Source organism: Haloarcula amylovorans, assembly GCF_004681185.1.
Lineage (GTDB): Archaea > Halobacteriota > Halobacteria > Halobacteriales > Haloarculaceae > Haloarcula > Haloarcula amylovorans.
In genome coordinates this window covers 594,692-649,899 of sequence record NZ_SRIF01000002.1, presented here as the reverse complement: position 1 = coordinate 649,899, position 55,208 = coordinate 594,692, and the positions used below count along the sequence as shown (strand labels likewise).

The window sequence follows — 55,208 nt, the reverse complement described above, 5'->3', positions numbered from 1 at the left end:
AGGAACGTGAAGAACATCCCCGCCCATCCGGCGAAGACGACTGGGTGAACAGCCTCTCGGGGACCGTACTCGACGCCGATACCGAGCGCTACGACGAGTTCCTGCAGACCCTGTAGCAGTAGCGGGTCGTGGAAGTTGATACCGTACTTGGCACCGCCGTTGAGGACGCTCTGGGGGACTGAGATGGGGTCGAGCGTGAGGCCGATTATCGTGACGACGATCGTAGCGACCAGTCCCGCCAGCGGCCCGGCGACGCCGATGTCGAACAGCGCACGCCGGCTCGGAATGCGACCACGGATGTTGATGACGGCACCCATCGTCCCGAGCAACGAGGGAAACGGGATGAAATAGGGGAGCGTCACGTCCACGCCGTGATACCGAGCGGCGGCGTAGTGGCCGAGTTCGTGGATACCTAACACGCCCAACATCGCCACGACGAACGGCCACGCCTCGAAGATGCGGAGCGGCTCCTCCGCGACGGGAATGTAGTACCACCCGCTCGCGCCGACGTACAGCGTCGAGGCGACCGTCGCGAGTAAGAGCGCGACGTTGAGCCAGGGGACGCCACCGTGAGTCGCTTCGGTCGGTTCCGCGACCAGCGCGTACTGCTGGCCGCGCGTGTCGAGCGGCGTACCGCCGTCAGTCGGTTTCGCGGACGCCTGTCGCTCTAACTCGATGTCGTAGCCATACTCGGCGAACACGGGGGCGAGTTCGTCGGCGACGCTACGGGGAGGAACGAGTGGGTCACCGAAGTATCGAAGTGTCTCACCGTCCCGGTGGACGGTTGCGACGTGGAAGACGGCCGCCAGTTCGGCGGGCGACGGGGACTCGTCGGCAGGACGACTCATCACTCACTCGTACAGCGTGCGGACACTAATATACTCTGCCCGACAGGAGAAGCGGGGGGGGACCGAAAGCGGGAGCGGTGACGGACTTACGCGGGTTCGATGCGCCACGTCGTCGCGCTCGTGTACGACCACTTTTCGACGTGGATCTCCGTGGCGCTGTCTTTGAGCTTGACCATCAGCGCACCGATTTCCTTCGGCGAGAGGCCGACCTCGTCGGCGATGAATTTGCTCTTGAAGTACATTTCGCCGTCCGCGGCCTTCTCTGCGAGGAAGGACTTCAGGCGCTGTTCTTTGGAGGGCTCTTCCTCGTTGGCGGGGGATGCAGTTGCGCTCATCTGTGTCACCTCGTCTATGCCTTCTGCCGGAGAGAGTATATAAAGAAAGGAAGCTTCGCGTCACTTCGGCGGCTTTCAGGAAAAATTGCCGTGAAATGCATATTTTATAACCGTTTCAGAGGGCTTTAGACGTTTTATAGAGCGTTTTAAACTCTCACAAGGTGGTCGAGAGTCCACCATTTTTCATACCCGCGAATCCGGTATTATCACGTATTTCCAGCACACTTTACAGCAATTGTTGCTGGTTCTGCGTCTGACGTATGTCTGCCATCGTCTACGGGCGGGGTGTGCTGTGACGGCGGTATTCGACTGGGGTTGACAACCCTTAAGAGCGTTTCGCGGTTACGCCGGGCCAATGAAAGTCGTCGTCTCTATCGGTGGAAGCGTCCTCGCTCCGAATCTCGAACCGGACCGCGTGTCCGAGTACGCCGCCACACTCCAGACACTCGACGAAGCGGGACACACACTTGGTGCGGTCGTCGGCGGTGGCCCAACCGCTCGGGACTACATCGAGAGCGCCCGCGAACTGGGGGCCAACGAGATCGAACTCGACCAACTGGGAATCGCCGTCACGCGCCTGAACGGCCGCCTGCTCATCGCGGCGCTGGACGATCGGGCGGCGTCGACTCCCGCCGAGAGCTACGAAGCGGGACGCGAAGCCATCCGGCGCGGCGATATCCCCGTCCTCGGCGGGATCGTCGCCGCCCAGACCACCGACGCCGTGGCCGCTGCCTTCGCCGAGTACGTCGACGCCGATCTACTAGTGTACGCAACCTCCGTCGCGGGCGTCTACGACGACGACCCCAAGGAAGACCCCGAGGCGACGCGTTTCGACCATCTCACGGCGTCTGAACTCGTCGACATCATCGCTGGGATGGAGATGGCCGCCGGGAGCAACGCGCCGGTCGACTTACTCGCCGCGAAGGTCATCGAGCGAGCGGGCATTCCGACCGTCGTCGTAGACGGCACCGACCCTGAACGCGTCCGAGCGGCCATCGCCGACCGCGAGTTCGACGGCACCGAAATCGTCCCGGAGGCATAATGGCCGAAGACCCCTATGCAGTCGGTAGCGGCGGCGAGCGAGCGTTCTGGGCGGATTCAGTCGCGGACGTTATCGAGGCCCGCGACCCTGAGGACCCCATCGTCATCAAGGGTGGCGTCTCCCCGTCCGGTGTGCCCCACATCGGGCATTTCAACGAGATAATGCGGGGATACTTCGTAGCTGAGGCGCTCCGCGACCGAGGGCACGAAGTACGGCAAGTGTTCACCGCCGACGACAAGGACCGACTGCGGAAAGTCCCCCGGCAACTCGCCGACTTGGAGTGGAACATCGTGGGTTTGGGCGAGGTGAACGCGGGCGCGCTCGGTCGCAATCTCGGCAAGCCCTACACGGATATCCCCGACCCCTTCGGGTGCTGTGATTCGTATGGCGCACACTTCACGAACCTCCTGAAGAAGAGTGCCGAACTCGTCGGCGTGGACGTGGAGTTCGTCTCGAACACGGAGATGTACGAAAACGGCGAGTTCGAGGCCGTCACACGGCGCGTCCTCGAACGTGCCGACCGTGCCCGCGAGGTACTTTCCGAGTACCAGAACAAGGTCGACGACGACTACGTCCCCTTCGTGCCCCAGTGTGAGAACTGCGAGAAACTCACCGAGGGTGTCACCGAGGTTGACCTGGCGGCCGGTGAGATCCACTACGTTTGTACGGACGTCGAGGCCGGCGACCAGACCATCGAGGGCTGCGGGCATGAGGGGGTCGCTACCTTTCGGGACGGTAAACTCCCGTGGCGCTTCGAGTGGCCCGCCCAGTGGGAGATTCTGGGTGTCGACTTCGAACCGTTCGGGAAGGACCACGCCGAGGGCTCCTGGCCCTCTGGGGAAGATATCGCCGAGAACGTCCTCGACATCGACCCGCCCGTGCCGATGGTCTACGAGTGGTTCACGCTGGAGGGCGAACCGCTCTCTTCCTCCTCGGGCAACGTCGTCACCGTCGACGAGGTGCTCGAAATCCTCGAACCGGAGGTGTTCAAGTACTTCTTCACGAAGAACCCGCGAAAACAGCGGGACTTCTCCGTCGAGAGCGTGGATCAACTGGTCGACGGGTTCGACCGCTTCGAGGCGCTGTACTTCGACGAAATCGACGCCCGCGACGATGACGAGCAGGAAGTCGCCGAGCGAGCGTATCCGATGGTGGTGGACGATCCCCGCAAAGAGCGGGTCCGCATTCCCTACACCTTCGCCGCCGTTCTCGGGATGACCGAGGACCCTGCGCTGCGCGAGCAAATCGCCCGCAAGGAGGGTCACATCCCCGAGGATGCCCCCGAGTGGGCCGTCGCCAACGCGCTCGCCCGCGTCGAACGCGCCCGCAACTGGGCGCGCCGGACGAGCAACGAGTTCGACTACGAACTCAAACGGACCGAACTGCCCGAGACGGAGTTCGACCCGGCGACCGAGGCGGCCCTTGACGAGTTAGCCGCTTTCGTCGCCGAGGGCCACGACGGCGAGGAGATACAGGGCGAGATCTACGAGACTGCGAAGCGACATGACATCGACATCGGCGACTTCTTCTCGGCGGGCTATCGACTGCTGTTCGACGATACCGAAGGCCCGCAACTCGGGCCCTTCATCTCGAAGTTAGACCGGGAATTCGTCGTCGAGCGGTTGCGCCGAGAGGCGTAGGCGCGTTCGCCGCCGAGAACCGGAATCAGACCCAGCTAACATTTGTGAGCGTCTCGACGTGTTCATCGAGGTTGGTACTCCGCTGCTCGCTCTCTTCTAACCGATAGCTGGGCGCTCAATAGCAGACGTTTTCACTGAATCGGGCGGTCTGCCGTTGCGGTAGCATACGCCGAGCGAAGTGAGGCGTTTCACGGTCACGAACGAAGTGAGTGACCGCCTTTTTCATCGACGTTTTTACTCGGGGTTGAGCGCTCGCCAAGTGCGAGCGCGATGCCCCGAGAGAAAAAGGTCGAACCCGAACCCTCTTGCTTTGCTGGCTCTACGTACCGATAGATGGTAAGCACGCTGATGTGGGTTCTCGCTGGACTCGTCGCTTACACGCTGTTGGCGATGGCGCTCAAGGCCCGTGGAGTGGTTCCCGATTTCATTCGTTTCAGTGGGCCGATAACGACGATTCACACCCAGCGAGGAAAGATAATTCTCGATAAGTTGGCACGTCCTAAGCGGTTCTGGCGGGCGTGGGGGAACCTCGGCGTCGGGATCGCGCTCGTCGTAATGGTCGGGTCGTTCCTGTTAGTCATTTTCGGGGCCTATCAGGCAATCGTCAACCCGCAGCCGTCGGCACTCAACGAACCCCGGAACGCGCTGGCAATTCCGGGTGTCAACGACTTTCTCCCGCTCTCTGTCGCGCCCGAGATTCTACTGGGCCTGCTTCTCGGTCTCGTCGTCCACGAGGGTGGCCACGGACTGTTCTGTCGGGTCGAAAATATCGACATTGAGTCGATGGGGCTGGCGCTCATCGCGGTGATTCCCGTCGGTGCGTTCGTCGAACCTGACGAGGACGAGCTGCTCCGTTCGGACCGCGGGTCGCAGATTCGGATGTACGCCGCTGGCGTGACCAATAACTTCGCGCTGTCGCTCGTGGCCTTACTCCTCCTGTTCGGGCCGATTGCCGGCTCGCTGGCCGTCGTCGACGGGGTACCAGTGGGGGATTCACTGCCCGGGTCGGCCGCCGAACAGGCCGGGATCGACTCCGGCGACGTGATTACGGCTATCGACGGACAGTCGGTGAGTAACTCCCAAGAGCTCCAGACAGTACTCGCCGAGAACGACCGCCGGAGCGTCGATGTCTCGCTCAAAGACGGTTCGACGACGACCGTAGAACGAGCCCCGATGGTTGTCGGTGCAGTCCAGAGCGCACCGCTCGACGTCGGCACGACGATTACTGCCGTCAACGACACCGAAGTGTACACGCGGGGCGACTTGGACCGGGCGGCGCGCAACCACACGGTCGCCACGCTTCGGACTGAAGACGGGAAGACCGTGACGACGCCGCTCGGAGCCTACGGCCGCGTCACCGCGGGCAGTCCGCTGGAGGCGGCGGGCGCGCCCGCCAACGCGTCGATAGTCGTTACGTCGCTTGGCGGCCAGCGTACTCCGAGCGCGAGCGCGCTCGGCAAAGCGCTCTCACAAACCAGTCCCGGTGACGAGGTGACGGTCGTCGGCTACGTCGACGGGCAGCGACAGGAGTACACCGTGAGGCTGGCCGAACGCGATGGCGTCGACAGCGGCGTCCTCACGAGTTCGTTCCGCGCGGGCATCAGCGGCTTCGAGGTCAACGACTTCGGCATCGACCAGTACCCCGCCGCGACGTTCTTGGAGTTCATCGGCGGCGACCCCGAGAACCCGAACACCGAACGAGGCTTCTCGTTCGTCCAGCGCGTCTTCGCCATCCTCATCCTACCCTTCATCGGCGTCGCGGGTGGCTTCGGCTACAACTTCGCCGGCTTCACCGGCATCGCCACGAACTTCTACACCGTGCAGGGCCCGCTCGCAGCGCTCGGGACGACGCCGGTGTTCCTACTGGCAAACGCCCTGTTCTGGACCGGCTGGATCAACCTCGTCATCGGCCAGTTCAACTGCGTGCCGACGTTCCCGTTGGACGGCGGCCACATCCTCCGAGCGACGACGGAGTCGGTCGTCTCTCGACTCCCGGTCCCCGACCGCCGCCGGGCGACGACGGCGGTGACCGTCGCGGTGACGGTGTCGATGATCGCCGGGTTGCTGTTGATGGTGTTCGGCCCGCGCTTCTTCGCCTGACCGCCGCATCTAAGGGGTATCCGCCCCGGAACGTATCCCCGTCGTTCGAACCGCCTTTCGTTACCCATTTACTGCCCGCCGCGAGAGTTGGCCGTATGTTTGTAGCGCTCCGCGCGGAGGTCGAGGACGCCCTCGAAACCGCGCTCACGGAGTTAGACTTGCCGACCGACGACCTCGGTATCGAGGAGCCGCCGGAAGACGTCGACGCCGTCCTCGCGTCCAGCGCGGCGTTCCGACTGGCCGGTGCGGTCGGCGCGCCACCGCCGAAAGTCGCCGCGGACATCGCCGACGCCATCGACGCTAACTCGCTCACCTACGTCAGCGAAGTCACCACACAGGGTCCGTACGTCAACTTCCTCCCGAGCGAGGCGTACTTCGCCGAGACGCTGGAAGCGGCGGCCGACGAAGAGTACGGCCGCCTCCCGGACCGCGACACCAGCGTCGTCGTCGAGCACACCTCCGCGAACCCGACCGGTCCGGTCCACGTCGGCCGGGCGCGCAACCCGATCATCGGCGACGCTATCGCTCGCGTACTCGATTACGCCGGCTACGACGTCGAACGCCACTACTACGTCAACGACGCTGGCCGTCAGATCGCGGTGTTTACGTGGGCCTACGAGACCTTCGAGGAGTCGGACCTGCCCGAACCCGAACGGGACTCCCCTGAGTACGAGATGGTCCGCTACTACCGCAAGGGTAACGCCTTCCTCGAAGACGCCGACCCTGACAGAGTCGAAGAAGCCGAAGCCGAGATTCAGGCAATCTTGCAGGGGTTAGAAGCGGGCGACGAGGCGACGTTCGAACGCGTCGCCGAGGTCGTCGACACCGTCCTCGGCGGGATGCGCCGCACGCTTGCCCGTCTTCCCGCGGAGTTCGACGAGTTCGTCAAGGAGACGCGGTTCATGCGCGACGACTCGACGGACGAACTGGTCGACCGCCTGCAAGAGCTCGACTGTGCCATCTACGAGGACGACGCGTGGCAACTCGACCTCCCCGACTTCGAGAAGAATCTCGTCTTCCTCCGCTCTGACGACACCTCGCTGTACACGACCCGCGATCTGGCACACCACGAGTGGAAGTTTGACACCTACGACCGCGCCGTCACGGTGCTCGGCGAGGACCACAAACTGCAGGCCGATCAGCTCTCGGCCGCACTCGAACTGCTCGGCAACGACACCGAACAGCTCCGTCAAGTGTTCTACTCGTGGGTCAACCTCCCCGAAGGCGGCATGAGCACTCGTGAAGGAACCGGCATCGACCTGGACGACTTATTGGACGAGGCTATCGCTCGCGCCCGTGACGAGGTCCAGTCCCGTCTAGACGACCGCTCGCGCGGCGAGCTGGACGAGGACGACATCGAGCGAATCGCCCATCAGGTCGGCATCGGTGCGGTGCGCTACGACATCGTTTCGAAACAGCCGACGAAGGGCATTACCTTCGAGTGGGACCGCGCGCTCGATTTCGAGGCCCAGTCCGCCCCCTACGTCCAGTACGTCCACGCGCGGTGTTGTGGAATTCTCGACGATGTCGACGACGACGAACTCGCCCCTTCGCGGGGCTTCGAGCATCTCGACGAACCCGAAGAGCGGGACCTCCTCCGAGTTGTCGCCCGCTTTCCGGCGGTCATCGACGAAGCCGCCGAGGACCTGCAACCACACACCGTTGCCACGTACACGCGTGATCTCGCGGAGACGTTCAACGCATTCTACCGCGAGTGTCCAGTCTTAGATGCGGACCCCGAGACACGAGCGGCACGGCTCGCGCTCGTCGCGGCCACGCGTCACGCCGTCGCCAACTCGCTCGATGCGATCGGCGTCGAAGCACCGACCTCGATGTAAGTCTCAGCTTCGAGCGCGGCGTCGAAATAGGACGGCGACGAGACGATTTTCCGTTTTCGAGGGACATCTCGTGCCCTCCACCCAAAACATCTGCCTCTGGAAACGACCTGCTGACGCATCCGAACGCACTATGTTCTTGACGAACCGCTCCATATGCGTCTCAAACAGGAGCCGTGGTACCGCCACTCTCGGAAGTGTTATACCCGGAAGGGGACTACATTTGTTTGTAATGTCTAACGGAAAAGTTGATTTCTTCAACGACACTGGCGGCTACGGTTTCATTTCGACTGACGACGATGCTGTAGACGACGACGAAGACGTGTTCTTCCACATGGAGGACGTTGGCGGTCCGGACCTCGAAGAGGGTCAGAACGTCGAGTTCGACATCGAATCATCCCCGAAGGGACCCCGCGCGACGAACCTCGTCCGCAACTAACGACTCGTTCCGCCTGTCGTTTGTAGCGATGGACGGCAATTCGTTCTTTCAGATACTACCTGTCGTAGCTACCGCTCGCTATCTCACGACTTACGAAACCGCTGCTTCGCGGGAAGTTGGTGATCGAGACGCGCTCCATCCAGCGCGACTCTTGAACCGATCACCGATCGAGTGTTCCAACAGAACTGTCTCAGTTGAACAGGCCGAACACGCCGCCCGAATCCTCGTCTTCGGCGTCCCCGTCCTCTCCCTCTTCTTCGACGAACCAGCTATCGTCGACGATGGTCTCGATGTCCTCCGAGACCGTCTCACCGTGGAAGAAGAGCCGTTCGAGCGCGTCGGTCAGCCGGAGGTACGCATCCGCCGCGTGGCTCTCCGGCCGGTTGAGTACCAACGGTTCGTCGGTCGTCGCCTGCGGGTCGTCCGGCACGACGGCCAGCAGCGGGAACTGAAAGCGATCGGCGATATCGGCGACGTCGGTATGCCGAGTGACGCGGTTGATTATCGCGCCGATGACCTCGCCGTCGATACGGTCGGCGAGTTCTGCCGTCTTGACCGTATCGCCGATGGCGACGTCGTCCGGCGTCGTCACGAGGATGATGCCATCAGCCAGTCCCAGTGGGACGGCCACCTCGTGGCTCAGCCCGGCACCGGTGTCGATGAGCACCACGTCGTAGGCGTTCCGCAGCGTCTTGATGACTTTACGGAGCTTCGCCGGGTCCGCGTCGGCGAAGGCCTCCAGGGACTGCTCGCCCGGGATAACGGTCAATCCGCCGGGTGCGTCGGTGAGCGCCTCGCTGACAGCGGCGTCACCCGCAAGAATCTCGTGGAGGCTCTTTTCGGGTTCGACCGCCAGCATCGCGCCGAGGTTCGCCATCCCGAGGTCCGCGTCGACGACGGCGACGTCGTAGCCCATCTCTTGCAGTCCCGCGCCGACGTTGACCGCGGTCGTCGTCTTCCCGACGCCGCCCTTGCCGCCTGCTACCGTACACACGTACCCCGCCATAATCTGATTGTCTGTCCCCTAGACTGGCACTCATATAAAGCCGGGTGTCCCCGTCTCATGGTGTCACGCATCGGCTCTTTCACACTCGCGTCGTGCTCCGAACCACGCGCCCCTGCTCCACGGCTCGCTATCGCTCACGGTTGCACCGTTCGCATTCGAGGCCGCTGGCGCGGCCTCGCTATCGCTCGCCGTTTCGCTTCGAAGCCCGTTCCCGCTGTCGTCGGACAGCACCGCTGCCCGACTGCCTGAGGGGCCTTCGGTCCCCCTCTGGTCGCGCCCCTCGTTGCTCACGGGTCACTTCGTTCCCCGCTCGCTCACCGTGGTTCTCACTCGCGTTGCTCTCTGAACCACGTGCCTGTCAACAGGTTCTTACACCGCCTGAACCAACACGAAGTAATGAGTGAGCAGGAACAGGAGCAGTCGGACAAACAGAAGTACGAGTTCCGAAAGGTAATCGAGGAACTCAAGGGCTATCAGGGATCAGGAACACAGCTCGTCTCTATCTACGTTCCTGAGGATAAGCTCCTGAGCGACGTCGTTGCCCACGTCACACAGGAACACTCCGAAGCATCGAACATCAAGTCCAAGGATACCCGAACAGCCGTCCAGGACGCGTTGACGTCCATCAAGGACCGGCTTCGCTACTACGAGACGCGACCGCCCGAAAACGGCATAGTACTGTTCTCGGGGGCCATCGACACCGGCGGCGGTCGAACCGACATGGTGACGAAAGTCTTAGAGAGCCCGCCGGACCCAATCGAATCGTTCCGGTATCACTGTGACTCCGATTTCCTCACCGAGCCGCTCGAAGAGATGCTGGCCGATAAGGGCCTGTTCGGACTGGTCGTCTTAGACCGACGCGAGGCCAACGTCGGCTGGCTGAAAGGCAAACGGGTCGAACCCGTCAAATCTGCCTCCTCGCTCGTGCCGGGCAAGCAGCGAAAAGGTGGTCAGTCCGCCCAACGTTTCGCCCGGCTGCGTCTCGAAGCCATCGACAACTTCTATCAGGAAGTCGCGGGGATGGCCAACGACCTGTTCGTCCCTGAACGCCACGAGATGGACGGCGTCCTCGTCGGCGGTCCCTCACCGACCAAAGACGAGTTCCTAGACGGCGATTACCTCCATCACGAACTGCAGGACATGGTGCTCGGGAAGTTCGACGTGGCCTACACCGACGAGTCGGGGCTGTACGACCTCGTCGACGCCGCCGAGGACGTGCTGGCCGAACACGAAATGCTGCAGGACAAGCAGGTCATGGAGGAGTTCTTCAAGCAGCTCCACGACGGTGACCTCGCGACCTACGGGTTCGATCAAACCCGACAGAACCTCAACATGGGCGCGGTCGAACAGTTGCTCATCTCCGAGGACCTCCGGAAAGACGTGGTCGCGTACACCTGTGAGAACGGGCACGACGAGTACGAACTGATCAACAGCAACGCGACCACGCCGGACCACGACTGTACCCGGTGTGGGGCCGCCGTCGACGCCGAGGCCGGTGAACGAGAAGACGCCATCGACCACCTGATGGAACTGGGCGAACAGCGCGGGACCGAGACGGTGTTCATCTCGACGGACTTCGAGAAGGGCGAACAGCTCCTGACGGCGTTCGGTGGCATCGCCGGACTGCTACGCTATTCGACCGGCGTCTAATCGGTTCGAGACGCCACGTCCAGAAGGGGGGTACGGGGTAGTGGGGTCGGTGTGGGTTTTGGACAGGGTAGTCCACGAACGGACACACGTTCCGACTCCGCGTCTACGTAAACGTGAGGTTGGTACATACTATCTGTACCTAACTAGTTAGTGTCCCGAGTCGGCACCTATAGTAACTGTTCGAGTTGGTGGCGTCGCCGGGAGAGGTCGACGTGTGCATCCGTCCCGTAACTCGCTGCGAGTCGGTCCACGACGAGCAACGGGTCCGTCCCGGCCCGTTCGACCCGTTCGAGCAACGCCGTAATCTCTGCTCGGTGTAGCGCCAGCGAGTCCAGTAGCCCGAGTAGCAGGACCATCGGCACCGCCGCGTCCGGGTTCGACGGCATCGCGTCGTCGAGGACGGTCAGGTCGGGAATCGTCTCCGGCGGGTCGTCGGCTGGTCCCATCGCCAGACAGCTCCGACAGATGGTCGCACCGACAGCGTTGCCCGGCAGATACTCCCGCAGTTCGGGCGGGACCGGCACGGCGAGCGTCTCGCCGCCACACTCGGAACAGGACATGGAGAAAACAGGGACGACGGGGAGAAAGGGATATCGGCTGACCAGTCAGTCGTCGGCGGTGAGCGGATCGACGGACTCGGCTTCGGACTCCTCGGCGGCGATGGCATCTTCCTCTTCTTCTTTCTTGGCTTTGATCTTCTTCATGCGGAAGATCTCTTCGCGCTCTTGCTCTTCGAGTTTCTGCTCGATGTACTCCTTGTTGTCGTGGAGGTCCGGCAGCAATTTGAACTCCAGTGCGTTGACGCGGCGCTTAGTCGTCTCGATTTCTTCGAGCATCTTCTTCATCGCCGTCTCGACCTCGGCCGCGAGGATGATCTGTTCGAGCAGTTCCTCGTAGGCGTCGGCGGCCTCGTCGATGCGAGCAGAAGTCCCCATCACGCCGTAGCCACGCTCGTCCAGTGATTTGCTGACCTTACTGGATTCGATCTGTGGGACGACGACACCCATGATGTTTTTCGACTGGGTCGTCAGCTCGGGGTGTTCTTTCAACGCGGCCGCGGCCCCGCGAACGGCGACGTCGCCTTCCATCGCGCGGGCCATGTTGATGGCGCGCTGAGCGCGTTCGTAGGAGTCGTCGAGGTCGCTTCGGACGTCCTGTGCCTGATCGAGGATGTCCATGAACTCCATGATGAGGCCGTCACGCTTCTTCTCTAGCGTGTCGTGCCCGCGCTCGGAGAGCTCGATGCGGTCCTCTATCTGCATCAAGTTCTTCCGGGTGGGTTTGACGTCTTTAGCCATTGTGGGGGTCTATCGGGCCGAGCCAGTTAACCGTTTTCAGTCATCGTGGGGAAGTCGAACGATTTCGCGGTCCGGATGGAACGTGTCGGTACAGGTGCGACTACGGAATCGTAGCGAGTCGAAAAGAGAACGAAACGAACCGATTTATGCTTCGACGGCCTCTTCGTCGGCGCTCTCTGCGGTCTCGTCCTCGCGGTAGTGCTCTTCGATGAGGTCCTCGTCGATGCGGTTGAGTGCATCCTTCGGGAGCATCGAGAGCAGGTCCCAGCCGAGTTCGAGCGTGTCGTCGATGTCTCGGTTGGTGTCGAAGCCCTGGTCGACGAACTCGTCCTCGAAGCGGTCGGCGAAGTCCAGATACTTGTTGTCGAGTTCCGACAGCGCCTCGCGGCCGACGATGTTCACGAGGTCGCGCAGGTCCTCACCCTCCGCGTACGCGGCGAAGATCTGGTCTTTGACGTCGGCGTGGTCGGCGCGGGTAAGCCCCTCGCCGATGCCGTCGTCCATCAGCCGTGAGAGGCTCGGCAGGACGTTGATCGGCGGCTGGACGCCCTGGCTGTTGAGGTCGCGGTCGATATAGATCTGGCCCTCAGTGATGTATCCGGTTAGGTCCGGAATCGGGTGGGTGTCGTCGTCGCCGGGCATCGTGAGGATGGGAATCTGCGTGACAGAGCCCTCACGACCTTCGATACGACCGGCTCGCTCGTAGAGCTGAGCGAGGTCGGTGTACATGTATCCGGGGTAGCCACGCCGGCCGGGGACCTCTTCACGCGCGGCACCGATTTCGCGCAGTGCCTCACAGTAGTTGGTCATGTCTGTCAGGATGACCAGCACGTGGTAGTCTTTCTCGAAGGCGAGGTACTCGGCCGTGGTGAGCGCGAGTCGCGGCGTAATCGTCCGCTCGACGGCGGGGTCGTCCGCGAGGTTCATGAAGACGACCGAGCGTTCCAGCGCGCCGGTGCGCTCGAAGTCGTCCATGAACTCGTTTGCCTCTTCGGCCGTGATACCCATCGCACCGAAGATGACTGCGAACTCGGAGCCCTCTTCGTCGCCGCCTTCCTCCTCTTCGGGCACGGACGCCTGTCGTGCGATCTGCAGCGCGAGGTCGTTGTGAGGAAGTCCCGACGCCGAGAAGATGGGCAGTTTCTGACCCCGGACGAGCGTGTTCATGCCGTCGATGGCCGAGACGCCCGTCTGGATGAACTCCTCGGGGTACTCACGCGAGTAGGGGTTGATAGCCGCGCCGACGATGTCCTGTCGGTCGTCGGGGACGATCTCCGGGCCGCCGTCGATGGGCTGGCCGGTCCCGTCCATGACTCGCCCCAGCAAGTCCTCGGTGACGGGCATCTTCATCGTCTCGCCGAGGAAGCGAACGGAGGCGTCGCGGTCGATACCTTCCGTGCCCTCGAACACCTGGATGGCGACGTAGTCGCTCGCGGATTCGAGCACCTGGCCGCGGCGGGTCTGGCCGTCGCCGGTCTCGATCTCGACGATCTCGTCGTACCCGACCGGTTCGTCGGTCTCGACGAACACCAGCGGGCCGCTGATTTCCGTGATTGTCTGATATTCTTTCATCGTTAGTACTTCTCCCGGAGCTGGGACTTGATGTCCTCCTCCAGTTGGTCGACGTACTCGTTGTAGTCTTCCTGCACGCCGATGCGGTTGATTCGCGGTGCGGCGTCGATGTCGGTGATCTCCTCGACGGGGACACCGGCTTCGAGCGCGTCGAAGGCCGCGTCGTTGTACGACTGGATGACATCCATGATGCGGTAGGTCTTCTCCGGTTCGCAGTAGGTGTCCACGTCGTGGAACGCGTTCTGCTGGAGCCACGCCTCACGCAGGTACCGGGCGATTTCCAGCGTGAGCTGCTGGTCTTCCGGCAGGGCGTCCTTCCCGACGAGCTGGACAATCTCCTGTAGCTCGGCCTCCTCGTCGAGGACGTCGATGGCCCACTGTCGCGTCTCCGGCCAGTCGTTCCGGACGTTCTCGACGAACCACGGGTCAAGCTGGTCCCGATAAAGAGAGTACGACTCGTTCCAGTTGATAGACGGGAAGTGTCGCCGTTCGGCCAGGTCCGCGTCCAGCGCCCAGAACGTCTTGACGATACGCAGCGTGTTCTGTGTGACCGGTTCCGAGAAGTCCCCACCCGGCGGCGAGACGGCCCCGATGACCGAGACGGATCCCTCGGTGTCGTTGATGTTCTGGAAGTAGCCGGCGCGCTCGTAGAACTCGCTCAGGCGAGCCGAGAGGTACGCGGGGTACCCCTCCTCGCCGGGCATCTCCTCCAGTCGGGAGGAAATCTCGCGCATGGCCTCGGCCCACCGGGAGGTGGAGTCGGCCATCAGCGCCACGTCGTACCCCATGTCGCGGAAGTACTCCGCGATGGTGATTCCCGTGTAGACACAGGATTCACGCGCCGCGACGGGCATGTTCGACGTGTTGGCGATGAGGCAGGTCCGGTCCATCAGGGCGTTACCCGTGATGGGGTCTTCTAGTTCCGGGAAGTCCTCGATCACTTCGGTCATCTCGTTGCCACGCTCGCCACAACCGACGTAGACGACGATGTCCGCGTCGGCCCACTTGGCGAGTTGGTGCTGGGTAACCGTCTTCCCGGAGCCGAACGGCCCCGGAATCGCGGCCGTCCCACCCTTCGCGATGGGGAACAGGCCGTCCAGCACGCGCTGCCCTGAGATGAGGGGTTCGGTCGGTGTCTCCTTCTCGTTGGCCGGGCGCTGAGTGCGGACCGGCCACTCCTGGCGCATCTGGATCTCTTCGCCGTTGTCCAGGGAAACGACCGGCTCAGTGACCGTGAAGTTGCCCGACTCAGCGGACGTGACTTCGCCGCCCTCGTAGTCGGGCGGGACCATCACTTTGTGTTCGATGCTGGGGGTCTCGGGAACGGTCCCGACGATGTCGCCGGCTTCGACCGTGTCACCTGCTTCGACGGTCGGCTCGAACTCCCAGGTCTTCTCTAAGTCGATGCCCGGCGCGTCGACCCCGCGGTCGAGATACGCCGAATTCATCTTCTCTTCGAGCACGTCGAGCGGGCGCTGGACGCCGTCGTAGATGGCGTCGAGCATACCCGGCCCGAGGTCCACCGACAGCGGTGCGCCGGTCCCCTCGACGGGTTCACCGGGGGAGACACCGGAGGTCTCCTCGTACACCTGGATGGTGGTGATGTTGCCTTCGATCTCGATGACCTCGCCCATCAGCCCTTCCGAACCGACGTAAACGACGTCGTTCATCCGGGCGTCGAGGTCTCGAGCCGTTACGACCGGTCCCGAGACGCTTTCGATGATGCCGTCCTCGCGGACGTCGGATTCTGTTGCTTGACTCATTGTTTAGTCTTCGTCCATCAGGTCGATACCGATGGCTCGCTTGATCTGGTCACGTAGTCCACCGCTACCGGTGCCACCGCCGAGTGTCACCAGTACCGGCTCGACGCTCGTTTCGGCGTTCTGACGGACGCCTCGCGAGAGATGCTCTAGGTCGTCGTCGTGCATCACGACGATGCCGACGTCGTCGTCGCTGAGCATCTCTTCGACGGCGTCGTCGAGTCGCTCGTCTTTCTCGTCTGCGGGGACGTCCGCGAACTTGCGGACCCCCGCCAGTCGGAACCCCGTCGTGAACTCGGGGCTGCCGATGACGCCTATCTCCTGGCTCATAGTATCACCAGTTCCTGTTCGATCTCTTCGGGTTCGAGACCCGCTTCCCGACCGCGGGCGATGGCCCGGATGTTGTCCACCTCGCGCTCCTTGGCGAGGATGTAGGACAACACCGGACAGACCGACAGCGGATACCGGTTCGACAAGCGGTCGGCGTACTCTAGGAGTGCCGCGTCGAGTGCCCGCTCGAACTCGATGAGGTTGTCAGCTTCCTCTAAGGCGCTCAGCGCCGTATCGAGTTTGTCGCCGTACGTACTCTCACGGACGGCCGCGACGATCCCCTCGACGTTCGCTGAGAGCTGTGTGAGAGTCTGCTCGTCGAATAGCTTCCCGCCCTCGATGTAGTACTCTGCCGGGTCGGCGTCGGCGCCACTGCGAGCGAGGCGGAGGGCGTTCCGGAGGTTCCGGAAGTCCACCTCGGACTGCAGGAACTCGACGTACAGTCCGGTCGGACTGTCGATTTCGGGGTTGTTGGGAAGCCCTTCGACCAGCGTTTCGTAGAACGCACGGTCGAGGGCATTCTCCAGCGGCACGAGGACGTCGCTCTCCTCGTAGATCGGGTAGGCCGCGGCCATCGCCTCGCCGAATATGGTGTCGTCGAGCAGTTCGACGACCTCTTCGATGGAGCCGGCGGCGAGCAGCTGGTCGATTCGTCGCTCGCTGAACTCGCCGGCACGGATGAGGTCGTCTTCGACCTCGGTTGAATCTGCTCCGGCGTACAGTCCGCGGATGACCGTCTTCACGTTCCAGACGTCGAACTTCCGCAGGTAGCGGGCGATGTAGTCGTACAGTGCCCCCTCGGCCCACTCCAACAGGTCGTCGAAGTGTTTCGCGAGGTTTCGATTCAGCGCGTATTCGACGAGGTCGACACCGGAGTACCGAGACCCGAGCGCGTTCATCTCCGTCTCGTACTCGGTCTCCTCCATGAAACGAGCGATCTCGCTCGTCCCCATACGGACGAGTTTCCGATAGTCGTCGTCGTCGAACAGCGAGGCACGACGTGAGCGAACCCGAGCGATAACGTACTCGTAATTCGAGCTCCGGCCGCGGTTTGCCGCCCCGTTGCTGCTCATTGTGAATCGAAGAGTCGATCGCTAATTGCTTTCAGGTTGTCCTCCCAGACGCTCTCCAGCACGGAGTCGAACGTGTTGTTCACACGGACGCGGGAGGTTTCGCTCTCGACAACCACACCGCCGAGGCAGTCGTGTTCCCCGGCGAACTCTGCGTCGTCGTAGTCGGTGAGGATATCCTCGATGAGGGCCTGATCGTCGGCGCGGCCGTAGACGCGAAGCGTCGCGCCGTCGTCGAACTCGGAGACCGCGCTCGAAAGCAGCGAGCGCGTCAGCTCCTCGCGCCGTGCACCGTCGATGTCGGCGACGGCCTGCTCGACGTCCTCGTGAACGTCCTCTAAGACGTCACGGCGGGCTTCCAGCCGAGCCTGCTTGGCTTCGAGCTTCGCCGAGGAGAGGCGCTGTTCGCGCAACTGCTCGGTCTCTCGTTGGACTTCGGCTTCGCGCTCCTCGTGAATCTGCTCGGCGTCGGCCTCGGCCTCGGAAACGATCTCCTCGGCGCGCTCGTCGGCCTCATCACGAATTTCGTCTGCACGCGCGCGGGCCTCGTCTCGGATGTCCTCTACGACTGTATCAAGGCTCATTGTTGGAAAAGGAGGGTCGGTTAGTTAGGAACGACGAAGACAACGACCAGCGCGAGGATGACCAGTGTCTCCGGCAGGACCGTCAGGATGAGGCCACGACCGAACATGCTGTCGTCCTCGGCGGCAGCGCCGACGGCGGCGGCACCGATCCCTCGCTCCGCGTATCCCGAGCCGAGTGCGGCCAGACCGACGGCGAGCGCCGCGGCAGCTTTGTTTGGGATAGCTGGCGCAGCGGAAGTACCTTCTTGCAGTACAGCGTTGACAACGAGTGCGATGTTCTCGATCATGTTGTTGAAGTCCTCTCTAGGTGCTCGTGTCCGAACAGGCGTATGTGACTCCACGGAGTTCATAAAGCTTCCCAAAACGCTTCGTCAGCGTACTGTCTCGGCGATTTAGGCGCTCAGGACGGTGGGGTTGTGAGCTGGTACCAGCCACCTTTGGGCGGTATGAGCGACGGAGGATACCCTCGTAGGCGTGAAATACGGAAAATACGGGAGATGTTGACGCGCGGGCGTCGGTTAGTCGTCGTTACTGTAGGTCCGTTCGTAGCCGAACGGGTTGTACTTCTTGCCGCCGCCTTCGAAGAATTTCCCGAAGAACTCGACGTACTCGAGACGCACGCCCTGTAGCCCGGCACTCGTGACGCCGAGGATGAGGACGAGCAGGTGTCCCAACACGAGGACGAGCAACCCGCCGACGAGGCCGGCGATGCCCGAGTGCATCAGACCGGGGAACATGACGCTCGTGACTTCGTGACCGTGGTAGGTCCCCTGTTCGAGCATGTACGCCGGCGAGTGGCCGATACCGAAGTGCCACTCTGGACCATGGCCCGTCTCGACGACGTAGACGCCGAAGAACAGCAGGTTGACCACGAAGGCCATCCCCGCCTTGGCAAGCAGCACCGCGGCCAGTCGGGTGTACGACAGGACGTTCACGAGCACGTTGAGGAACTCGATGACCTCGATGAGGTCTGCGAGCGCCAGCAGCACGAAGCCGACGAAGAACACGCCCAACCACGCCGAGAACGGCGCACCGAGCACGGGAATGGTGAACAGGTTGATGGGCGGGAGACCGGCGAAGCCGAACGCGAACGGATGACCGGCGAAGATTCCCTCCTCCGCTGTATAGAGGAAGTTCGGCGCGGAACCGTTCGCACCCGAGAACACCCATGCCCAGAGCCCGAACATCATCAGGAGCCACGACCCGCTCTCGGTGAGCGCGTCCCAGAGGCCGTGCTCCATGTTCTCGATGAAGTCGAATATCCAGCCGACGGCGAGATGCAACATCCCGACCAGCAGACTGATGGTCAGCCACGCGATGGCGTAGTTACCGTACACTGGCTGGAGACCCTTGTGCATCGGTGGGCTGCCGCCCCAGACGATTTCGCCGAGCTGATGGAGACCGAAGAACTCGCCGTAGAGGATACCGAACAGCATCGTGAAGCCACCGGCCCACATCGCGACGCCGCCGAGGCTCTTCATCACGTCGCCGTCCATCTTCGAGTAGAGGCCGTACCCCGCAAGGAAGTAGAGGATGCCGTAACCGAGGTCGCCGATCATGAACCCGTAGAAGGCCGGGAACGTCAGGAAGAACAGCACCGTCGGGTCGAACTCCCCGTACTTGGGGCGGTTGACGACTTCGACGAGCGCCTCGAAGGGTCGGGCCGGCGCGGCGTTGTCCTGAATCACCGGTGGCTCGTCGTCGTCCATCGTGACGAGGCCACCGTCGGCGGCGACCTCCTGCTGTTGGCTCTCCTCTTCTTCTTCGGCTTCGGGGGCCGTCACGGTCTGGCCCACCGTCGCGTCGCCGCCACCGCCGCCCTCGTGTTCAATCTCCTCGCGGGCGTGGGCGTGGCCGTCGTCGTACTCGGCGACTTCGAGCTTTTCGACGTCCACGGCCTCGCTCACGTCGGATTCGATCGCACTCTCGAACGCCGCGTAGCGCTCGTTGGGAATCCACCCCTCGGCGATGAAGGCGTTCTCCGTCGTGGCGAAGGTCAGCGGCGCTTCGGCCTTCTGGACCTCGATGGCGAGTTTCTCCTCGGCCGCAAGGAGGAATCCGCCGTAGTCGAGCCGTAGGTCGCCGAGTTCGTCCTCAACGGTTGCGAGTTTGGATTCGAGTTGCTGTCTCCGATGTTGCAGCTCCTCTACATATTCCGATGGTGCGCCGTCGCCCTCCGGGATCTGTAGCTGTGAGAAGGTCGCACCGACCAGCGCGTCCTGCAGCTTGCTTTCGTCGGTTCGAGCGAAGACGGCGATGACGCCGTCCTCGTCGAACACTTGGAAGGTATCGACGTCGCTGTCGGCCAGCGCCACCTTCACCTCGTCCGCGTCACCCTCGCCGACGACGACAGAGAGCGTGTCATAGCCACGGAGCAAATCCAGATCGATGCCCAGCGTGACGAACGGTTCCATCGTGTTGATGCGCTCTTCGACGTTCCGAAGGTCGTCACGGACCTCGCCACGTCTGTCGTCGAGTTCGTTGACCTGCGTTCGGACCTCCTCTAGGTCCTCTTTGAGCGCGTCGTCGGTGACGAGTCGCTTCGGCCCGGCGTCCTCCTCGTCGATATCGAGGATCGATTCGAGCGAACGGACCGTCACGAGTTGGTCCGATGCCTCGTCGGCCCCGTCGACGGGGTCACCGGGTTCGAAGCCGTCCCACGACCCGTCGTACTCGGTGACGTGGAGCATGCCGAGGTCGTGGACCGACCCGATGACTTCCTCCATGACGCGTTTCGACCCGGTCACCGAGACGCGACACATCTTCTCAGGTCTGAACATGTACCGCCTCCTCGAAGAGGTCTGTGACGTATTCGACCACCTCGTCTTCTCGTCCGGCGGCCTCTGCTTCGAGTTCCTCGCGGGCGTTCTCACCCTCGGCGATGAGTTCCGCTCGCTCCTTCTCGATTTCCTTGCGCGCCGCTTCGAGGCGAGCCTCCGCGTCGGCCTCTGCCTCTTCACGAGCCTGTTCGCGTATTTCCTCGGCCCGTTCGCGGGCCTCGGCAAGTCGTTCGTCCCGGTCCTCCTCGGCCTCGGCGACGATTTCGTCGGCCTCCTGCTCGGCCTCCTTTATCCTATCTAGAACTTCTGGCCGTGGCATTTGCTAATCGTGTGACCGTTGCTAGAGCGGCTATTTGGTAGTTGCGAAGTTTCTGCGCGTGCGTGTGAACCACAGTCACCCGGTGAATCGCCGGAGCGTCCGCCCCCAGGCCGAAATCCGGGGAATTATGACCGCGAGATTCTAACAGCCAATAATGGGAGTCCTCGAAAACAAAGCCCGCGCGCGGACGTTTTACAAGTACCTCTCGAAGGTATACGACCAGGTCAACCCCTTCATCTGGGACGAGCGGATGCGCGACGAAGCCATCGAGATGCTGGGACTTTCGGCTGACGACCGAGTACTCGACGTTGGCTGTGGCACCGGCTTTGCCACCGAAGGACTCCTCGAACACGTAGACACCGTCTACGGACTGGACCAGAGCCCCCACCAGTTATCGAAGGCTTACCAGAAGTTCGGCAAGCACGGTGACGTTCGGTTTCACTTAGGCGATGCGGAACGACTCCCCTTCAAAGATGACGCCTTCGACGTCGTCTGGTCGTCTGGGTCTATCGAATACTGGCCGAATCCCGTCGTCGCGTTGCGAGAGTGCCGTCGCATCACGAAACCCGGCGGACAGGTGCTCATCGTCGGCCCGGACTATCCCAACTCCACTATCTTCCAGAAGCTAGCCGACGCCATCATGCTGTTTTACGACGAGAGCGAGGCCACGCGGATGTTCGAAGCAGCCGGTTACGAGGAGTTCGAACACCATATTCAACAGTCTCGACCCGGGAGCCCGCGGGCGATCACGACGATCGCACAAGTGCCAGAGTAGGTGGGATCGTTCACTCCGGAAATACGGGAACCGAGACTTCAGTTCCGTTCTCCGTAGTCACGTTGACCGTGTACGAACCGCGGGGTTGTACCGCCCAAAGGTGACCATTAGACCCGGTGCGGCCGACCGTCTGACCGTTGATCTCGACCGTTCCGTCGACGGGCTCCGAGGATTCCTCATCGACCACCGACATGACTAGCGGACCAGTCTCGTAGGACTGATCGATGGTCACCCGGAGGCCGTCCTCGAAGGCCGTTTCGGTACTCGACGTTCGCACGCTGCTCAAATCGCGGTGCTGGAGTTCGTAGAAGACGTTCGTGGTCCCGCCGTCTAAGAAGAACGTCAGCTGTCCGTTACTCGTCTGGGCGGCCAGCCGGTAGATCCCGGTATCACCGTAGGCGTTGACGCTGGGAAGTTGGCGCTGGTACGTCCACGGATACAGCTCTCGTCCGCGCTCGACCGCGGCCACGAGTCGGTCGCCGCCGGCTTCGTTCCGGGCGGCTTCCGCGAACGCGTCGGTTCGATTCGGCGCTCGCTGGCTGCCCAAGCGCGTCTCGCGGACGTACTGGCTCCCGTCGATGGTGGCGAGCATGTACGCATCCGTCGAGGATTCGAGATAGACGACATCCGCGCCCCCGGTACCGAACATCGACTCGGTCAACTGCTCGCCAACCGGTCCCTGCAGCGTCCGTAGGTTTCCGAGAACGTTGTTCATCCGGGTCGTCATCCCCTCACTCGTCGAGTAGTCCGGTGCGATCTCCGCGGTGCTCTTGACGCGGTTGAGCCGCTGGGTGAGTTCCCGCGACTCCGTATCGACCATCGAACGGACTCGGAGGAACTCGGTCGCGGTTATTTCCCCGTTCGCGTACTGCCGAATCGCCGTCTGCTGTCTGCGGTCGAGCTCGGCTTCCTCAGCCTCGATACTCGATAACACCCGACGGATGTGTTGGGTGCGCTCGAACTCCGAATCGAGGCGACCGAAGCGCGACTCGAACGCCGCGGCCTCGTGGCGCTGATGGAGCGCCGTCGACCCGGCGGCGACGGCCGTGCCGACGTCGATACCGCTCTCGTTGAACGACGATGTCCTGACCTCACTGTCCGGGATCGTCAGGTGGTTCGTCGTGTTCTCGATCGTGGCGACACGCGGGGCCGGGGGCGCAGCCGTCTGTGACTGTGTCGCCGACACGCTCCAACCGGCGACAGGAGCGACCGCCGCACTGACGAACAAGAGTGCGACGAGGAGGGCGGGGAGGGTTCGCATCACCACCGGATACAGCCCCACCGTACAAAAATCCCTCTATTACTGCACTTCAAATAGCAGGCTGAGAAGGCCCGAGACGTTTCAAAGGCGCGTCTGACGTTTTATAGCCGGATGGAAAGGGTTTTGCCGACGGACTGTGGATTCTCGTGTGGAAATGGTCCCGCGGGCTCCTGCTGCCTTCCTCGTCCTCCTCGTCGTGGCGTCGGTAGCGACGCCGGTCGCGGCATCGGCGGTCGCTCCCACACGGCCAGCACAGCAGATGGCGCCGACCGAGACGCCGACGCCGGTCTCGGAGAACACGACGTTTTACGTCCAGATACAGCCCAACGGCGACGCCCGCTGGACCATCACAGATACGTACGCGTTAGAAGATCAGAACGACACGGAAGCCTTCGAATCGCTAGCTCAGAAGTACGTAGACGGTGAGACGGACACCCGGTGGGAAGCGGCGTTCCGTGAGGCCAACGAGCGGGCAACGGCGGCGACGGGCCGGGAGATGAACATCACCGGGATGAACCGGGACTACGTCGTCAACGAGCACCGGGGAACGCTCATCCTCGAATTCACGTGGACGGACTTCGCCACTGTCGAACGGGGGCAACTCTTCGTCGGTGACGCGTTCGATACGCCCGAAGGGACGTGGTTCAAGAGTCTCAACGAGAACCAGCAACTCGTCATCTCAGCCCCGGCGGGGTATGGCGTCCAGAACTCGCCGCCACGAACGGCCGTCATCGACGGCGAACTCCGCTTCGAGGGGCCCCGGACGTTCGAACCCGACTATCTCGAGATTATATACACCGGCAACCCCGACCGCTCCTCGACCGGGACGCCCGAACAGCCGGCTGGACTCTTCGGAAACATCCCCTTCTGGTTCGGGGCTGTCCTCATGCTCGTCGTCGGTCTCGTCGTCGCAGTCGGCTACATCAACTGGCAGGGTACTCTCGACCTTCCGCCCGCGGGCGCGAGTGAGACGAACACCGATGGTGGCAGCGGCGGTGGTGCGGCCGGTGCCGTCGCCAGCGGGGCTGCAAGCGGCGGGTCGAACGATTCGGACACTACCGTTGCTTCCGACGACGGCGAGGACGAGGAGACCGATGTTACACTCTTGAGCGACGAGGAGCGCGTCGAACGGCTGCTCGATCAGAACGGCGGGCGGATGAAACAGGCTCGCATCGTCAAGGAGACCGGCTGGTCGAACGCCAAGGTCTCGCAGTTGCTCTCCTCGATGGACGAGGACGGTCGTATCGACAAACTCCGGATTGGGCGGGAGAACCTCATCTCCTTCCCCGACGAGGACGTCACCCAGATCGACGAGTAAGGTAAACATCCTCGGGGAGGTTTCTGGTTCGGAAACGTTTATTCGCCGTCCGACCGCAGTGCGTGGTATGAAAATTCTTGTCACGGTGAAGGAGGTGGTCGTCGTCGAAGACGAGTTCGAGATAGACGGACTGGCTATCGACGACCGCTACGTCACCGACGATCTCAACGAGTGGGACGACTACGCCGTGGAGGCAGCCGTCCAGATACGGGAGGCGGGCGAAGATGTGGAGGTCGTCGCCGTGACGGTCGGCGATGCCGACACCGAGGACACCATCCGACAGGCGCTGGCGAAGGGTGCCGACCGTGCGATACGCATCTGGGACGACGCGCTGGCCGAAGCGGGACTGCTCGACCCCGAGACGAAGGCACGGCTGCTCGCGGCTGTCGCCGAAGAGGAGGACCCGGATCTCGTGTTGACGGGCGTGCAGTCGGCCGACGACGGGTTCGGCGCGACTGGCGTGACGCTGGCCGAGAAGATCGGATTCGAGTGGGCGGCCGTCGTCAACGCCTTGGACCTCGACCGCGAGGCCGGTGTTGCCCACGTCCACCGCGAACTGGAGGGTGGCGTCGACGAGCTGACCGACGTGTCGCTCCCCGCAGTCCTGACGATTCAGACCGGAATCAACGAACCGCGCTACGCCAGTCTTCGCGGGATTCGACAGGCCCAAAGCAAGGAACTGGCCGAGTACGACCTCTCGGACCTCGGGCTCTCGGCGGCCGACATCGAGAGTCCGCTCGAACAGACCGCCCTCTACGAACCCGAAAGCGAGAGCGACGCGACGGTGTTCGAGGGGAGCGCGGAAGAGACGGCCACTGAACTCGCCGGCTTGCTCCGCGAGAAGGGGGTGGGCCAGTGACGGTCCTCACCGTCGCCGAACACCGCCGCGGTGAGCTCAGAGACGTGAGCCTCGAAGCGCTGACGGCCGGGCGAGAACTGGCCGAGGAAGCTGGTGTCGAACTGCACACCGCGATCGTCGGCGGCGACGTCGACGCGTTCGCCGACCGGTTGAACCGCGAGGGCGTCGAGACGATCCACACGGTCGATGAAGGCGAGGAGTTCAACCACGACGTGTACGTGCAGGCGGTGACGCAACTGGCGAACGCCGTCTCTCCCCAGTTCCTGCTCCTGCCCAACACTGTCAACGGGCTGGACTACGCGCCCGCCGTCGCCAGCCGCCTCGACCGACCGCTGGTGACCGACGTCGTCGAACTCGCCTACGACGACGAACTTACGGCGACCCGCGAGCTGTACGGCTCGAAAGTCGAGACGACCATCGACGTCCACAGCGAGACCTCCACAGCGACTCTTCGTCCCGCCGAGTGGCCGGCAGCGGAGGGGACCGGCGACGCCACCGTCGAGGCCTTCGACGTGGACATCGACGAATCGGCGGTCCGCTCGACGGTCACAGGATTCGAGGAGGTCGGCGGCGGCGACGTGGACATCAGCGACGCGGACGTGCTGGTCTCGGTGGGCCGAGGTATCGAAGACGAGGAGAACTTAGAGATGATTCGCGACCTCGCCGAGACGCTCGGCGCGACGGTGTCCGCCTCGCGGCCGCTCATCGACAACGGCTGGCTGGAAAAGAACAGACAGGTCGGCCAGTCGGGGAAGGTCGTCACGCCGGACGTCTACATCGCCATCGGCATCTCCGGTGCGGTTCAGCACGTCGCCGGGATGAAGGGAAGCGACACTATCGTCGCCATCAACTCCGACCCCAACGCGCCCATCTTCGACATCGCCGACTACGGTATCGTCGACGACCTCTTCGAGGTTGTCCCCGCGCTCATCGAACAGTTCGAGGAATAGCGAGGGAGTGGGCCGAGCGCGTGTTTCATCGCGCGCGACGCCGTCAGAGCAGGCTCTGACGAGCCTTCGTTCACTCCACTCACGAAGACGGGGAAGGGTAGGCCTTCCTGAGAAGCATACCGCTCGCCGACGGCGAGCGGTTTCCCCGAACTCGCGGCGTCGCCGCGAGTTCGGCCTTTTTCGCCCACGTTTTTCGAGGACGGGTTCCCACAGCGCCGCGAAGCGGCGCGAGGAAACCCGACGACGAAAAAGGTGGGTCGTCAGGTACTTTGTGTCCTAGTCCTCAAAGGCGAACGATGGAGCATCTGGAGCGGCGTCGTGACCGCGTCGAGGAACGGCTGGAGGCGGTTCTCGACGGTGTCGAACCCGAGCAGCTGGCCGAGGAGGTCCGACACGTCGCGCTCTCGGGGGGGAAACGCGTGCGACCGACGGTCACGGTGCTGGTCTGTGAGGCGCTGGGTGGGGAACCGGACGACGCCCTCGATTTCGGCGTCGGTATCGAGTTGGTCCACAACGCCTCACTGGTCATCGACGACATCATCGACGAGTCGGCGGTGCGTCGCGGGACACCGGCGGCGTGGATGGAGTTCGGTCACGGGCCGGCGATCATCGCCTCCGACGGCTTGTTGGGGGAGGCGTTCGCGCTGTTCTCGGCCGACGAACGGGCGATGCAGACCGTCTCCGAAGCGATGGTGGAACTCGGCGAGGGCGAGGCGACGGAACTGGTCGCCCAGCCGACCAACGAACGAGAGTACATGGAACTAGCTCGCCGAAAGACCGGGGCGCTGTTCCGGGCGGCCGCGGAGTTGGGCGCGATTGCGGCCGACGCGGACGGCTACACCGTCGAGGCGATGGGCGAGTACGCCGAGCGGGTCGGCGTGGCGTTTCAGATGCGTGACGACGTACTGGACGCGACGGCGGACGCCGAAACGCTGGGCAAGCCGACGGGTCACGACGCCGAGATGGAGCGGCCGTCGCTGGTCGAAGTGACGGAGATGACCGCCGAGGAAGCCAACCAGCGAGCGCGCGCCGAGTCCGACGCCGCGCTGGAGGCCTTAGAAACCACGAACGCGCCGGATTCGCAATCGATGGAGTACTTACGCGACCTCGCGGAGTTCGTGGTCGTACGCGAACGGTAGGGCTTTTGGCCGCCGCTGGCGAAGCCGCGGGCAATGACAGTTATCGGGATCGTCGGGCTACCCGGCAGCGGCAAGAGCGAGGCGGCCAACGTCGCCGCCGACATGGGGGTGCCGGTCGTGACGATGGGCGATGTCATCCGGCAGGAGTGCCGTGACCGGGGACTGGACCCAGCGACCGAACACGGGCGAATCGCGCAGGCGCTGCGCGAGGAGAACGGCTCGGGTGCTATTGCCGAGCGCTCGTTGCCGCTCATCGAGAACGAACTGACCGAGAGCGATACGGTCCTCGTCGACGGTATCCGCTCGGACGTGGAGGTCGAAGCGTTCCGCGACTCTTTCGGCGAGTCGTTCCTGCTCGTCGAGGTCGACGCGCCCTTCGAGTTGCGCGCCGAGCGACTGGACCTGCGCGGGCGCGACGACATGAACGACGAGAGCGGGGAGTCGCTCACCGACAGGGACGAGCGCGAACTCGGCTTCGGCATGGGGAAGGCCATCGAGATGGCCGACGTGACCATCGAGAACACGGAGACGCTCGCGGCGTTCCAGCGGAAGGTGCGCACGCTGCTCCGCGAAGGCCAGGAGGCCATCGAACGATGAGCGTCGTTTACAGCGTCGACGTCGAAATCACGGTCCCGGTCAACGACACCGAGGTGACCGACCGGGTTGCCGATGCCATTCGGAACCTCTTCCCGGAGGCCGACCCCACCCACCGAGAGGGCAAACTCGTCGCCGAGGTCCACACACTGGAGGGGTTCTCCGAGAAACTCCATCAGGCGGAGATTCTCGACACCGCCCGCTCCGTCTTCTTCGATAATCTCTCGGGTGATACCTTCGCCTTCGACCTGAAGAAGCAGGCGGCCTTCGAGGGGCGGGTCAACTTCGCCGTCGGCGAGACCGCCGAACTGGGCGACATCCACGTCGCGGTGACGGTGCGCGAACCGGACGCCGAATCGTATATCGACGCCGTCGCGCCGCCGACCGAGGACGGAAAGCCGGTCGACCCGGAATGACGACGGCGCTGTGTTTCGACCTCGACGGGACGCTCGTCCACCGCACGGAACCACACGAGACGGTCACGCGAGCGACGCTCGACGCGCACGGTTTCGACGTAACCGATGCCCTCGTCAGGATTGCCGAGGAAACGTTTCGAGAGGCCCAACGCAACCTCGAACCGAACCCGTTCGAACGGTCGATGCGGACCGTCATTGACGAAACCGGTCGGGACGGCGACCCCGAGGCGATGGTCGAGACGCTCCGGGAACGGGCCTACGCGACGACCGAGGTGCCCGACGCAGCCCGCAAGAGTCTCGACACGCTCGGTGAAGACGACGCGCTCGGCGTGATAACGAACGGCACACGAGCGTGGCAGGTCGGCAAACTCGAACACCACGACCTGTTCGACTATTTCGACGCCGTCGTCACCTCCTACGAGGCCGGGGCGCACAAGCCCGACCCCGCGCCGTTCGACTTACTCCGCGAACGCGTGTCCGCCGAGGAGTATGTGATGGTCGGCGACGACTACGAGGCGGACGTCGAGGGCGCGCGAACCGCCGGATTCGTTCCCATCCACTACGAGAGGGACGGAGACGGTCCGGACCTCTGGGCGACTATCGACGCGCTGTTGTAGTCACAGACCGCTGACGAAGATCGCTATCCACTCGCCGAGTTCTCGTCGCTTGTCCACGCGGATTTCCTCGATCCACTTCACCCACTGGAAGCCGCGCCGTCCGGGCGCGACTAACCTGAGTGGGAAACCGTGACCGTGTGAGAGGCGTTCGTCGTCGACGTGGGTCGCCAGGACAGCGTCACGAGCCTCCTCGATAGGGAGGCTCCAGCGGTAGCCCGTCATCGAGCGGAACTGCACCCACGCCGCGGCGTCGTCCGTTCCGGTGGCGTCGAGCAACTCGCCGACTCGGACGCCCTGCCACTCGTGACCGGAGTACCAGCCGCTCGTGCAGTCGAGGACGGCGTCCTCGCTCGCGTCGGTCGGGATGTCAGCGAGCGCGTAGGAACGGTCTCGTTCGACGCGGCCGCCGACGGTCAGCGTCCACTCGCCCGCGTCCACCGGGGCGGGGTCGTCAGCGACCCAACTCGTCACTGGAAAGCGGTTGCCCTCGCCAGTCCCCTCCTCGCGCGACCCGGTGTAGCGCCGGTCGGCCCCGGCCGTGTCGAGCAGGTCGTTGGCCGGTCCCTGCAGTCGCCAGAGCAACGCCCCGGCGGCGACGAGGCCGGCGTATCGAAGCGCATCCCGACGGCCGCCTCGCGTGACAGTCCTCGGCGAGTGATAGCGATAGCGTAGGTGCCACAGCAATAACGGCGGGATCAGCAGACCGAGCGCGACGTGGAGGTGAAACAGTCCCCACGGACCCAGGTCGAGCGAGCCGCCGAAAATCCACCAGACGCCGGTGACGAGCGCTCCGGCGGCGTCGACGGCGAGGACGACGGAGAGGATGCGCCGCCCGGTGAGGCTGTCGGGACCGACGCGACGGCGGACCCGCCACAGTTTCACCGGTAGCAAGCAGACGAGGACGACGCCCGCGATGGCGTGAAGGTCGATGACCCACGCCGTGTCGGGTGTCCCGGTGAACATCGTCGCCACGCCGGTCCCGAGCAGCGTCCCGACGGCCGCGAACAGGCCCCAGTCCACGGCTCGCGGCGATGGCGTGAACCGACGCACGTTCATATCCCGTGTTAGCGCTCGCCGTGCTTATACTGCTGGCCGGGTTGGGCGAGAACGTGTCGGTAAGGCACTCTTACTGTGACTGTGTCACTGAGTGCCCCGTAGACACGGCTCGCGCGCCGCTTAACCGCCTGGAGCCCCCAGTTACGGACACGAATGAAGACGCTACAGAACCGACTGCTCGGTGGTCACGTACTCTCGCTGTTCGCGCTGTTGCTGGGCGACCTGCTCGGGTCGGCCCCCCTCACGACGGCGGGGTTCGCGGCGGCCGGACTCACGCTGGCCGCGCTGTTCGTCGCGATGAGCGGCGCGCTCCTCACCGGTATCGAACGTCGCCCGGACTCGCCGCTTCTCGCACCGCGAACCGGTCGGTAGACGGACGCATAGCCACGAAAAAAAACAGTTTTTCAGTACGATCGTTCGAGGACGACGGTTCCGTCGGCGTTTTGGACGGTAATCGTATCGCCGCCGTTGTTCCAGACCGCGCCGTTCGCACCCCAGTAGCGCTCGCGCTCGGTATCGCTCCCGCTCCCGGTGTAGAGCGTGACGCGTTCGCCCGGCGCGAGTGTGGACTCCCCGAAGGTGTAGCGATGGTCGGCCCCGTCAGTGACCGTCCAGCCCGATAGCGAGATGGAGTCGTCGCCGCGGTTCGCGAAGACGACGTACTCGTCGTTCAGATTCTCGTTGTCGTTGCCCTCGGCGTCGGCGTGGATTCCGGCGACGACGAGGCCCGACTCGCTTACGGTCACCGTGGGCGTCGAGCGGTCGACCGAGTCGGGGTCGACACACTGCCAGAGCCCTTTCCGGGCCTCACGGGCGGCCGATTCCGCTTCGAGAAACCGGTCCTTGCGCGTGAAGGGGCTCTCGTCGTACACCCGGGCGTGGCCGGTCGTCACCAGTCGGTAGTTGAACAGGCGGTCGTCGACGACGACGTAGGCCAGCAAGCGGTCGTAGTAGCCGCGGCGCTCGGTGGCGGGGTCGAAGGCTATCTCCACCGTCTCACCGAGCAGGCGATTCTTGGCGAAGTTCGAGGCGTCGATGCCCGCGCCGCGCAGGCACTCGGACCCGGCCGCAGTCGTCGGGACGCCTTCGAACTCGGCGGGGTCGTTCTCCGCGTTGACCTCGGGCGTGTCGACGCCGACCAGTCGGACAGTATCTCTGGTCCCGTTGTCGTACTCGATGCGGATGGTGTCACCGTCGACGACGGCGGTGACCGATACCGTGGTCCGGCCCTCCGGGAGTGGTCCGGCCGACGGCACACCTGCGGCCGTCTCCCCTCCCGGGTTGGCGGCCGTCCGCTGTGGAGTAGCCGTCTGTTCGGCGGGCATCGTGAAACCGCCACAACCGGCCAGTACCACGGTCAGCGCGAGCAGGGCGGCGAACGGGAGTCGGCGCATCGCCGGATGGTGGGACCACAGCCCCACAAGTCTGCCGGGCCGAGTTTCTTGGTACTGGGCTGAGAGTTCGCAGACGATGCTCGTCCCACTGCCCGTCAGGGAGGTCATGCAGACGCCCGCCCAGACCATCAGCCCCGAGAGTCCGGTCGTCGAGGCCGCCACGCGCCTTCGAGACGAGGGGATCGGCTCGCTCGTCGTCGAGCGCGACGGCGACTGCGTCGGCATCATTACCGAGAGCGACATCGTCGCCGTCACCGCGGAGGAAGGCGACACCCGCGCACTGACCGTCGAGGACGTGATGGCGACAGCGCTCGTTACCATCGAACCCGACGTCGACGTGGAGACGGCCGTCGAACGCCTCCGCACGCACGGCATCAAGAAGCTCCCGGTCGTCGAGGACAACGAACTCGTCGGCATCGTCACGACGACGGATATCTCCAGTTACGTCCCCAACATCGCCCATCCCTCGCCGTCGAAGGAAGCGCCCATCGAACGCCGGCGCTTCACTCGCCCCGACACGCTGTACGAGGACGACGACTGGGAGTTCGAGAGCTACGGCACCGCCGACGGCATCGACGTGGGCGACCACGTCAGGTTCTCGAAGACGCTCTCCGCAGAGGATGTCGAGCGGTTCGCCGAGGTAAGCGGGGACACCAATCGCCTCCACCTCGACGACGGGTTCGCCGGGGGGACCCGATTTGGCCGCCGCATCGCCCACGGGACGCTCGTCGCGGGGCTCATCAGCGCCGCACTCGCCCGCCTGCCGGGGTTGACGATCTACCTCTCACAGGAGCTCAGTTACCGCGGCCCGGTCGATATCGGCGAGCGAGTGACCGCCCACTGCGAAGTCGTCGAACAACTGAAAGAGAACCGCTTCCGGCTGGCGACGGCCGTCGACGACTCCGAGGGAGAGTGTGTCGTCGAGGGTGATGCTGTCGTCATCTCCGACCCCATCCCCGAAACGGGATGAGCGGACGTGTCGTGTTACCTGATAACAATTGTTAAGCACTATCCGGCCCGACCCGCACGTATGGACGCAGTCGAGCGGCCGACGTTCGAGACGAACGAGGCCAGAGACGTCTATCAGTACGTCGAGCGACACGGGACGGCAGCGCGCCATCGAGCGCGGGCGGCGACAGAGTTAGACACCGAGGCGTTCCAAGAGGCAGTCGACCACCTCCTCTCGAAGGGATATCTGGCAGACGACGGTGGGACGCTCTCGCTGGCGCTGGACGTTGGCTCCATCGAGACGTACGAGAACGGGTCGGTCACGTACACGATTCGTCCGGCCCGACCGGACGACTTCGAGGGATTGGTCGAGGCGATTCGGAACGTCTCTGACGAGAGCACCTACGTCGTTGCCGAGAGCGTCGCCGAGCAGTTGCTCTACGAGGACGCAGTCACCCGGCACAACACGGTCCAGTCGCGCGTGTTCTTCGTGGCGACGATAGACGACGAAGTGATTGGCTGGTGTCATCTCGACCTCCCGCAACTGGACAAACTCAGGGAGACCGCCCAGTTGACCGTCGGCGTCGTCGCCGAGCACCGCGGGCAGGGCATCGGCAGCCAACTTATCAATCGCGGGACGGAGTGGGCGCGGGCCAACGGCTACCGGAAACTGTACAACAGCGTCCCGGCCACGATGGAGAGCGCGCTGGCGTTTCTCGAAGCCCACGGCTGGAACACGGAAGGCATCCGCCGGAACCACTACACCGTCGGCGACGAGCAAGTGGACGAAGTGATGATGGCCTACACGTTCGACTAGGCCAGGAGGACGACCAGCGCGAGAGCGATCCAGACGATTTTCAGCGCGGTGTTGACCGCGATGACCTTCGAGCCGAACGACCGCCCCCAGATGCCGTACTGGAAGGGGATCGACCGCTTGAACGTCGAGACGGCGAAGGAGACGATTCCGCCGACGAGCATCGTCGCCACCGCGGTGCGAGCGGTGAACGTACCGTTCTCGACCAGCGGCGCGATGACCACCGCGCCCGACGTGGTGTCGAGTGCGAACGCGGCGACCACCGGGACCGCCGCGCCCGGGAGACCGAGCAGTCCCGCCAGTCCGTCGGCGGCCGCGGTCACGGCGACACCGCCGCCGCCGACCAGCGCGAGCAGCTCCTCGGAGTACGCGACCAGCAGCGAGACGACGAGGTAGATGGCCGCCAGTCGCGGCAGGATTTCGCGGACCTTCTCGACCGTCTCACCAGCGGCGTCCCGTATCGCAGCCGCGTGGCTCTCGGGACTGTCGTCCAGCACGTCCGACGCGTTGGCGTGGTCGGTATCGCTGCGGCCGCCGTCGGTTGTCCGCTGGTCTCGGCGGTCGCCGTTCGCCGTCGCGCCCGCGTTCGAGCGGTCCAGCAGGACCGCTCCGGCAGCGATGCCGGTCAGCGTGATCGCCAGCGCTACCAGTCCCCGCGTGGCGACGTAGAGGACGCCAACACGTGCCCCGAGAATGGGGATCAGCACCGGCGCGTAGAAGGTGACGATGTGCTGAGCGAACCCGAAGAACGTGTTTATCGTGACGGCGACGAGCGTCGCCCGGTCAGAGAGGACGCCCGACTCCCGGAAGTCCGCGAGCATACCGTATCCCGCCGTCGGTGAGGCTGTCGTCGTCAAGATAGCCGTCCCCACTTCGTCGGGGAGGTTCGCCGGCGCGGTGAGGTAGCGCGAGACGGCGGCGATGCGGTCGACGAGGCCGAACGCCACCGCGAGGTTGGCGAGGAACACCCCCAGCGAGATGAACGCGCCGATGCGGAGTACCCGGACGATAACCTCGGCCAGCAGCGCGAGGACCGGCTGTCCGAGGAGCGCGGCGACGGCTGTCTGCACAGGTGAATATCGGTGCTTCGGGGGCAAGTGTCCGTCGATACGCGGCGAATCGCTACCGATGCCAGTCTCCAGCTATCCGCTCACTAGGACTTGAACCACGCCGAACAGCACCAGCACGCCCAGTACGTCACAGACGTTCGTCACGACGGGGATGACCACGTCGTCAGGGTCGAGTTCGAAACGATAGGCGGCGTAGGTCGTTATCGTGGTGACGACGATGGCCAGTACGGCCAGCGTGACGCCACTGGCGAGGGCGACGATGACGACTGTTCCGGGACTGAGTTGCGTTCCGCCGACGGCCGCCTGGACCGCCCACGCGCCGCCGCCGACAAGCGGAAAGACGGTGACGGCGAGAGCAACGGTGGCGGCGGCGTTGCCAGCGAGGCGGTCGTCGGTCGCCTCGAAGGAGAGCAAGCCGAGGTGGAACGCCGTCGAGAGGCGCGAAGCGAGGATACTCCCGAGGTTGCCGGCCATTCCGATGGTCACGGGGACGAGGACGAGTAGCGTCGGGTACCGGAGAAGAGTACCCTCGAAGGTATCGAGGACGAGACCGCTCCCGAGTTCGATAGCGGTCAGGACGACCAGTACGGGGAACATCCGCCGGACGATGCCCCGAACGGTCCACTCGTCGGCCACGTCAGCCACCCCCCAGCGCGAGGACGAAGCGGGTCGCCGCCAGCAGCGTGGCGATGCCGACCACGTCGCCGGTCGTCGTCACCACCGGCCCGGCCAGCGTATCGGGGTTTAGTCCCCGTCGGTAGCCGACGAAGACCACGGAGACGACGGCAATCGTGAGGAGGATTCCGGAGACGAGACCGGCCACGAGCGCGATTCCGACGAGGGTCAGCAACGGCGCGGACGGTCGCCCGATCCCAGCCAGCAGCGCGACGGTCAGCACCGCCGCGAAGCCGCTAACGAGGACGCCGTTCGCCAGCGCCGCGGCGACGGCCGCGTTCACGCGCTCGTCGGCCAGCGAGAAGCGTGGCTCGACGATCCCCTGATGGAGTGCGGAGCCGAGTCGCGCCCCCAACGAGCCGTAAACGTTCCCGCGAGTGGCGAGCAGCGCCGGAACGAGGACGAGCAGGCCCGCCACTTGCTCTAGTTCCGCGTCCATCCCGCCGAGGACGACGCCCGCGAAGAGGCCGCCGACCGCACTGAGAGCCAAGACGGGGAGGGACTCTCTGTACGCCTCGGTGGCGACCTCGCGGACGGTCATTACCGGACAGACAGCGCGCGCTCGGAAAAAGAGCGGTGATTATCGAGAAGACGATGCGGTGAGCGGCCGACGCGTTCGCCGACTCAGCGAACGCTCGTCGTGATTTTTTATCCCACCCCCCGAACAACGTGCTGTGGCCGCTGACTGCACCCCTGCGGACGTCTTCGCCCTCCTCGACGACGAGTACGCGCGCTCGCTGCTGGCGGCCACGAGCCACGAACCCATGACCGCAACCGCTCTCAGCGACCAGTGCGAGATGTCGCTCTCGACCGTGTACCGACGCCTCGAAGAGTTAGAAGCGTGTGGCCTCGTCAGCGCCGAGTTGACCCCCGACTCAGACGGCGACCACACGAACGTTTACGAGGCCCAACTGGACGAACTGCGCGTCGAACTCGACGACGGCGGCTTCGACGTGCGTCTGAAAACCACGTCGGCGACACAGCGTTTCGCCGACGCCTTTACCGACCTCTGGGAGGGGCTGTAGCGTGCCCGTCGCCGGACTCGGCTCCGAGGCGTGGCTGTTCATCGGTCAGGGTCTCTCGATCCTGTCACTGCTCGTCGGTCTCTGTATCGCCGGACTGGCGTTCTACGGGTACGTCCGAAACCGGAGTCGCGCGATGCTGTTTCTCGGTGCCGGTATCGTGACGCTGACCGCCGTGAGCTGGGCCGCCACGGTCTTCACCGCCCGCTTCTTCGGGCCGATGGTCGTTCCCGCGGTCAACAGCGGAACGCAGTTGCTGGGAATGGTGCTGTTGCTGGTCGCAATCGTCCTCGCACAGCGCCAGTGAGACCGTGAACCGCTCGGTTCGCCGGCGAGACGAGTCCGCGGCGACGCGGCGTCAGCCGAACGGGCCGCCGCCGCCCATGCCGCCCATCCCGCCGCCACCGCCGCCGCCCTGCTGTTGCATCTGTTTCATCATCCGTTCCATATCGCCGTCGCCCATGCCCTGGAACTGCTTTAGCATCTGGTCCATCTGCTTGTGCTGTTGGAGCAGTTCGCGGATGCGCTCCTCGGGCTTACCCGCCCCGCGGGCGATGCGTTCGGTCCGACTCTGGCCGACGACGCGGGGGTTTTCGAGTTCCTCCTCGGTCATCGAATCCATGATGACCTCGAAGTCACGCATCCGTTCTTGGGTCACGTCCATCGCGTTGTCGGGCAACTGGTCCATCAGGCCGCCGCCCAGGCCGGGAATCATGTCCATCACCTGGTCGAGCGGCCCCATGTTGTTCATCGCCTCCATCTGCTTTCGCATGTCCTTGAGGGTGAACGACCCCTCCATCATGTCCTCTGGCTCCCAATCGTCGTCGTCGCCCTGCTTGGTCTCCTCCATCGCGCGCTCGACGCGCTCGGTGAGCTGCTTTAAGTCGCCCATCCCGAGCAAGCGGGAGATGAACCCCGAGGGCTCGAAGCGCTCGATGTCCTTGACCGTCTCGCCGGAGCCGAGGAAGGCGATGGTCGAATCTGTCTCGTCGACGGCAGCGAGTGCGCCCCCACCTTTGGCCGTCCCGTCGAGTTTTGTGATGACGACGCCGTCGATGCCAATCGCCTCTTGGAAGTCGGCGGCCTGACTCTTCGCGCTCTGGCCCATCGCAGCGTCTAGCACGAGGAGGTTCCGGTCGGGCTGCGCTTCGGCCTCGATGCGCTCTATCTGCTCGATGAGTTCTTCGTTCAGGCCGTCGCGACCGGCGGTGTCGACGATGCGAACGTCGGCTTCTTCCGTGGCTTCCAGTCCGTCGCGGGCGATTTTCACGGGATCGTCCGCGTCGGGGTCGCCATAGAAGTCGACCTCCGCCCGACTGGCCATCTCCTTGGATTGGTCGTACGCGCCGGGACGGTCGGTGTCGGTCTGGATGATCGCGGGTCGGAGCCCCTTCGTCGAGAACCACCACGCCATCTTCGCGGCCGTCGTGGTCTTCCCTGACCCGTAGAGACCGGCGAGCATGATGGTCTGCTCTTCGAGCGGAATCTCGGTCGACTCGCCGACGAGGTCGACCAGTTCCTCGTAGACGATGCGGAGCACCCAATCGCGCGGCGTGGTGCCAGCGGGCGGCTCCTCGTCTAACGCACGGCTCTCGATGTTGTTCGAGAGCTCCTTGACGAGTGCAACGTCAACGTCGGCCTGCAACAGCGAGCGTTGAATCTCCTTGACGACGCCTTCGATGTCCTCTTCGGAGATGCGGGACTTCCCCCGGAGGTCGTCTAGGGTCCCCCGGAGCGAACTCCCCAAGTCGTCGAGTACCATTGTTGTGCCGAGATACGCGACCGGACGGGTAAAGACTTGTTGTCCCTGCGACGACGGTTCTCCCGCGATAGTAGTCTCGTTCGGCGACGAACCCGACAGGAATCCGAAGGCTGAAACAGCCGAACCGGCCACCGCTACGTATGGACGCAGTAGGGCGCTTCGCGTATCTGCTCGGAATGTTGGTCGTCGGAGTGGCCCTCCAGCAGGTCGGCGTGCTGAACGACTGGCGGACCGAACGGCTCAACGCTGTGGCCTTCTACGTCGTCCTTCCCGCGCTCATTTTCGTCTCGACGTACGACCAACCGCTGTCGTCGCTACTCTCGCCGGAACTACTCGTCGGCGTGGCTGTCGTCATGATCGTCACCGTCGGCGTGGCGTGGGTGGCACACCGCCGCTTCACCGCCCCCGAACGGCACGGCATCGCGGTCGTCCAATCCTACCACGCGAATTTGGGGTATCTGGGCTTCCCGCTGGTGGCGGCGGCCTACGGGCCGGACACGAGAGCGACGGCGGCGCTCTTGCTCGGCCTCATCACGCTCGCACAGGTCCCTGTGACCGTCATCGTGCTCGTCAGCGACGGCGCGGACGTCTCGCCCCTGGAGCAACTCTCGGCGCTCGTCACCAACCCAGTACTCGTCTCGTTGGGTTTCGGCATCGTCGTCGCATGGTTCGGCCTCGGCGTCCCCGAATCGGCGGTGACGGCGCTGTCGGCCGTCGGTGACCTCGCGTTGCCCCTCGCGCTCGTCCTCGTCGGTGCCTCGCTGGACGTGGACCCGGCCGGTATCGACCCCGCGGCGACGGCGGGCGTGGTCGCGCTGAAGCTCGGTGTGATGCCGCTGGTCGCGTGGATCACCTTCTCGGCGCTCGGCGTCGCACCGGCGGTGTTCACCGCGAGCGTCCTCATGCTCGGGACGCCGACGGCCGTCTCGACGTTCGTCTACGCGACGGAGCTGGGCGGGGACGCCGAGTTCGCCTCGCTCAACGTCTTCGTCACCACCATCGTCTCGCTCGCGACGCTGTTCGCGCTGATGGCCGTCATCTAGGGCCGGGGACACCAGAACCGAGCGTTGAACCTCGTTCTTCTTTTCTGACGAAACTGTGACGAAACAGCCGTTAGGTAGGTGTGCGAACTGAGCGTTGAAAATTCTACCAGGTATCCTCGACATCTGCAGCGCTGTGCTGAATACAGTGCGCACCTGTCAGGGTTTATCGTCTGCATAAGCAGGCCGTCGCACCGTTTCAGACAGTTGAGAACTGTTACTAGATGAATAGTAGTACTCATAATAATAGGAACAATAGGCATTGAAACAAATGAGATGTCGAACCAGACTCCCGATAGCAGTACCAGTCGCCGAACGCTCCTGAAGGCTCTCGGCGGCGCAACCGCCCTCGCTGGCGTCGGTAGCGTCGGTGGTGTCCTCGCACAGCAATCCGATTCTGGCAACGATGATGGTAGTAGCTCCAACGATTCACTTTCGGGCTGGACCTCCACGTACGGCGGCCCCGGCAACACCAACTACGCACCCACTGCGTCTGAGCCGAAAGAGGGCGTTAGTCTCCGCTGGATAGCAGACCCCGAACCGGAGACGGATAGCGACTACTCGATCTCGGTCGTTCACAACGGGACGGCCTACGTCAGCGGGCAGAAGTTCCACGCCCTCGACACCGAATCCGGCGACGTTCGCTGGACGTTCTCGACTGAGAACTCCCAAGCCTTCGAGCAAGCGACGGGCGACACGACCAATCGAACCTACTTCAACGGGTCTGCGACGGATGGCGAGACAGTCTACGTCGGTTCTGGAACCTCCAAGGAGATTCCTGGCGCTGTCTACGCTATTGATCCCGAGAGCGGCACCAAAAAGTGGCGCTTCCAGCGGGATCCGTCCGAGAGCGAGGCCCCGGAATACGCTCAGGAGGAGCAGTTGTCCTATTCCGGCATCACTACCAGCGAGGATCGGGTTTTCGTCGTCGTCGACACCCAACTGCCGAACGATTCGCTTCTCGTCGCCCTCGATGCTGAAACTGGTGAGAAACTATGGTCGGAAGAAGTCGCGTCAGACAGTCCCACATATGGGGGCGGTATCCAAGCGGCCTCCGTCGCTGACGGCAAAGTGTTCCCCCACCGAGGGGGGCTGCAAGCACTCGACGCGGAAACCGGCGAGGTCGTCTGGAGTTTCGATGGGCAACCCTCTGCGTGGAAAACGGGGACTCAAGTTCCCGTTGCCGACGGCACGGTCTATACTACGGGTGAGACAGACGAGACATCCGGTATCAGTCTGTTCGCACTGAATATAGAAGACGGAAGCGTCGAATGGAAGTACGAACCGGATACCGCTGCCTCGCTGAAATGGTCGGCTCCGGTCGTAGACGATGAATCCGTCTACATCAACTACCGCGCCAGCGCCGACCCAATAGAGCCGACTAACGAGACGGTTGCGGTCTCGCGGGAAGACGGCACGCTCCAGTACGAGGGCGCGAATCTCGGTAACGTCGCCGACGGTGTCGTCTACACGGAGGAGGCAGCCTACGACACCGCCGATGGATCGAAGTTGTTCGAGTACGGTTTCGATGGCCAGGCTTCCAGCCCCGTGTTGTACGGGAACGGCCTCTTCTTCGGCGGCCCGCGAGTGTTCGTCCTCGAACCCGGACAGGGGGAAGCGACAGTTCCCGGCCTCCCGGCCAAATCGACAGGAGACCCCGAAGACGACTTCCCCGAGGAACCGGTTGACGAAGGCGGCGATTCCCCCGACGAGCCATCCGAGACGCCCAACGAGGACGACGACCCCGACGCCTGCGAGGACTAACTAGACTTCGGTCCTCATTTTTGCAGAAGAGTGTCGTACTCGTTATTGAGTGCTGCCAGAATATCCGTTGTCCTGTTCATCTCGCACACTGTAGTGAGCGTAATCTATTTCATCTGTACTGAGCGAGGGAGGTGACCATCTCACCCTGCGATAAACCCAACAGCGCCAGCGGTACTGGTTTGCCGGCCCGAGCGCAACCACCGCTATGGCCTATCACCACCTCGACCCCGAGGACCTCCCCGAGACTGAGGACTACCCCTGTGACCGGCGGGGCATCTCGGACGCGGCGGAACTGCACGCGCTGCACGCTGCCACCTACGAGATGGCCCCCGGCGAGCAGTTGCCCCGGAGCTATCACTATCACGAGCGGCGCGAGGAACTGTTCTACGTGCGCTCTGGAACGTTGCACGTCGAGACGCCCGAAGGCGAGTTCGTCGTCCCCGAAGACGAGGTGTTCGTCGCCGAACCGGAGAGTCCGCACCGAGCGTTCAATCCCGAGGACGCAACGGAGTCCGTGAAAGTGCTCGGCGTCGGCGCGCCGAAGACGGACATCGCGCTCCCGTACGACCCGGCGGAGTGAGTCGGGCGGCTTTCACCTACGCTTTTGCCCCCGGCCCGCCCACTCCCTCGCATGACACGCAAACAGGCAGTCCAGCAGCAACTCGTAGACAGCGGCGTCACGGCCGTCCTCCGCGGTATCCCCGAAGAGAAGATGGTGGACGTAGCGAAAGCGGTCCACGAGGGTGGCGTTACCGCGCTCGAACTCACCGCCGACGCCAAGCGGTGCTCGGACCTGATCGCCGCCGTCGACAAGGAACTGGCGGGCACGGACGCCGTCATCGGCGCGGGAACCGTGATGGACGCCGCGGCGGCGCGCAACGTCATCGAGGCCGGCGCGGAGTTTGTCCTCGCGCCCAATCTCAACGAGGACGTCATCGATGTCTGCAATCGTGAGGGAATCGTCTGCGTTCCCGGTGTCATGACACCCAGCGAGGCCGCCGACGCGATGGAGGCCGGCGCGGACATTCTGAAGATGTTCCCCGCCTCGACGGTCGGACCGGGCCACATCGGCGCGCTACAGGGGCCGCTCGGCGACATACCCATCATGCCGACCGGCGGCGTCTCGACGGACAACGTCGCCGAGTACTTCGACGCGGGCGCGGTCGCCGTCGGCGCTGGCTCCGCGCTGGTCGATTACGAGGCCATCGAGAACGACGACATGGACCAGGTCCGCGAGTCCGCCGCCGAGTTCGTCGAAGCGGTCGAGAACGCGCGCGACTGACGGGAGACGCCCGAAGCTATCAGTGGTCGGCTTCGTGAGGGTTCGGCTCCGTCCCGTACCGCTCGGCGTGGTCGGTGTAGTCGATGAACCGCGGTGCGTCGGGGTCGAAGGGGCGCTCTAAGGACTCGAAGGCGTTCTTCTTGTCCCAACTCTGGAGACCGCCGATGGCCGAGCGGTCCTCCAGGTCGTGGTAGTCGAGGTCTGGTTCGGTCAGTTCCCACGCTTTCATCCCCTGTTCGGTGCGGACGATGACCGAGGAGAACTCGTCGCTCGACCCGACGGAGCCGACAGTGAGGTCGGCGCAGTAGCCCGTGAAGTCGGCACACTCGTCACAGCCCTTGAGCGCGGCGTCGTGGAACTCCTCGACGTCCTCTTCGAAGAGCATCTCGCCGTCGCGACCGTACACCATCAGCTTCCCGTGAAGGACGTCTAGCTTGCCGATGTCCTCGCGGTCGATGCCCCGCTCGTTCTCGATGCGTTCGCCGATGAGCGAGTAGTAGTTGAAGTTCTTGGTACACATCAGCGCGATAGTGTAGTCGACGGCCCGCACGCCGTCCTCTTGGGCGGCGTAGTCCCACTCGAAGTCCTGTAGCGCCCGGATACCCTCGATTTCGCAGGGCGTGCCGACCAGCGCCAGCGACGCCTCCGAGAGTGGAACGTCGAGTTTGTGCTCCCAGCGCGTGAGGTCTAAGTTCCCCAGCGCGAGCGTCTGGTTGTAGAAGCTTCCCGCGTTTGCGATGCACTCCTCGGGCGTCGTGGCGAGGAAGGATTCGGCCTTCCAGGCCTCGTCGTCGCTTTCGGTGGCGATGAGCGCGCCGTCTATCTCGCCGCTCTCCAGCAGGTGACAGAGGACGCTCGTGACCAGTCCACCGTCCTGTGCGTCCTCGCGCCAGTCGTCGCGGACGCGCGCGGAGAACTCCGTGATGGGGTCGCCGGCCCCGGAGACGTTGTCGTCGCCGCCAGTTATCTTCCACTGGCGCTCGTATCGCAGGCCGCCGCGGGGGCACATGTCCCAGCACAGCGAACAGCCAGTACACATCTTGACGAGTTCCGGCAGGTCGTCCTCGCCGATGCCGATGGAGTCGCTGGGACAGGCGGCGACGCAGGTGCCACACTGGATACAGCGGTCGGCGTCGATGACCGCTTCGTCGAGTTCCATGAACCACGTCTTCTCGTCGGGCGTCTCGATGTCGTTCATCTCCTCGCGGACGCCGTAGCCGGGCGTCTCTAGATCGACGCCGTCGGGGACGCCCACTCGCTCGTCCGGGCGGCCGTTCTCGACGTCCTGACTGGCCCCCGACGCGGGTTCGGTGAACGACACGTCGCCTAGCGAGCCGTTCTCGTCTACGTTGGCGGCCCCGGTCCCACCATCCGGACGAACGGTCCGGCCGCCGTCTGGACCGTTTCCGCGTCCCACCGAGTCGCGCTCGCCGTGGCCGTCACAGCCACACGAATTCCCGCAGCCACAGCCATCAGCGGAGTCGTCGTCTCCCGTCGCTGGCACGCCCGGTAGCGGCTCGCCACCGTCGGTGAACAGTGGCGGGTCCGAATCGTCGGCGTCGTCGGCATCGCTGGCTCGGGCTTCCCCACCGAGGAGTTCCGGCGCGACATCGGCCGGCGCGATTCCAGACTTGCGGCACTCGTCAGTCATCGTCGCTCACCTCGCCCCGGCCGGCCGAGTCGTCGGCGGCGACGCCGCCGGCCACCTCGGCGTCGGCCCGTCGCATGACCGAGCGCAGTCGGTCGTTATCGACCCGGCGGCACCACGCGTAGAACCGCTCACCGTCGTTTCGTTCGTCGGCGTAGGCCGCGAACAGCGCTTCGAGGGCCGGAATCACGGCGTCGGCCGGGACGGCCGTCTCGACCCAATCGAGGAAGGCGTTGTCCGCACCGAGGCTTCCACCGAGGCCGAAATCCATGCCCTCGACGATGTCGACGGTTTCACCGTCTTTACGAGGCGTCTCCGACGCCTCGGTGTCGTCGCCCTCGGCATTGGTGGCGTCCGCCGACTCCGCTACTTTGACCGTCTCGCCGCGGAACCCGATGTCCGCAATCTGTGGCTGCGCACAAGAAGCCGAACAGCCCGACATATGCATCCGAACCACGTCGAGGTCGTCGGGCGTGTCGATTCGGTCGTCTAGCTCTTTCGCCCATCGGCGGACCCGCCGTTTCGTCTCGATGATGCCGTAGTTGCAGAATTCGGAGCCGGTACAGCCGACCGCGCCCCGCGAGAACGGGCCGGGGTCGGGCTGGTAGTCGACGGCGAACGGTTCGTCCAGCAGAGCGGAGACGGCCTCGTCGGGGACGTGCGTGACGAGGAAGTTCTGGTCGGTCGCCAGCCGTATCGACGCCTCGTCGGTCCCGTATTCACGGGCCGCACGCGCCGCCTGTGCGAATTCCTCGCCGCCCATCCGCCCGGCGACGACGTTGAATCCGACGTAGCGTAGCCCGTCTTCGCGCTGGTCGTGAACGCCAACGTGGTCACCGCAGTATCCCTCCGTGAGGTCGGTCCCGCGGGTCGGCAACTCGACGCTACAGCGGTCCCGGACGGCTTCCTCGAACGCCTCGGCACCCATCTGCTCGACGAGGTAGCGCATCCGACAGACCCCGCGGTTGTTGCGGTCACCCAGCTCTTTGAACGTCTGGGCAACGGCGCGGCAGAACTCCACGGCGTCTTCGGGGGGGACGAACACGTCGAGCGGGGAGGCCATCCGGGGACCGTCCGAGAGGCCGCCGCCGACGCGGACGTGAAAGCCGTAGTGTTCGCCACGTCCCGTATCGCCGTCGAGTCCCTTCTTCGCCGGTGCCAGCCCCACGTCGTTAATCTGAGATTGGGCGCAGTCGTGGCGACAGCCCGTGATGGTCATCTTGAACTTCCGGGGGAGGTTAGCGTACTCGCGGTTCTCCGTGAAGAAGTCGGAGACGGCCTCGACGACCGGCTGCGCGTCGAAACACTCGTGGTCGGCGAGACCAGCGGCCGGACAGCCGAGTACGTTCCGCGCCGAGTCGCCACAGCCCTGAATCGTCGTCAGGCCGACCTCGTCGTAGCGCGCCCATATCTCGGGGATATCCTCGATTTCGATCCAGTGCATCTGGACGTCCTGTCGCGTCGTGATATCGAGGAATGCGTCGCCCCAGACGGGGTTTTGCCTTACGCCACCGTACGCCTCGGGCGCGGTAGCGAACTCCGTGGCGACATCACCGACGACTTCGGCTTGTGCGGGCGTCAGGCGGCCGCCCGGAACCTTCGTCCGGAGCATGAAGTAGCCGTCCTGTCGCCCGTGCGCGTACAAACCAGCCCACTTCAGCCGCTCCCACTCCCCGTCGCCCGCTTCCTGTTCTATCTCCTCGAAGCTCAACTCCGCCGCCGCGTACCGCTTGACGTCCTTGACGACGTCGAGCGGGTGTTTCTCTTGTTTCCATCGTTCGACTGTGTTCAATGAGACCACCTCACATGGCCGTGGTATGTGACACTCGCCCTCGCCCCTTCAACGCGCCCGTGACGGCGAAAACGGCCCCACCTCCCCCGAACAGGATATTGTTGCCGTCTCTACGCACGACTCTTCCGCTCGATGCTACCGCCGTCACGAGGTTGGCACGAAGGTTCTCCGGAGAGCGTCTGTAGAATGGGAAAATACTGCCGATATGTCTGGCCGCGAGCTCGCCGCTTCGACGACTCACTCACCGAAATAATGAAAAACATTATGAAATAGTATTTCACAATTGTATGCCATGCATCTCATTGGGACGAGAGCAGGGGTGGTGGCAGATGAGTAACGACGGGCTGATGGGCGTCGTTCGGACGATAACGCCGTCGTTCATTCGACGGAGTTTCGCGCTGAAGTTCTTCATCGCGTTGCTGTGTATCGGCTTACTCGTCGGGGCAGTGGGTGCTGTGGGAACCCAACAGATAACCGGCGAGTTCGAACAGCAGGTCCGCAACGAACACGCCACGACCGCGAAACAGGAGGCCAGCAGCCTCGCCGACTGGAACAAACAAAATCAGCTGTTCGTCGAGACGATGGCCCGGTCACAGCCGGTTCGAGGCGCCAACGTCTCCGAAATTCAGTCCGCGTTCGACAGCGAGCTCCGGGCACGCCAGTTCAGCGACGACGACCAACCGAACCTACACTACGTCGATGTCGGAACCGGCGTCGTAACCGCCTCGACGAAGTCGAAATATCGAGGCGAGACAACGGGTATCCTGAACCAGACGGTCAGAGACGTTCTCGACACTGGCTCGTCGACAGTCGTTACCGACGCGTACACGGACACACCGACGCTGGGGTCGCCACAGCCACGAATCGCGTACGTCACCCCCGCTGAGAACGACGATAACGGCGTCGTCGTCTACACCGTTCCACTCGATATCCGCACGGGCGAACTTTCGGGGACGGGCAACAGCATCAGCATGGTCGTCGACGGGTCGAACAGAGTCGTGTTCCATCAGATGGACAACAAACTGCTTCTCAAGCCCTACGGTGAAGACAACGACGCGCCGGCCGCCGCCCGTGAGAGCGGCCCGGCGAAACCGGGCGCGCTCCGGGCTGGTCCCGCACAGGGTGCCCTCAACGCGTCCGCAAGCATGGCCGGCAAGGAGTACGTCGTCGGCTACGCACAGGTGCTGAACACGGACTGGGTCGTCCTCGTCCACACGAACCTCGACGTGGCCTACGGGACCGTCCGAAGCGTCGCCGACCGCGGGCTCATCGCAACGGCGCTCGGCGTCGCGGCCATCGGTGCCATCGGTGCCGTCCTCGGACGCAACACCGCCAGCTCGCTCAACCGACTAACCCGAAAGACCGAACAGATGCAAGAGGGCGACCTCGACGTAGAGATACACTCCGAGCGAATCGACACCGTCGGCCGGCTCTACGCCGGATTCGGGGCGATGCGCGACTCGCTACAGGAACACTTAGCTGAGGTCGAACGCGAGCGAAAACGCGCCGAAGTCGCCCGTGACGAGGTCATTGAGACCAACGCCTACCTCCAGAGCAAGGCCGCGGAGTACTCGGAAGTGATGGAGCAGGCCGCCGCCGGTGACCTGACCCAGCGCATGGAGGCCGACGGCCAACACGACGCGATGGACGCCATCGGCGAGGACTTCAACGAGATGATCGAGGAACTGGAGAAGACGACAGGACAGCTCAAGAGCTTCGCCGGTAAGGTCGAAGAGTCCGGGACGGTCGTCGGCACCAGCGCCGCGAGCGTCAAGGACGCCGCCGAGCAGGTGGCCGAGTCGATCCAGATGATCTCGGACGACGCACACACCCAGCGCGAGGAGCTTCAGCAGGCTACCGAGACGGTCGACGCCGCCGTCGCCGCGCTCGACGACGGCGATGTCGCGGCCGCCCGCGACCGACTCGGAGCCGTCGCCGGAACGCTCAACGACGTCGCCGACGCCACCGAGAACACGATGTCCGAATCCGAGAACGTCGCCGGTGCCGCCGAGGAACAGGCCGCGGAACTCAACGAAGTCAGCGCTCGCGCGGACGAACTCGTCCGCTACGTCGGGCCGCTGTACGACGTTCTCGACCGCTTCGAGACGGAGTCCGAACACCAGTTCGTCTTCACCGGCGGCCCCTCGATCGCACAGGACGACGACTGAGAGCGACGGTTCGTTTTTCGACGGTCTGTTTCCTGTCCGGTTTCACTCTGCAGGCGACGCTGTCTCCGTCTCGGTCCCCATACCGGTCTCTGTCTCCGTTCCCATGCCGGTCCCGGTCTCGGTCGCTTCGCCCATGCCGGTCTCCGTCTCCTCGCCCATTCCGGCCGTGGTCTCGGTTTCGCCGCCCATGCCGGCCTCTGTCTCCGTAGCCATGCCCCCTTCTGTCTCGGTCGCAGCGCCACCGTCACCGCCGTCACCGCCATCGCCACAGCCGGCCAGGACTGCCAAACCGCCGGCAGCGAGTGTCAGTACACCGCGTCGTGTCTGGAACTGTCGAACCATACGTCGGCCCCGACTCTATCCACCGACATTAGCAGTCACCGGCTATCGCCAGTCGGTTCGGCTTACTCGTCGTCGGGGGAGAACGGCCCGATTCCATCGCTCAGAGCGAGAAAAGCGTCGGATAAGTCGGCGTTACCGCGACCGTCGGTCGACCGCTATTCACCCAGTAGCCGATCGACGATCTCTTCGGGGTCGAACGGTTCGAGGTCGTCGTAGTCCTGTCCCGTCCCCAGAAAGAGGATGGGCTTGCCCGTGACGTGCGCCACGGAGATAGCCGCGCCGCCCTGCGGGTCGGCGTCAGCCTTCGTCAACACCGCGCCGTCGATTTCGGCGGCGGCGTCGAACTCGCGGGCACGGTTGACCGCGTCCTGTCCGGCGACGGCCTCATCGACGAACAGCGTCATGTCAGGGTCGATGTTGCGGTCGATCTTCGCCAGTTGGTCCATCAGGCCGTCGTTGGTGTGGAGGCGACCGGCGGTGTCGCCCAGCACCACGTCGACGTCGTTGGCCTTCGCGTACTCCACGGCGTCGTAGATTACCGCCGTCGGGTCAGACCCTTGTTCGTGGGTGATGACCTTCTTGTCGAGGGTCTGTGCGTGCTTCTGGAGTTGTTCGTTCGCGCCGGCGCGGTAGGTGTCGCCGTTTGCCAGCACCGTCGAGAGACCACGGTCTTCGAAGTACTGTGCGAGCTTAGCGATGGTCGTCGTCTTCCCGACGCCGTTGACGCCGGTGAAGACGATGACGACGGGCGAGTCGGCGTCCCGAACGCGCTCGTCGAAGTCGAACTGGCCGACACTGATGACATCGTACAGTGCCTCGCGCAACGCATCGCGCACGAGGCTTCCCGTACTGGAGAGACGGCGGCGGGTCTGGCCGGTGAGATTCGCCTTGACGCCGTCTAAAATCTCGCCCGCGACGCTCATCTCCACGTCGCTCGACAGCAAGGCGAGTTCGAGGTCGTCGAGGTGGTTCTGAAGGTCGTCTTCCTCGATGACCGTCTTCCCGGTCGCCATAATCTTCGCCCGCTGAGTCAGGCTCCGGCCGTCATCCTCCTCGTCGTCCTCGTCGCTCTCCTCGACTTCTTCGGCCTCTTCGGCCGCCGCTTCAGGCGACGTGGCTGGCGTTCCGGTCGGGGCGTCGGGCCCGGTGACCTCCGCGTCGTCTTCGTCGGCCGCAGTCTCGGCTTCGGTCTCGGTGTCAGCGTCACCTGCCGACGGATCCTCGTCGCCGTCGACCGGTCCCGGCGGCTCCTCGGCGGCGGTGTCGGCGTCGGCTGTCGTCTCCGGTGAGGCCGTCGCCGTCGCTTGCGGTTCGACCGTCTTCTCGCCGGGGCCGCCCTCGGGCGTGTGCTCGTCGGGTTCGGTCTCGGTGGCTGTCGAGTCGTCTTCGGCGGCTGCCGCCGCTTCGCTCGCTGTCGACTCGTCTTCGACCGACTCCTCGTCGGCCAGTTCCTCCTCGACGGCGTCGTCGTCGACGTCCTCTTCGACGTCGCTGGTGAACCCGCTGAGTTTGTCCTTCAGTCCGTCGAACATGTGGCCTTACTCGTCGTCGCCTTGCTCTTCTTGCTGCTGTTGCATCATCTGCTGCATCTGCTGTTGTTGCATCTGCTGGGCCTGCTGTTCGAGTTCCTCCTTCTCGGTCTCGACTTCGGCAATCTCGGACTGGAGGTCCTCGATGCGGTCGTCCAGCGTCTCCTTTTTCGTCTCCAGCGAGCTGACAGCGCCCTCCTGGTCGCGTTCGGCGGCGTAGCCGCCGCCCAGCGAGACGACGATCTCGTCGATGTCGTCGACCGTCGCACGGATGTAGGCGTCGCCGCCGACCGGAACCTGCACGGTCGAGCCGGATTCGAGGGTCTCGATGGCCTCGATGGCCTCGTCGGCCTCGGTCTTCTCCTGACGGAGTCCTTCGATCTCCTGTTCGATAGCCTCGATCTCCTGGTCCATCTGCTCGATTTCCTGGGAGATCTGCTGCATCTGACCGCCGCCGCCGCCACCGCCGCCCATCATGCTGCCACCTCGTCGATGGTGATCTGTGTACGCTTTAAGTTGTGCTGGGAGCCGAAGTCGCTGTAGACGCGCTCTTCGGCGACGCTCTCGTTGGGTGCCTCCACTTCCTTCTCGAACTCCTGTGGGCCGTCTCGGGCCGGGAAACTACCACGAACAGTGAACGTGCTCATGTCCTCCGGTGCGGGCACGACAGGGAAGTATCTTCCCCTTCCGTCCGTTGCGGTCCCCGTTTCTGCGTGCGTTCGACGGCGTGTGTCGACTCACGCCTCGCCCGTGTTACGTGAGACGACGTAGGCCTCCCCGCGAACGGTGAACCGTCGGTTCTGCTCGTCGTAGCCGACGACGTTGTCGACGACGTGGGCGTCGGTCCGCAACACGACTCGGTCGGTCTCGTCGGTGAGAAACGGCAGCGTGTTCCGGAGGCCGCGTCCCACCCCGGCACCCGTTCCGGCCATCAGCTGCTCGGCGATGAGCCGCTCGGTGGCAGTTCCGGTGCGTTCGAGCGTGAGCGTTCCGTCGGGCGGGTGTTGTCCGTCGTCGAACTGGTCGGTGGTGACGGTGACCGTCGCCCCATCGCGCTGGGCGATGGCGTCGGGCGTCGGTTCCACAGAGACAGGGTCGCCGCGTAGTTCGACGAGTGCGCCGCTCTGTGGGACGGGGTGGCCGTACCCCGCGACAGCAGCGTACTCGCCGCCGCCGAGGTAACCCTGCGAGAGCCCGCCGTTCTTACAGTCGTCCCCGCAGGCAATCGGGTCCCCCTGAGACGCCCAGAGCGACCACTGTTTGGTGCCGCCGGGCGGGAGGCCGCGACAGTCGTCGGTGTGCATTCGCGGGGCGACGTAGAACCACTCGCCGTCGACGAGTTTGTAGAGGTTCCAGTGCCCACACTGCAGTGTCTCTCGGCTGTGGTTGACCATCTCGAAGTCGACGCGGCCGTTCAGTTCGAGGCGTTCGGTCGAGGGCCGGACGAACGCCGCCGTCCCGGGACCGGCTTCGTGGTACCACTGGACCTGTCCGCCGCTCGGAAACGTCGGCACCGAGCGCCCGGCGAACCGGGAGTTGACCGACGGACCGGGACTGTTCGAATCCCAGACGTTGAGCGAGGTATCGCCGCCGAACCGATAGGTACCGGTCGGTCGCCCTCGCATTCCGGGCGACCCGACGAGTTCGAACTCCAGTCTCGCCCACTCGCCGGGACCCAGGCGGGCGGTCCGGACCATCCACGGTCCCACCTCGTCGGCACGCCAGTACCCGCTGTCGGCGCGGACGACCGCCGGCACGCGCCGGGCGAGGTCGTTGTTCGGAGTCGGCGCGAGGTGGAGGGCGTCGTCCTCGTCGTGTTCGGCCGGCGGGCGGCCGTGGATCTGTCCGACCATCGGAATCTCGCCGAGCGTGAACGTCGTCTCGGCGTCGGTGCCGTTCTGGAACCAGCCACGGAGCCTGGCGGGATGAGAGGGCGTCGCGGTCCGGTCGAACCACAGCGCAATCTGCCCGCCGTCGGGCGCGTGTATCCACGAGTCCAGCGCGTACGTCCGCGGTCCCGTCTCCAAGTTGATGACCCTCGTCAGCGTCTCCGGCCGTGGCGGGTCGCCGCCCGAGTTCGTCGCCGTGGCTGGCGAGTGAGTGGTCGACGAGTCGGGCGTCGGCCGGTCCGCAGGCGTGATACTCGACACCTCGTCGGTCTCCCCCACCCCGAACGAACAGCCCGCCACCCCGGCAACGCCGGCCGCCAGCGACGTGAGGAGGGCACGTCTTCGCATTGTCGATACCTCGGGCGCGTAGGCTTTACACTTTCTGGACGGAGCACGTCGTTCAGTCATTCGAGCGCCGCGATTTCCGTCGCTAGCCGACCGAAACCAATTTTGACACGCGTGGGAAAAACCGTGTATGGGGATTCGCGCCAATCCCGAGCCGTTCCAGACGCCGGAGCGACTGGACGTGCGCTTCGGGACGGTGGCCGGACTCTACGTCGCTACGCTGCTTTCGCCGGCGCTCCTGTTTGTCGGAGTGCAGTGGCTACAGCTAGAGAGCGGGCCGTTCGCGCTCGGTTTGCTCGGTGCGGTCGGGGTGGTCCTCACCGCTCTCGTCGCGTGGCAGGTCACGCGGCGGGGCGGAGTCGTGGCGTGGTTCAATTCGACGTGGCTGGCGGTACTCGTTCCCGCCGTCGGAGTGATTCCGCTGTTCGCGTACCACTTTCAGGCTCTCCTCTACGTCGCCTTTTCGCTCACAGAACTCCAATCAGAGAGCGCGGCCAATCTCGTCGGCGTCACCGGCTTCTGCCTGGGAATTGTGGCCTCGGTTCTCGGTAGTGTACTCGTCCAGATGGCTCGCGCTCGACTGGTGCACGCGACGGTGGACGACGGTGACGTCGACACCGAGTGGACGGCCGGGTGGCCGCCACGGGACAGACTCAAACTTGCGGCCGCCACGCTCGCCGTCGTCGTCCCGCTCTTCGGACTGGCGGTCTGGCAACTGGGTGGGGTCGGAGTGATGGCATTCTCGTCGCTCTGTATCGTGTCGATAGTCGCTCTCTCCAGTCTGGCGGCCAAGCGCACGTATCGCGCGACCCCCGCAGGACTGGAACAGCGACGAGCGGGCAGACTGTTCGTCTCCCGCCATCTCGTCTCGTGGTCGCAGTTCGAAGGTTTCACCGTGACCGACGATGCGGTCGTCCTCCACCGGCCGCTCCCGCATTTCGACGTTCGGTGTAAGCGCTGGGACCTCATGACTAACGACGAGGCGGTTATCGCGGCACTGGCCGCGCATCTCGACCGCCGGGACTCGTAGCCGCCGTCGAGAAGCACGACGAGTCGGCCCGCGAGCGACGCGCTCGCCGCGCGATTTAAGCCGTCTCGTCCGGTAGCGGCGGGCGTGAACGAGCGTGGGCACACACGACGGGGGTTTCTCGCCGGGGTCGGGAGCGCGGTCCTCGGGTCGCTCGCCGGCTGTCAGTCGGCGTTCAACCCGCTCGCCTCGACGGTACTCGACGAGTTCGCGGCGACGCAGTTCCGGCAGGGACTGTTGAACCAGGGGTATACGGACCAGTCGATCCCCGAGCACGTCGTGAAAGCGTGGGCGGTGCCGACCAACCGCGGGGACCACACTGCCGCGAAGGGGAGTCCGGCGCTTTCCCCGACCGGCGACCTCGTCGTCGCCGACGACACCGGCCGGATACGGGCCCTCTCGACAGGCGGCGAGGGACAGTGGGCGACCACCATCACGCAGGCCACCCGGGGGAGCCACGGAACGGCGGCTATCGCCAACGACACGGCCTACGTCGGCACGTACGATGGCGCGGTGTCGGCCGTCGATATCGAGACCGGACAACGCCGCTGGCGGACGCAACTCGGCGACGCCATCGGCGCGAGTCCGACCTACTACAACGGACTGCTCTACGTCGCTATTGAGCACTCGGCACCGAGCGGGAGCGTCGCGGCGGTCGACGCCGCGACCGGCGACGTCCACTGGCGGGACTCCTGGCCGACGAACCATCCCCATTCGACGGTGGCGCTTGACCGCGAACGCGGCCGCCTCCTGTTCGGGTCCAACGATGGTCGCGTCTACGCGTGGTCCTTTCCCGACCTCGAACGGGCGTGGACCTACGACACCGGCGGCGACGTGAAAGCGCCGATCGCTATCGCCGATGGCCTCGCTATCGTCCCGTCGTGGGCCGGGACGATCACGGCGGTGAACGTCGACGACGGCTCCCGCGAATGGGAGTTCGCGGCCGACGCCGACGTGATGTGTGCGCCTGCCGTCGCCGACGGGACCGTCTACGTCGGCAGCCACGACGACCGGATCTACGCCATCGACCTCGACAGCGGCGACGAAGTGTGGCGCTACGACACCGGCGGCTGGATTATCGGGAGCGTCGTCGCCACGCCCGAACACGTCTTAGTGGGGTCGTACGACACCCGCCTCTACGCGCTGGAGAGAGAGACCGGCGACGTGACGTGGTCGGTGCCGAACCGCGGTCACGTCACCAGCGCGCCGCTCGTGACCGAGGACGCGATCTACTACACGGAGCGAGCGCAGTGGGACGACGAGGAACTGGTCGGGCCGGGGTATCTCTATAAGTTGAGCGAGGGCGCGTAGCGTCCTCGATACTGAGGCGGCAAAGCCGCCGAGGCACGGTGCAGTGAAGCGCGTTCTCAGTCCGACTCCGCGGTGGCGTCGTGACTCGCGTTCGCCTGTACCTCCGCGCCGTCGGCGTGAAACGACCCCAGAACGTTGTAGAGGCCGCGTTCGTAGATGTCCGGTTCCTTGCTGATTCCGATGTGCGACCCGATTTTCGCGTCGGCCCAGTAGGCGCGGTGTGGTCCCTCGAACAGCCGTTTCAGGAGTCGGGGGTCGACCTCCATCTTGACCCGCCCGTCCTCGTAGTCGTCGGTGTCGAGGTCCGTCGTGTAGTCGAACCCGCCGCCGTCCATCGGCAGTTCGAGACAGATGTCGTCGACGAGCGGAATCAGTACCGTGGTGTCCGTCTCGTAGCCGATTCGGGCGCGCTTGCCCTCCATGTTCTCGTAGGCCAGCGGGACGTACGCCCGGAACTCGTCGACGGTCGGCATCGGGTCGGACTCGTAGTCGAACGAGCGCGGGGCCAGTTCTTCCTCGATGTACCGTTGCTTGGCCTCGGGGTCGACTGATTCGAACGGGGCCGAACGCTCGCCCGTCGTCACGTCGATGTACTCTCCGGAGTTGAGGAAGACGCACTCGTGGTCGTCGTCGGTATTGGCCTCGAAGAACGCCTTGGCTTCGTTTCGCGGCGGGTTGGCGGTGTACTCGTTGAGGTGTGCGAGGTCACCGGCGAGGACGTACTCGCCCGCGAAGGGCATGTAGTAGGTCGGTTCGAACAGGTCGATGAAGTTCAGGGCTAACTCGTGTTTCTCCTGGATGACGCGATCGCGCTCGGCGAGTTTCTCCTCGTGGTCGTAGTTAGTGACGGCTTGCGGGTAGAACTGCGCCGCGCTGTACTGGTGACAGAGCATGTCGACATCGCCGTAGTCGCGCTTTATTTTCTGACAGCTCGACTCGGCCATCGGATACGGACAGTCGTTCGTGTTGACCAGCGTCTGTTCCCCGTCGTCGATGACCGCCATCGAGTCGACCTGCGTCGACCCGGTCTGGTCGGCCTCACTGTCGTACCACGTACAGCCGAAGAAGTTGCCACAGAGTTCGGGGTCACAGCCGTCGGCCGCGAGGACGTTGATGTGGGTGTCGCCGCCGAGGTGAGTGCGCTGGTCGTGGGGCAGTTCCACGGCGTCGAACCCGAGGTCCTCGACGGCCTCTTGGAGGTAGTCCCAGCGGTAGTCGTGAATGAGGACGGGGATGTCGCTGTCCATCCGTTCGAGCGTGGGCGGGTGAAAGTGGTCGGGGTGGACGTGCGAGACGTAGATGTAATCCACATCGTTGAAATCCTCCGGCTCGAAATCAGGGGCAGGATAGTGCGCCCACGAGCCGTAGTATGCGCCGTCGAGCAACCACGGGTCACAGAGCACCTCCACGTCCCTTGTCTCGACCAGCACTGCCGCTGATTCGAGGTACGTGACTTGCATCGTCTGCTCGTTCGGAAGGGTCGACTATTGTTATCAACAGATTGCCAAGAATAACGTCGAGTTATTTTTCGGTGAGGGTCAAAATACCGTCGGTACGCCGTCTATACGGCCGCTATACGGCCATCGAACACTCGCGGTAGTGTGAGCATCTGAGTCTCCGTCCGTGGGAAACGAAACCCCTTACAGCCTCGGTCGCCGATACGCCGGTATGAGTACGATTCGGGTCGTCTGGGGGACGGCGACCGGCCCGACCGCGCTGTCGTCGTACGACGCGGCCTTAGCCGAGGCTGGCGTCCACAACTACAACCTCGTGACCCTCTCATCGGTCATCCC

General features: G+C 64.2%; 55 protein-coding genes (2 of these 55 running past the window's edge). 27 read left to right on the top strand and 28 right to left on the bottom strand.

The genetic code is table 11. The features are described 5' to 3' along the window. On the bottom strand, positions 1 to 848 hold the 5' portion of the coding sequence (locus E4S61_RS10480; protein ID WP_135303882.1) for a site-2 protease family protein. The gene continues 334 nt to the left of window position 1, outside the view; 848 of the gene's 1,182 nt are visible here — the first part of the coding sequence; it begins with the start codon at positions 846 to 848; the stop codon falls past the left edge of the window. Between the two features lie 86 nt (positions 849 to 934). Beyond that, entirely contained in the window at positions 935 to 1,183 is a 249-nt protein-coding gene (locus E4S61_RS10475) for a DUF7123 family protein (RefSeq protein ID WP_135303881.1), read from the bottom strand. 355 nt (positions 1,184 to 1,538) lie between these two features. On the opposite strand from E4S61_RS10475, the gene pyrH reads away from it, so the two are divergent. From pyrH to E4S61_RS10450, 5 genes are all read left to right on the top strand, one after another. Then, complete coding sequence (pyrH, locus tag E4S61_RS10470; protein ID WP_135303880.1) at positions 1,539 to 2,225, top strand: UMP kinase; 687 nt, start codon at positions 1,539 to 1,541, stop codon at positions 2,223 to 2,225. Continuing rightward, positions 2,225 to 3,865: a lysine--tRNA ligase gene (gene lysS / locus E4S61_RS10465; protein WP_135303879.1), complete on the top strand. Its 1,641-nt coding sequence runs from the start codon at positions 2,225 to 2,227 to the stop codon at positions 3,863 to 3,865. Before pyrH ends, lysS begins: the two co-directional genes overlap by 1 nt. Positions 3,866 to 4,198: 333 nt before the next feature. After that, the gene (locus E4S61_RS10460; RefSeq protein WP_135303878.1) at positions 4,199 to 5,965 is read left to right on the top strand and encodes a site-2 protease family protein; all 1,767 of its coding nucleotides are present in this window, start codon (positions 4,199 to 4,201) and stop codon (positions 5,963 to 5,965) included. A gap of 95 nt (positions 5,966 to 6,060) precedes the next feature. Beyond that, positions 6,061 to 7,803 (top strand): arginine--tRNA ligase, encoded by a 1,743-nt coding sequence (argS, locus tag E4S61_RS10455; RefSeq protein WP_135303877.1) that lies wholly within the window; start codon positions 6,061 to 6,063, stop codon positions 7,801 to 7,803. Between the two features lie 229 nt (positions 7,804 to 8,032). Next, positions 8,033 to 8,239, top strand: coding sequence for a cold-shock protein (locus tag E4S61_RS10450; RefSeq protein WP_135303876.1), 207 nt, complete (start codon positions 8,033 to 8,035; stop codon positions 8,237 to 8,239). Between the two features lie 190 nt (positions 8,240 to 8,429). On the opposite strand, the gene E4S61_RS10445 is transcribed toward E4S61_RS10450, so the two are convergent. Continuing rightward, entirely contained in the window at positions 8,430 to 9,245 is an 816-nt protein-coding gene (locus E4S61_RS10445) for a MinD/ParA family ATP-binding protein (RefSeq protein ID WP_135303875.1), read from the bottom strand. 396 nt (positions 9,246 to 9,641) lie between these two features. On the opposite strand from E4S61_RS10445, the gene prf1 reads away from it, so the two are divergent. Beyond that, the gene (prf1, locus tag E4S61_RS10440) at positions 9,642 to 10,895 is read left to right on the top strand and encodes a peptide chain release factor aRF-1 (RefSeq protein ID WP_135303874.1); all 1,254 of its coding nucleotides are present in this window, start codon (positions 9,642 to 9,644) and stop codon (positions 10,893 to 10,895) included. 167 nt (positions 10,896 to 11,062) lie between these two features. On the opposite strand, the gene E4S61_RS10435 is transcribed toward prf1, so the two are convergent. The 10 genes from E4S61_RS10435 to ahaH all read right to left on the bottom strand — a co-directional run bounded on the left by E4S61_RS10435 (position 11,063) and on the right by ahaH (position 20,608). Then, positions 11,063 to 11,455, bottom strand: coding sequence for a DUF6276 family protein (locus tag E4S61_RS10435; protein WP_135303873.1), 393 nt, complete (start codon positions 11,453 to 11,455; stop codon positions 11,063 to 11,065). Positions 11,456 to 11,500: 45 nt separating this feature from the next. Then, on the bottom strand, positions 11,501 to 12,193 hold the full coding sequence (locus tag E4S61_RS10430; protein ID WP_135303872.1) for a V-type ATP synthase subunit D: 693 nt from the start codon (positions 12,191 to 12,193) through the stop codon (positions 11,501 to 11,503). A gap of 144 nt (positions 12,194 to 12,337) precedes the next feature. After that, the gene (locus tag E4S61_RS10425; RefSeq protein WP_135303871.1) at positions 12,338 to 13,765 is read right to left on the bottom strand and encodes an ATP synthase subunit B; all 1,428 of its coding nucleotides are present in this window, start codon (positions 13,763 to 13,765) and stop codon (positions 12,338 to 12,340) included. Positions 13,766 to 13,767: 2 nt separating this feature from the next. Next, positions 13,768 to 15,528 carry an ATP synthase subunit A gene (locus tag E4S61_RS10420; RefSeq protein ID WP_135303870.1) on the bottom strand — a complete coding sequence of 587 codons (1,761 nt, stop codon included), beginning with the start codon at positions 15,526 to 15,528 and terminating at the stop codon, positions 13,768 to 13,770. Positions 15,529 to 15,531: 3 nt separating this feature from the next. Further along, positions 15,532 to 15,855 (bottom strand): V-type ATP synthase subunit F, encoded by a 324-nt coding sequence (locus tag E4S61_RS10415; RefSeq protein ID WP_135303869.1) that lies wholly within the window; start codon positions 15,853 to 15,855, stop codon positions 15,532 to 15,534. Further along, a complete protein-coding gene (locus tag E4S61_RS10410) occupies positions 15,852 to 16,928 on the bottom strand; it encodes a V-type ATP synthase subunit C (RefSeq protein WP_135303868.1) in 1,077 nt (358 codons plus the stop codon). The genes E4S61_RS10415 and E4S61_RS10410 overlap by 4 nt, the downstream gene beginning before the upstream one ends. After that, positions 16,925 to 17,509 (bottom strand): V-type ATP synthase subunit E, encoded by a 585-nt coding sequence (locus E4S61_RS10405; protein ID WP_135303867.1) that lies wholly within the window; start codon positions 17,507 to 17,509, stop codon positions 16,925 to 16,927. Before E4S61_RS10405 ends, E4S61_RS10410 begins: the two co-directional genes overlap by 4 nt. A gap of 20 nt (positions 17,510 to 17,529) precedes the next feature. Continuing rightward, positions 17,530 to 17,796 carry a F0F1 ATP synthase subunit C gene (locus tag E4S61_RS10400; RefSeq protein WP_135303866.1) on the bottom strand — a complete coding sequence of 89 codons (267 nt, stop codon included), beginning with the start codon at positions 17,794 to 17,796 and terminating at the stop codon, positions 17,530 to 17,532. Positions 17,797 to 18,027: 231 nt separating this feature from the next. Next, complete coding sequence (locus E4S61_RS10395; RefSeq protein ID WP_135303865.1) at positions 18,028 to 20,289, bottom strand: V-type ATP synthase subunit I; 2,262 nt, start codon at positions 20,287 to 20,289, stop codon at positions 18,028 to 18,030. Further along, the gene (gene ahaH / locus E4S61_RS10390) at positions 20,276 to 20,608 is read right to left on the bottom strand and encodes an ATP synthase archaeal subunit H (RefSeq protein ID WP_135303864.1); all 333 of its coding nucleotides are present in this window, start codon (positions 20,606 to 20,608) and stop codon (positions 20,276 to 20,278) included. Before ahaH ends, E4S61_RS10395 begins: the two co-directional genes overlap by 14 nt. Before the next feature lie 154 nt (positions 20,609 to 20,762). Here ahaH and E4S61_RS10385 point away from each other — a divergent pair, with 154 nt between their 5' ends. After that, positions 20,763 to 21,383 carry a methyltransferase domain-containing protein gene (locus E4S61_RS10385; protein ID WP_135303863.1) on the top strand — a complete coding sequence of 207 codons (621 nt, stop codon included), beginning with the start codon at positions 20,763 to 20,765 and terminating at the stop codon, positions 21,381 to 21,383. A 10-nt stretch (positions 21,384 to 21,393) separates the two neighbouring features. On the opposite strand, the gene E4S61_RS10380 is transcribed toward E4S61_RS10385, so the two are convergent. Further along, positions 21,394 to 22,644, bottom strand: a complete 1,251-nt coding sequence (locus E4S61_RS10380) for a DUF7096 domain-containing protein (protein ID WP_135303862.1) — start codon at positions 22,642 to 22,644, stop codon at positions 21,394 to 21,396. Between the two features lie 154 nt (positions 22,645 to 22,798). On the opposite strand from E4S61_RS10380, the gene E4S61_RS10375 reads away from it, so the two are divergent. The 7 genes from E4S61_RS10375 to E4S61_RS10345 all read left to right on the top strand — a co-directional run bounded on the left by E4S61_RS10375 (position 22,799) and on the right by E4S61_RS10345 (position 28,537). After that, positions 22,799 to 23,962: a helix-turn-helix transcriptional regulator gene (locus E4S61_RS10375; protein ID WP_135303861.1), complete on the top strand. Its 1,164-nt coding sequence runs from the start codon at positions 22,799 to 22,801 to the stop codon at positions 23,960 to 23,962. Positions 23,963 to 24,029: 67 nt separating this feature from the next. Beyond that, positions 24,030 to 24,821 carry an electron transfer flavoprotein subunit beta/FixA family protein gene (locus tag E4S61_RS10370; protein WP_135303860.1) on the top strand — a complete coding sequence of 264 codons (792 nt, stop codon included), beginning with the start codon at positions 24,030 to 24,032 and terminating at the stop codon, positions 24,819 to 24,821. Beyond that, complete coding sequence (locus E4S61_RS10365) at positions 24,818 to 25,771, top strand: electron transfer flavoprotein subunit alpha/FixB family protein (RefSeq protein WP_135303859.1); 954 nt, start codon at positions 24,818 to 24,820, stop codon at positions 25,769 to 25,771. Before E4S61_RS10370 ends, E4S61_RS10365 begins: the two co-directional genes overlap by 4 nt. Positions 25,772 to 26,067: 296 nt before the next feature. Beyond that, positions 26,068 to 26,910, top strand: a complete 843-nt coding sequence (locus E4S61_RS10360) for a polyprenyl synthetase family protein (protein WP_135303858.1) — start codon at positions 26,068 to 26,070, stop codon at positions 26,908 to 26,910. A 33-nt stretch (positions 26,911 to 26,943) separates the two neighbouring features. After that, a complete protein-coding gene (locus E4S61_RS10355) occupies positions 26,944 to 27,507 on the top strand; it encodes an AAA family ATPase (RefSeq protein ID WP_135303857.1) in 564 nt (187 codons plus the stop codon). Then, on the top strand, positions 27,504 to 27,920 hold the full coding sequence (locus tag E4S61_RS10350; RefSeq protein ID WP_135303856.1) for an RNA-binding domain-containing protein: 417 nt from the start codon (positions 27,504 to 27,506) through the stop codon (positions 27,918 to 27,920). The genes E4S61_RS10355 and E4S61_RS10350 overlap by 4 nt, the downstream gene beginning before the upstream one ends. Continuing rightward, positions 27,917 to 28,537, top strand: a complete 621-nt coding sequence (locus E4S61_RS10345; RefSeq protein ID WP_135303855.1) for an HAD family hydrolase — start codon at positions 27,917 to 27,919, stop codon at positions 28,535 to 28,537. Before E4S61_RS10350 ends, E4S61_RS10345 begins: the two co-directional genes overlap by 4 nt. On the opposite strand, the gene E4S61_RS10340 is transcribed toward E4S61_RS10345, so the two are convergent. Further along, on the bottom strand, positions 28,538 to 29,593 hold the full coding sequence (locus tag E4S61_RS10340) for a molybdopterin-dependent oxidoreductase (protein ID WP_135303854.1): 1,056 nt from the start codon (positions 29,591 to 29,593) through the stop codon (positions 28,538 to 28,540). Positions 29,594 to 29,746: 153 nt separating this feature from the next. On the opposite strand from E4S61_RS10340, the gene E4S61_RS10335 reads away from it, so the two are divergent. Further along, on the top strand, positions 29,747 to 29,965 hold the full coding sequence (locus E4S61_RS10335; protein WP_135303853.1) for a hypothetical protein: 219 nt from the start codon (positions 29,747 to 29,749) through the stop codon (positions 29,963 to 29,965). Positions 29,966 to 29,997: 32 nt separating this feature from the next. Here the strand turns inward: E4S61_RS10335 and E4S61_RS10330 are convergent, their stop codons facing one another. Next, positions 29,998 to 30,987: a lamin tail domain-containing protein gene (locus tag E4S61_RS10330; protein WP_135303852.1), complete on the bottom strand. Its 990-nt coding sequence runs from the start codon at positions 30,985 to 30,987 to the stop codon at positions 29,998 to 30,000. Between the two features lie 76 nt (positions 30,988 to 31,063). Between E4S61_RS10330 and E4S61_RS10325 the strand changes: the two genes are divergently transcribed. Both E4S61_RS10325 and E4S61_RS10320 read left to right on the top strand, forming a co-directional pair. Then, positions 31,064 to 31,957, top strand: a complete 894-nt coding sequence (locus E4S61_RS10325; RefSeq protein ID WP_135303851.1) for a CBS domain-containing protein — start codon at positions 31,064 to 31,066, stop codon at positions 31,955 to 31,957. Positions 31,958 to 32,017: 60 nt separating this feature from the next. Continuing rightward, on the top strand, positions 32,018 to 32,752 hold the full coding sequence (locus E4S61_RS10320) for a GNAT family N-acetyltransferase (RefSeq protein ID WP_135303850.1): 735 nt from the start codon (positions 32,018 to 32,020) through the stop codon (positions 32,750 to 32,752). On the opposite strand, the gene E4S61_RS10315 is transcribed toward E4S61_RS10320, so the two are convergent. From E4S61_RS10315 to E4S61_RS10305, 3 genes are all read right to left on the bottom strand, one after another. Further along, complete coding sequence (locus E4S61_RS10315) at positions 32,749 to 33,819, bottom strand: nucleoside recognition protein (RefSeq protein WP_135303849.1); 1,071 nt, start codon at positions 33,817 to 33,819, stop codon at positions 32,749 to 32,751. The genes E4S61_RS10320 and E4S61_RS10315 overlap by 4 nt on opposite strands. Before the next feature lie 72 nt (positions 33,820 to 33,891). Continuing rightward, positions 33,892 to 34,416 (bottom strand): magnesium transporter, encoded by a 525-nt coding sequence (locus E4S61_RS10310; protein ID WP_394346447.1) that lies wholly within the window; start codon positions 34,414 to 34,416, stop codon positions 33,892 to 33,894. A gap of 40 nt (positions 34,417 to 34,456) precedes the next feature. Next, on the bottom strand, positions 34,457 to 35,035 hold the full coding sequence (locus E4S61_RS10305; protein WP_135303847.1) for a magnesium transporter: 579 nt from the start codon (positions 35,033 to 35,035) through the stop codon (positions 34,457 to 34,459). Between the two features lie 133 nt (positions 35,036 to 35,168). Between E4S61_RS10305 and E4S61_RS10300 the strand changes: the two genes are divergently transcribed. Continuing rightward, entirely contained in the window at positions 35,169 to 35,519 is a 351-nt protein-coding gene (locus E4S61_RS10300) for a winged helix-turn-helix domain-containing protein (protein ID WP_135303846.1), read from the top strand. Between the two features lies 1 nt (position 35,520). Next, a complete protein-coding gene (locus tag E4S61_RS10295; protein WP_135303845.1) occupies positions 35,521 to 35,823 on the top strand; it encodes a hypothetical protein in 303 nt (100 codons plus the stop codon). A 51-nt stretch (positions 35,824 to 35,874) separates the two neighbouring features. On the opposite strand, the gene E4S61_RS10290 is transcribed toward E4S61_RS10295, so the two are convergent. After that, on the bottom strand, positions 35,875 to 37,278 hold the full coding sequence (locus E4S61_RS10290) for a signal recognition particle protein Srp54 (RefSeq protein WP_135303844.1): 1,404 nt from the start codon (positions 37,276 to 37,278) through the stop codon (positions 35,875 to 35,877). Positions 37,279 to 37,418: 140 nt separating this feature from the next. On the opposite strand from E4S61_RS10290, the gene E4S61_RS10285 reads away from it, so the two are divergent. From E4S61_RS10285 to E4S61_RS10270, 4 genes are all read left to right on the top strand, one after another. After that, positions 37,419 to 38,321: an AEC family transporter gene (locus E4S61_RS10285; RefSeq protein ID WP_135303843.1), complete on the top strand. Its 903-nt coding sequence runs from the start codon at positions 37,419 to 37,421 to the stop codon at positions 38,319 to 38,321. A gap of 273 nt (positions 38,322 to 38,594) precedes the next feature. After that, on the top strand, positions 38,595 to 40,082 hold the full coding sequence (locus E4S61_RS10280; protein WP_135303842.1) for a PQQ-binding-like beta-propeller repeat protein: 1,488 nt from the start codon (positions 38,595 to 38,597) through the stop codon (positions 40,080 to 40,082). 205 nt (positions 40,083 to 40,287) lie between these two features. Beyond that, complete coding sequence (locus E4S61_RS10275; protein ID WP_135303841.1) at positions 40,288 to 40,662, top strand: cupin domain-containing protein; 375 nt, start codon at positions 40,288 to 40,290, stop codon at positions 40,660 to 40,662. A 51-nt stretch (positions 40,663 to 40,713) separates the two neighbouring features. Continuing rightward, entirely contained in the window at positions 40,714 to 41,364 is a 651-nt protein-coding gene (locus E4S61_RS10270) for a bifunctional 4-hydroxy-2-oxoglutarate aldolase/2-dehydro-3-deoxy-phosphogluconate aldolase (RefSeq protein ID WP_135303840.1), read from the top strand. A 19-nt stretch (positions 41,365 to 41,383) separates the two neighbouring features. Here the strand turns inward: E4S61_RS10270 and E4S61_RS10265 are convergent, their stop codons facing one another. Both E4S61_RS10265 and E4S61_RS10260 read right to left on the bottom strand, forming a co-directional pair. Continuing rightward, the gene (locus tag E4S61_RS10265; protein WP_135303839.1) at positions 41,384 to 43,015 is read right to left on the bottom strand and encodes a Coenzyme F420 hydrogenase/dehydrogenase, beta subunit C-terminal domain; all 1,632 of its coding nucleotides are present in this window, start codon (positions 43,013 to 43,015) and stop codon (positions 41,384 to 41,386) included. After that, positions 43,008 to 44,804: a ferredoxin--nitrite reductase gene (locus E4S61_RS10260; RefSeq protein WP_135303838.1), complete on the bottom strand. Its 1,797-nt coding sequence runs from the start codon at positions 44,802 to 44,804 to the stop codon at positions 43,008 to 43,010. Before E4S61_RS10260 ends, E4S61_RS10265 begins: the two co-directional genes overlap by 8 nt. A 329-nt stretch (positions 44,805 to 45,133) precedes the next feature. On the opposite strand from E4S61_RS10260, the gene E4S61_RS10255 reads away from it, so the two are divergent. Then, positions 45,134 to 46,972 carry a PDC sensor domain-containing protein gene (locus E4S61_RS10255; protein ID WP_167768469.1) on the top strand — a complete coding sequence of 613 codons (1,839 nt, stop codon included), beginning with the start codon at positions 45,134 to 45,136 and terminating at the stop codon, positions 46,970 to 46,972. A 42-nt stretch (positions 46,973 to 47,014) separates the two neighbouring features. Here the strand turns inward: E4S61_RS10255 and E4S61_RS10250 are convergent, their stop codons facing one another. From E4S61_RS10250 to E4S61_RS10230, 5 genes are all read right to left on the bottom strand, one after another. Beyond that, positions 47,015 to 47,314, bottom strand: a complete 300-nt coding sequence (locus tag E4S61_RS10250; protein WP_135303836.1) for a hypothetical protein — start codon at positions 47,312 to 47,314, stop codon at positions 47,015 to 47,017. Positions 47,315 to 47,469: 155 nt separating this feature from the next. Further along, entirely contained in the window at positions 47,470 to 48,846 is a 1,377-nt protein-coding gene (gene ftsY / locus E4S61_RS10245) for a signal recognition particle-docking protein FtsY (protein WP_135303835.1), read from the bottom strand. 6 nt (positions 48,847 to 48,852) lie between these two features. Then, entirely contained in the window at positions 48,853 to 49,320 is a 468-nt protein-coding gene (gene pfdA, locus E4S61_RS10240) for a prefoldin subunit alpha (protein WP_135303834.1), read from the bottom strand. Next, positions 49,317 to 49,490 carry a 50S ribosomal protein L18Ae gene (gene rpl18a / locus E4S61_RS10235; RefSeq protein ID WP_135303833.1) on the bottom strand — a complete coding sequence of 58 codons (174 nt, stop codon included), beginning with the start codon at positions 49,488 to 49,490 and terminating at the stop codon, positions 49,317 to 49,319. The genes pfdA and rpl18a overlap by 4 nt, the downstream gene beginning before the upstream one ends. Before the next feature lie 90 nt (positions 49,491 to 49,580). Continuing rightward, entirely contained in the window at positions 49,581 to 51,080 is a 1,500-nt protein-coding gene (locus tag E4S61_RS10230; protein WP_135303832.1) for a hypothetical protein, read from the bottom strand. Positions 51,081 to 51,207: 127 nt separating this feature from the next. Here E4S61_RS10230 and E4S61_RS10225 point away from each other — a divergent pair, with 127 nt between their 5' ends. Further along, positions 51,208 to 52,107 (top strand): hypothetical protein, encoded by a 900-nt coding sequence (locus E4S61_RS10225; RefSeq protein ID WP_135303831.1) that lies wholly within the window; start codon positions 51,208 to 51,210, stop codon positions 52,105 to 52,107. Positions 52,108 to 52,191: 84 nt separating this feature from the next. Beyond that, positions 52,192 to 53,415 (top strand): outer membrane protein assembly factor BamB family protein, encoded by a 1,224-nt coding sequence (locus tag E4S61_RS10220; RefSeq protein ID WP_135303830.1) that lies wholly within the window; start codon positions 52,192 to 52,194, stop codon positions 53,413 to 53,415. Positions 53,416 to 53,471: 56 nt separating this feature from the next. On the opposite strand, the gene E4S61_RS10215 is transcribed toward E4S61_RS10220, so the two are convergent. Then, entirely contained in the window at positions 53,472 to 54,875 is a 1,404-nt protein-coding gene (locus E4S61_RS10215) for an MBL fold metallo-hydrolase (RefSeq protein WP_135303829.1), read from the bottom strand. Positions 54,876 to 55,083: 208 nt separating this feature from the next. Here E4S61_RS10215 and E4S61_RS10210 point away from each other — a divergent pair, with 208 nt between their 5' ends. Then, a protein-coding gene (locus tag E4S61_RS10210) for a pyruvoyl-dependent arginine decarboxylase (RefSeq protein WP_135303828.1) crosses the window boundary here: on the top strand, positions 55,084 to 55,208 show its 5' portion. It continues 346 nt past the right edge of the window; 125 of the gene's 471 nt are visible here — the first part of the coding sequence; its start codon is at positions 55,084 to 55,086; its stop codon lies off the right edge, out of view.

What these genes read in the sequence shown, in the direction of transcription:
- E4S61_RS10475 (WP_135303881.1), bottom strand. Translation starts at nt 1,183, where the DNA reads ATGAGCGCAACTGCATCCCCCGCCAACGAGGAAGAGCCCTCCAAAGAA.
- pyrH (WP_135303880.1), top strand. Translation starts at nt 1,539, where the DNA reads ATGAAAGTCGTCGTCTCTATCGGTGGAAGCGTCCTCGCTCCGAATCTC.
- lysS (WP_135303879.1), top strand. Translation starts at nt 2,225, where the DNA reads ATGGCCGAAGACCCCTATGCAGTCGGTAGCGGCGGCGAGCGAGCGTTC.
- E4S61_RS10460 (WP_135303878.1), top strand. Translation starts at nt 4,199, where the DNA reads ATGGTAAGCACGCTGATGTGGGTTCTCGCTGGACTCGTCGCTTACACG.
- argS (WP_135303877.1), top strand. Translation starts at nt 6,061, where the DNA reads ATGTTTGTAGCGCTCCGCGCGGAGGTCGAGGACGCCCTCGAAACCGCG.
- E4S61_RS10450 (WP_135303876.1), top strand. Translation starts at nt 8,033, where the DNA reads ATGTCTAACGGAAAAGTTGATTTCTTCAACGACACTGGCGGCTACGGT.
- E4S61_RS10445 (WP_135303875.1), bottom strand. Translation starts at nt 9,245, where the DNA reads ATGGCGGGGTACGTGTGTACGGTAGCAGGCGGCAAGGGCGGCGTCGGG.
- prf1 (WP_135303874.1), top strand. Translation starts at nt 9,642, where the DNA reads ATGAGTGAGCAGGAACAGGAGCAGTCGGACAAACAGAAGTACGAGTTC.
- E4S61_RS10435 (WP_135303873.1), bottom strand. Translation starts at nt 11,455, where the DNA reads ATGTCCTGTTCCGAGTGTGGCGGCGAGACGCTCGCCGTGCCGGTCCCG.
- E4S61_RS10430 (WP_135303872.1), bottom strand. Translation starts at nt 12,193, where the DNA reads ATGGCTAAAGACGTCAAACCCACCCGGAAGAACTTGATGCAGATAGAG.
- E4S61_RS10425 (WP_135303871.1), bottom strand. Translation starts at nt 13,765, where the DNA reads ATGAAAGAATATCAGACAATCACGGAAATCAGCGGCCCGCTGGTGTTC.
- E4S61_RS10420 (WP_135303870.1), bottom strand. Translation starts at nt 15,528, where the DNA reads ATGAGTCAAGCAACAGAATCCGACGTCCGCGAGGACGGCATCATCGAA.
- E4S61_RS10415 (WP_135303869.1), bottom strand. Translation starts at nt 15,855, where the DNA reads ATGAGCCAGGAGATAGGCGTCATCGGCAGCCCCGAGTTCACGACGGGG.
- E4S61_RS10410 (WP_135303868.1), bottom strand. Translation starts at nt 16,928, where the DNA reads ATGAGCAGCAACGGGGCGGCAAACCGCGGCCGGAGCTCGAATTACGAG.
- E4S61_RS10405 (WP_135303867.1), bottom strand. Translation starts at nt 17,509, where the DNA reads ATGAGCCTTGATACAGTCGTAGAGGACATCCGAGACGAGGCCCGCGCG.
- E4S61_RS10400 (WP_135303866.1), bottom strand. Translation starts at nt 17,796, where the DNA reads ATGATCGAGAACATCGCACTCGTTGTCAACGCTGTACTGCAAGAAGGT.
- E4S61_RS10395 (WP_135303865.1), bottom strand. Translation starts at nt 20,289, where the DNA reads ATGTTCAGACCTGAGAAGATGTGTCGCGTCTCGGTGACCGGGTCGAAA.
- ahaH (WP_135303864.1), bottom strand. Translation starts at nt 20,608, where the DNA reads ATGCCACGGCCAGAAGTTCTAGATAGGATAAAGGAGGCCGAGCAGGAG.
- E4S61_RS10385 (WP_135303863.1), top strand. Translation starts at nt 20,763, where the DNA reads ATGGGAGTCCTCGAAAACAAAGCCCGCGCGCGGACGTTTTACAAGTAC.
- E4S61_RS10380 (WP_135303862.1), bottom strand. Translation starts at nt 22,644, where the DNA reads ATGCGAACCCTCCCCGCCCTCCTCGTCGCACTCTTGTTCGTCAGTGCG.
- E4S61_RS10375 (WP_135303861.1), top strand. Translation starts at nt 22,799, where the DNA reads ATGGTCCCGCGGGCTCCTGCTGCCTTCCTCGTCCTCCTCGTCGTGGCG.
- E4S61_RS10370 (WP_135303860.1), top strand. Translation starts at nt 24,030, where the DNA reads ATGAAAATTCTTGTCACGGTGAAGGAGGTGGTCGTCGTCGAAGACGAG.
- E4S61_RS10360 (WP_135303858.1), top strand. Translation starts at nt 26,068, where the DNA reads ATGGAGCATCTGGAGCGGCGTCGTGACCGCGTCGAGGAACGGCTGGAG.
- E4S61_RS10355 (WP_135303857.1), top strand. Translation starts at nt 26,944, where the DNA reads ATGACAGTTATCGGGATCGTCGGGCTACCCGGCAGCGGCAAGAGCGAG.
- E4S61_RS10350 (WP_135303856.1), top strand. Translation starts at nt 27,504, where the DNA reads ATGAGCGTCGTTTACAGCGTCGACGTCGAAATCACGGTCCCGGTCAAC.
- E4S61_RS10345 (WP_135303855.1), top strand. Translation starts at nt 27,917, where the DNA reads ATGACGACGGCGCTGTGTTTCGACCTCGACGGGACGCTCGTCCACCGC.
- E4S61_RS10340 (WP_135303854.1), bottom strand. Translation starts at nt 29,593, where the DNA reads ATGAACGTGCGTCGGTTCACGCCATCGCCGCGAGCCGTGGACTGGGGC.
- E4S61_RS10335 (WP_135303853.1), top strand. Translation starts at nt 29,747, where the DNA reads ATGAAGACGCTACAGAACCGACTGCTCGGTGGTCACGTACTCTCGCTG.
- E4S61_RS10330 (WP_135303852.1), bottom strand. Translation starts at nt 30,987, where the DNA reads ATGCGCCGACTCCCGTTCGCCGCCCTGCTCGCGCTGACCGTGGTACTG.
- E4S61_RS10325 (WP_135303851.1), top strand. Translation starts at nt 31,064, where the DNA reads ATGCTCGTCCCACTGCCCGTCAGGGAGGTCATGCAGACGCCCGCCCAG.
- E4S61_RS10320 (WP_135303850.1), top strand. Translation starts at nt 32,018, where the DNA reads ATGGACGCAGTCGAGCGGCCGACGTTCGAGACGAACGAGGCCAGAGAC.
- E4S61_RS10310 (WP_394346447.1), bottom strand. Translation starts at nt 34,416, where the DNA reads ATGTTCCCCGTACTGGTCGTCCTGACCGCTATCGAACTCGGGAGCGGT.
- E4S61_RS10305 (WP_135303847.1), bottom strand. Translation starts at nt 35,035, where the DNA reads ATGACCGTCCGCGAGGTCGCCACCGAGGCGTACAGAGAGTCCCTCCCC.
- E4S61_RS10290 (WP_135303844.1), bottom strand. Translation starts at nt 37,278, where the DNA reads ATGGTACTCGACGACTTGGGGAGTTCGCTCCGGGGGACCCTAGACGAC.
- E4S61_RS10285 (WP_135303843.1), top strand. Translation starts at nt 37,419, where the DNA reads ATGGACGCAGTAGGGCGCTTCGCGTATCTGCTCGGAATGTTGGTCGTC.
- E4S61_RS10280 (WP_135303842.1), top strand. Translation starts at nt 38,595, where the DNA reads ATGTCGAACCAGACTCCCGATAGCAGTACCAGTCGCCGAACGCTCCTG.
- E4S61_RS10275 (WP_135303841.1), top strand. Translation starts at nt 40,288, where the DNA reads ATGGCCTATCACCACCTCGACCCCGAGGACCTCCCCGAGACTGAGGAC.
- E4S61_RS10270 (WP_135303840.1), top strand. Translation starts at nt 40,714, where the DNA reads ATGACACGCAAACAGGCAGTCCAGCAGCAACTCGTAGACAGCGGCGTC.
- E4S61_RS10265 (WP_135303839.1), bottom strand. Translation starts at nt 43,015, where the DNA reads ATGACTGACGAGTGCCGCAAGTCTGGAATCGCGCCGGCCGATGTCGCG.
- E4S61_RS10255 (WP_167768469.1), top strand. Translation starts at nt 45,134, where the DNA reads ATGAGTAACGACGGGCTGATGGGCGTCGTTCGGACGATAACGCCGTCG.
- E4S61_RS10250 (WP_135303836.1), bottom strand. Translation starts at nt 47,314, where the DNA reads ATGGTTCGACAGTTCCAGACACGACGCGGTGTACTGACACTCGCTGCC.
- ftsY (WP_135303835.1), bottom strand. Translation starts at nt 48,846, where the DNA reads ATGTTCGACGGACTGAAGGACAAACTCAGCGGGTTCACCAGCGACGTC.
- pfdA (WP_135303834.1), bottom strand. Translation starts at nt 49,320, where the DNA reads ATGATGGGCGGCGGTGGCGGCGGCGGCGGTCAGATGCAGCAGATCTCC.
- rpl18a (WP_135303833.1), bottom strand. Translation starts at nt 49,490, where the DNA reads ATGAGCACGTTCACTGTTCGTGGTAGTTTCCCGGCCCGAGACGGCCCA.
- E4S61_RS10230 (WP_135303832.1), bottom strand. Translation starts at nt 51,080, where the DNA reads ATGCGAAGACGTGCCCTCCTCACGTCGCTGGCGGCCGGCGTTGCCGGG.
- E4S61_RS10225 (WP_135303831.1), top strand. Translation starts at nt 51,208, where the DNA reads ATGGGGATTCGCGCCAATCCCGAGCCGTTCCAGACGCCGGAGCGACTG.
- E4S61_RS10215 (WP_135303829.1), bottom strand. Translation starts at nt 54,875, where the DNA reads ATGCAAGTCACGTACCTCGAATCAGCGGCAGTGCTGGTCGAGACAAGG.